54 protein-coding genes and 4 tRNA genes (1 of these 58 cut by a window edge) are annotated in these 55474 nt (G+C 71.3%); 32 read left to right on the forward strand and 26 right to left on the reverse strand.

Annotated elements, in window-relative coordinates:
* Positions 1-186: 186 nt before the first annotated feature.
* Positions 187-801 carry a LytR C-terminal domain-containing protein gene (locus tag KBY47_RS21720; RefSeq protein ID WP_210923354.1) on the forward strand — a complete coding sequence of 205 codons (615 nt, stop codon included), beginning with the start codon at positions 187-189 and terminating at the stop codon, positions 799-801.
* 26 nt (positions 802-827) lie between these two features.
* Here KBY47_RS21720 and upp read toward each other — a convergent pair whose 3' ends face one another.
* Positions 828-1463: a uracil phosphoribosyltransferase gene (gene upp, locus KBY47_RS21725; protein WP_210923188.1), complete on the reverse strand. Its 636-nt coding sequence runs from the start codon at positions 1461-1463 to the stop codon at positions 828-830.
* A 435-nt stretch (positions 1464-1898) separates the two neighbouring features.
* Here upp and KBY47_RS21730 point away from each other — a divergent pair, with 435 nt between their 5' ends.
* The 9 genes from KBY47_RS21730 to KBY47_RS21770 all read left to right on the forward strand — a co-directional run bounded on the left by KBY47_RS21730 (position 1899) and on the right by KBY47_RS21770 (position 7342).
* Complete coding sequence (locus tag KBY47_RS21730; protein WP_210923190.1) at positions 1899-2036, forward strand: hypothetical protein; 138 nt, start codon at positions 1899-1901, stop codon at positions 2034-2036.
* 269 nt (positions 2037-2305) lie between these two features.
* Positions 2306-2833: a hypothetical protein gene (locus KBY47_RS21735; RefSeq protein WP_210923356.1), complete on the forward strand. Its 528-nt coding sequence runs from the start codon at positions 2306-2308 to the stop codon at positions 2831-2833.
* Between the two features lie 77 nt (positions 2834-2910).
* Positions 2911-3342 (forward strand): tRNA adenosine(34) deaminase TadA, encoded by a 432-nt coding sequence (gene tadA / locus KBY47_RS21740; protein ID WP_247695041.1) that lies wholly within the window; start codon positions 2911-2913, stop codon positions 3340-3342.
* An 83-nt stretch (positions 3343-3425) separates the two neighbouring features.
* Positions 3426-3510: transfer RNA gene (locus tag KBY47_RS21745), tRNA-Ser, on the forward strand.
* Between the two features lie 111 nt (positions 3511-3621).
* Positions 3622-3801: a hypothetical protein gene (locus KBY47_RS21750; RefSeq protein WP_210923194.1), complete on the forward strand. Its 180-nt coding sequence runs from the start codon at positions 3622-3624 to the stop codon at positions 3799-3801.
* Positions 3798-4091: a Dabb family protein gene (locus KBY47_RS21755; RefSeq protein ID WP_210923196.1), complete on the forward strand. Its 294-nt coding sequence runs from the start codon at positions 3798-3800 to the stop codon at positions 4089-4091. The genes KBY47_RS21750 and KBY47_RS21755 overlap by 4 nt, the downstream gene beginning before the upstream one ends.
* A 231-nt stretch (positions 4092-4322) precedes the next feature.
* Positions 4323-5162 (forward strand): RNA polymerase sigma factor SigF, encoded by an 840-nt coding sequence (locus KBY47_RS21760; RefSeq protein ID WP_308405229.1) that lies wholly within the window; start codon positions 4323-4325, stop codon positions 5160-5162.
* Between the two features lie 294 nt (positions 5163-5456).
* Positions 5457-6377, forward strand: a complete 921-nt coding sequence (locus KBY47_RS21765; RefSeq protein ID WP_210923199.1) for an RNA polymerase sigma factor SigF — start codon at positions 5457-5459, stop codon at positions 6375-6377.
* A 59-nt stretch (positions 6378-6436) separates the two neighbouring features.
* A complete protein-coding gene (locus KBY47_RS21770) occupies positions 6437-7342 on the forward strand; it encodes a hypothetical protein (protein WP_247695037.1) in 906 nt (301 codons plus the stop codon).
* A gap of 29 nt (positions 7343-7371) precedes the next feature.
* Here the strand turns inward: KBY47_RS21770 and KBY47_RS21775 are convergent, their stop codons facing one another.
* On the reverse strand, positions 7372-7566 hold the full coding sequence (locus tag KBY47_RS21775; protein ID WP_210923201.1) for a hypothetical protein: 195 nt from the start codon (positions 7564-7566) through the stop codon (positions 7372-7374).
* A 228-nt stretch (positions 7567-7794) separates the two neighbouring features.
* Between KBY47_RS21775 and KBY47_RS21780 the strand changes: the two genes are divergently transcribed.
* From KBY47_RS21780 to KBY47_RS21790, 3 genes are all read left to right on the forward strand, one after another.
* The gene (locus KBY47_RS21780) at positions 7795-8310 is read left to right on the forward strand and encodes a MarR family winged helix-turn-helix transcriptional regulator (protein ID WP_210923204.1); all 516 of its coding nucleotides are present in this window, start codon (positions 7795-7797) and stop codon (positions 8308-8310) included.
* 13 nt (positions 8311-8323) lie between these two features.
* Entirely contained in the window at positions 8324-10810 is a 2487-nt protein-coding gene (locus KBY47_RS21785) for an MFS transporter (protein WP_210923206.1), read from the forward strand.
* Positions 10811-10912: 102 nt separating this feature from the next.
* Positions 10913-11737: a YceI family protein gene (locus tag KBY47_RS21790; RefSeq protein WP_210923208.1), complete on the forward strand. Its 825-nt coding sequence runs from the start codon at positions 10913-10915 to the stop codon at positions 11735-11737.
* On the opposite strand, the gene KBY47_RS21795 is transcribed toward KBY47_RS21790, so the two are convergent.
* Together KBY47_RS21795 and KBY47_RS21800 are read right to left on the reverse strand one after the other, a co-directional pair.
* Positions 11714-12466 (reverse strand): GAF and ANTAR domain-containing protein, encoded by a 753-nt coding sequence (locus tag KBY47_RS21795; protein WP_210923211.1) that lies wholly within the window; start codon positions 12464-12466, stop codon positions 11714-11716. The two genes, KBY47_RS21790 and KBY47_RS21795, sit on opposite strands and share 24 nt — an antisense overlap.
* 49 nt (positions 12467-12515) lie before the next feature.
* Positions 12516-13166 carry a GAF and ANTAR domain-containing protein gene (locus tag KBY47_RS21800; protein WP_247695042.1) on the reverse strand — a complete coding sequence of 217 codons (651 nt, stop codon included), beginning with the start codon at positions 13164-13166 and terminating at the stop codon, positions 12516-12518.
* A 309-nt stretch (positions 13167-13475) separates the two neighbouring features.
* On the opposite strand from KBY47_RS21800, the gene KBY47_RS21805 reads away from it, so the two are divergent.
* Positions 13476-13946: a PPOX class F420-dependent oxidoreductase gene (locus KBY47_RS21805; RefSeq protein WP_210923215.1), complete on the forward strand. Its 471-nt coding sequence runs from the start codon at positions 13476-13478 to the stop codon at positions 13944-13946.
* A gap of 25 nt (positions 13947-13971) precedes the next feature.
* Here the strand turns inward: KBY47_RS21805 and KBY47_RS21810 are convergent, their stop codons facing one another.
* The 6 genes from KBY47_RS21810 to KBY47_RS21835 all read right to left on the reverse strand — a co-directional run bounded on the left by KBY47_RS21810 (position 13972) and on the right by KBY47_RS21835 (position 21695).
* Positions 13972-14673 (reverse strand): TetR/AcrR family transcriptional regulator, encoded by a 702-nt coding sequence (locus KBY47_RS21810; RefSeq protein ID WP_210923217.1) that lies wholly within the window; start codon positions 14671-14673, stop codon positions 13972-13974.
* Between the two features lie 185 nt (positions 14674-14858).
* Positions 14859-16964 (reverse strand): glycosyltransferase family 39 protein, encoded by a 2106-nt coding sequence (locus KBY47_RS21815; RefSeq protein WP_210923219.1) that lies wholly within the window; start codon positions 16962-16964, stop codon positions 14859-14861.
* A complete protein-coding gene (locus KBY47_RS21820) occupies positions 16961-18349 on the reverse strand; it encodes a bifunctional glycosyltransferase family 2/GtrA family protein (RefSeq protein ID WP_210923221.1) in 1389 nt (462 codons plus the stop codon). Before KBY47_RS21820 ends, KBY47_RS21815 begins: the two co-directional genes overlap by 4 nt.
* Before the next feature lie 14 nt (positions 18350-18363).
* Positions 18364-19965, reverse strand: a complete 1602-nt coding sequence (locus KBY47_RS21825; protein ID WP_210923224.1) for a HAMP domain-containing sensor histidine kinase — start codon at positions 19963-19965, stop codon at positions 18364-18366.
* Positions 19962-20702: a response regulator transcription factor gene (locus KBY47_RS21830; RefSeq protein WP_210923226.1), complete on the reverse strand. Its 741-nt coding sequence runs from the start codon at positions 20700-20702 to the stop codon at positions 19962-19964. The genes KBY47_RS21825 and KBY47_RS21830 overlap by 4 nt, the downstream gene beginning before the upstream one ends.
* A 75-nt stretch (positions 20703-20777) precedes the next feature.
* Positions 20778-21695 carry a DUF2797 domain-containing protein gene (locus tag KBY47_RS21835; protein WP_210923227.1) on the reverse strand — a complete coding sequence of 306 codons (918 nt, stop codon included), beginning with the start codon at positions 21693-21695 and terminating at the stop codon, positions 20778-20780.
* An 81-nt stretch (positions 21696-21776) separates the two neighbouring features.
* Between KBY47_RS21835 and KBY47_RS21840 the strand changes: the two genes are divergently transcribed.
* The 3 genes from KBY47_RS21840 to KBY47_RS21850 all read left to right on the forward strand — a co-directional run bounded on the left by KBY47_RS21840 (position 21777) and on the right by KBY47_RS21850 (position 24761).
* Positions 21777-22268: a MarR family winged helix-turn-helix transcriptional regulator gene (locus KBY47_RS21840; RefSeq protein WP_210923229.1), complete on the forward strand. Its 492-nt coding sequence runs from the start codon at positions 21777-21779 to the stop codon at positions 22266-22268.
* A gap of 90 nt (positions 22269-22358) precedes the next feature.
* On the forward strand, positions 22359-23834 hold the full coding sequence (locus tag KBY47_RS21845; RefSeq protein ID WP_282108433.1) for an MFS transporter: 1476 nt from the start codon (positions 22359-22361) through the stop codon (positions 23832-23834).
* Positions 23835-24227: 393 nt separating this feature from the next.
* Positions 24228-24761, forward strand: coding sequence for a DUF4760 domain-containing protein (locus KBY47_RS21850; RefSeq protein WP_210923231.1), 534 nt, complete (start codon positions 24228-24230; stop codon positions 24759-24761).
* Here the strand turns inward: KBY47_RS21850 and KBY47_RS21855 are convergent.
* From KBY47_RS21855 to KBY47_RS37395, 3 genes are all read right to left on the reverse strand, one after another.
* On the reverse strand, positions 24758-25333 hold the full coding sequence (locus KBY47_RS21855; RefSeq protein WP_210923233.1) for a GNAT family N-acetyltransferase: 576 nt from the start codon (positions 25331-25333) through the stop codon (positions 24758-24760). The two genes, KBY47_RS21850 and KBY47_RS21855, sit on opposite strands and share 4 nt — an antisense overlap.
* The gene (locus KBY47_RS21860) at positions 25330-25653 is read right to left on the reverse strand and encodes a hypothetical protein (protein ID WP_210923236.1); all 324 of its coding nucleotides are present in this window, start codon (positions 25651-25653) and stop codon (positions 25330-25332) included. The genes KBY47_RS21855 and KBY47_RS21860 overlap by 4 nt, the downstream gene beginning before the upstream one ends.
* Positions 25654-26100: 447 nt before the next feature.
* Positions 26101-27189 carry a YaaC family protein gene (locus KBY47_RS37395; RefSeq protein ID WP_374103094.1) on the reverse strand — a complete coding sequence of 363 codons (1089 nt, stop codon included), beginning with the start codon at positions 27187-27189 and terminating at the stop codon, positions 26101-26103.
* 449 nt (positions 27190-27638) lie between these two features.
* Here KBY47_RS37395 and KBY47_RS21870 point away from each other — a divergent pair, with 449 nt between their 5' ends.
* Positions 27639-28172, forward strand: a complete 534-nt coding sequence (locus KBY47_RS21870; protein ID WP_210923240.1) for an NUDIX hydrolase — start codon at positions 27639-27641, stop codon at positions 28170-28172.
* On the opposite strand, the gene KBY47_RS21875 is transcribed toward KBY47_RS21870, so the two are convergent.
* Positions 28150-29490, reverse strand: coding sequence for a helix-turn-helix transcriptional regulator (locus KBY47_RS21875; protein ID WP_210923244.1), 1341 nt, complete (start codon positions 29488-29490; stop codon positions 28150-28152). The two genes, KBY47_RS21870 and KBY47_RS21875, sit on opposite strands and share 23 nt — an antisense overlap.
* Positions 29491-29604: 114 nt before the next feature.
* Between KBY47_RS21875 and KBY47_RS21880 the strand changes: the two genes are divergently transcribed.
* From KBY47_RS21880 to KBY47_RS21890, 3 genes are all read left to right on the forward strand, one after another.
* The gene (locus KBY47_RS21880) at positions 29605-29847 is read left to right on the forward strand and encodes a hypothetical protein (RefSeq protein WP_210923246.1); all 243 of its coding nucleotides are present in this window, start codon (positions 29605-29607) and stop codon (positions 29845-29847) included.
* A 250-nt stretch (positions 29848-30097) separates the two neighbouring features.
* A complete protein-coding gene (locus tag KBY47_RS21885) occupies positions 30098-30541 on the forward strand; it encodes a hypothetical protein (RefSeq protein WP_210923248.1) in 444 nt (147 codons plus the stop codon).
* A 71-nt stretch (positions 30542-30612) separates the two neighbouring features.
* The gene (locus KBY47_RS21890; protein WP_210923250.1) at positions 30613-31449 is read left to right on the forward strand and encodes a protein kinase; all 837 of its coding nucleotides are present in this window, start codon (positions 30613-30615) and stop codon (positions 31447-31449) included.
* Positions 31450-32836: 1387 nt separating this feature from the next.
* Here KBY47_RS21890 and KBY47_RS21895 read toward each other — a convergent pair.
* On the reverse strand, positions 32837-33253 hold the full coding sequence (locus KBY47_RS21895) for a GntR family transcriptional regulator (protein WP_210923251.1): 417 nt from the start codon (positions 33251-33253) through the stop codon (positions 32837-32839).
* 187 nt (positions 33254-33440) lie between these two features.
* Here KBY47_RS21895 and KBY47_RS21900 point away from each other — a divergent pair, with 187 nt between their 5' ends.
* The 7 genes from KBY47_RS21900 to xerC all read left to right on the forward strand — a co-directional run bounded on the left by KBY47_RS21900 (position 33441) and on the right by xerC (position 39262).
* Positions 33441-33800: a hypothetical protein gene (locus KBY47_RS21900; protein ID WP_210923254.1), complete on the forward strand. Its 360-nt coding sequence runs from the start codon at positions 33441-33443 to the stop codon at positions 33798-33800.
* Entirely contained in the window at positions 33797-34003 is a 207-nt protein-coding gene (locus tag KBY47_RS21905) for a hypothetical protein (protein WP_210923256.1), read from the forward strand. Before KBY47_RS21900 ends, KBY47_RS21905 begins: the two co-directional genes overlap by 4 nt.
* On the forward strand, positions 34004-35413 hold the full coding sequence (locus KBY47_RS21910) for a cell division protein FtsK (protein WP_210923263.1): 1410 nt from the start codon (positions 34004-34006) through the stop codon (positions 35411-35413).
* Between the two features lie 41 nt (positions 35414-35454).
* On the forward strand, positions 35455-36171 hold the full coding sequence (locus tag KBY47_RS21915) for a DUF2637 domain-containing protein (protein WP_210923267.1): 717 nt from the start codon (positions 35455-35457) through the stop codon (positions 36169-36171).
* Positions 36172-36321: 150 nt separating this feature from the next.
* Positions 36322-37800: a replication initiator gene (locus KBY47_RS21920; protein ID WP_210923269.1), complete on the forward strand. Its 1479-nt coding sequence runs from the start codon at positions 36322-36324 to the stop codon at positions 37798-37800.
* Complete coding sequence (locus KBY47_RS21925; protein ID WP_210923271.1) at positions 37797-37979, forward strand: helix-turn-helix domain-containing protein; 183 nt, start codon at positions 37797-37799, stop codon at positions 37977-37979. The genes KBY47_RS21920 and KBY47_RS21925 overlap by 4 nt, the downstream gene beginning before the upstream one ends.
* Positions 37979-39262 (forward strand): tyrosine recombinase XerC, encoded by a 1284-nt coding sequence (gene xerC / locus KBY47_RS21930; RefSeq protein ID WP_210923273.1) that lies wholly within the window; start codon positions 37979-37981, stop codon positions 39260-39262. Before KBY47_RS21925 ends, xerC begins: the two co-directional genes overlap by 1 nt.
* Before the next feature lie 91 nt (positions 39263-39353).
* On the opposite strand, the gene KBY47_RS21935 is transcribed toward xerC, so the two are convergent.
* Positions 39354-39426 (reverse strand) — tRNA-Arg (locus KBY47_RS21935).
* A gap of 263 nt (positions 39427-39689) precedes the next feature.
* Positions 39690-39780 (reverse strand) — tRNA-Ser (locus KBY47_RS21940).
* Positions 39781-39970: 190 nt separating this feature from the next.
* On the opposite strand from KBY47_RS21940, the gene KBY47_RS21945 reads away from it, so the two are divergent.
* Positions 39971-40441 (forward strand): SSI family serine proteinase inhibitor, encoded by a 471-nt coding sequence (locus KBY47_RS21945; RefSeq protein WP_210923275.1) that lies wholly within the window; start codon positions 39971-39973, stop codon positions 40439-40441.
* 234 nt (positions 40442-40675) lie between these two features.
* Positions 40676-45262 carry a PAS domain-containing protein gene (locus tag KBY47_RS21950; RefSeq protein ID WP_210923278.1) on the forward strand — a complete coding sequence of 1529 codons (4587 nt, stop codon included), beginning with the start codon at positions 40676-40678 and terminating at the stop codon, positions 45260-45262.
* A 6-nt stretch (positions 45263-45268) separates the two neighbouring features.
* On the opposite strand, the gene KBY47_RS21955 is transcribed toward KBY47_RS21950, so the two are convergent.
* The gene (locus KBY47_RS21955) at positions 45269-45847 is read right to left on the reverse strand and encodes a TetR family transcriptional regulator (protein WP_210923281.1); all 579 of its coding nucleotides are present in this window, start codon (positions 45845-45847) and stop codon (positions 45269-45271) included.
* Between the two features lie 114 nt (positions 45848-45961).
* On the opposite strand from KBY47_RS21955, the gene KBY47_RS21960 reads away from it, so the two are divergent.
* On the forward strand, positions 45962-47179 hold the full coding sequence (locus KBY47_RS21960; protein WP_210923283.1) for an MFS transporter: 1218 nt from the start codon (positions 45962-45964) through the stop codon (positions 47177-47179).
* A gap of 37 nt (positions 47180-47216) precedes the next feature.
* On the opposite strand, the gene KBY47_RS21965 is transcribed toward KBY47_RS21960, so the two are convergent.
* The 6 genes from KBY47_RS21965 to KBY47_RS21990 all read right to left on the reverse strand — a co-directional run bounded on the left by KBY47_RS21965 (position 47217) and on the right by KBY47_RS21990 (position 53004).
* On the reverse strand, positions 47217-48905 hold the full coding sequence (locus KBY47_RS21965) for a long-chain fatty acid--CoA ligase (protein WP_210923285.1): 1689 nt from the start codon (positions 48903-48905) through the stop codon (positions 47217-47219).
* 168 nt (positions 48906-49073) lie between these two features.
* Positions 49074-49661 (reverse strand): SigE family RNA polymerase sigma factor, encoded by a 588-nt coding sequence (locus KBY47_RS21970; RefSeq protein ID WP_210923287.1) that lies wholly within the window; start codon positions 49659-49661, stop codon positions 49074-49076.
* A gap of 256 nt (positions 49662-49917) precedes the next feature.
* The gene (locus KBY47_RS21975; RefSeq protein WP_210923289.1) at positions 49918-51069 is read right to left on the reverse strand and encodes a lipid-transfer protein; all 1152 of its coding nucleotides are present in this window, start codon (positions 51067-51069) and stop codon (positions 49918-49920) included.
* A complete protein-coding gene (locus KBY47_RS21980) occupies positions 51066-51455 on the reverse strand; it encodes a MaoC/PaaZ C-terminal domain-containing protein (RefSeq protein ID WP_210923291.1) in 390 nt (129 codons plus the stop codon). Before KBY47_RS21980 ends, KBY47_RS21975 begins: the two co-directional genes overlap by 4 nt.
* Complete coding sequence (locus KBY47_RS21985; RefSeq protein ID WP_308405230.1) at positions 51452-52498, reverse strand: OB-fold domain-containing protein; 1047 nt, start codon at positions 52496-52498, stop codon at positions 51452-51454. Before KBY47_RS21985 ends, KBY47_RS21980 begins: the two co-directional genes overlap by 4 nt.
* A gap of 179 nt (positions 52499-52677) precedes the next feature.
* Entirely contained in the window at positions 52678-53004 is a 327-nt protein-coding gene (locus tag KBY47_RS21990; RefSeq protein WP_210923293.1) for a hypothetical protein, read from the reverse strand.
* A 398-nt stretch (positions 53005-53402) separates the two neighbouring features.
* On the opposite strand from KBY47_RS21990, the gene KBY47_RS21995 reads away from it, so the two are divergent.
* Entirely contained in the window at positions 53403-54302 is a 900-nt protein-coding gene (locus KBY47_RS21995) for a bifunctional DNA primase/polymerase (protein WP_210923296.1), read from the forward strand.
* A 148-nt stretch (positions 54303-54450) separates the two neighbouring features.
* On the opposite strand, the gene KBY47_RS22000 is transcribed toward KBY47_RS21995, so the two are convergent.
* Both KBY47_RS22000 and KBY47_RS22005 read right to left on the reverse strand, forming a co-directional pair.
* A tRNA-Ser gene (locus tag KBY47_RS22000) sits at positions 54451-54535 on the reverse strand.
* Positions 54536-54628: 93 nt separating this feature from the next.
* Positions 54629-55474, reverse strand: partial view of a S1C family serine protease gene (locus tag KBY47_RS22005; RefSeq protein ID WP_210923298.1) — the 3' portion only. It continues 711 nt past the right edge of the window; 846 of the gene's 1557 nt are visible here — the last part of the coding sequence; its start codon lies off the right edge, out of view; the stop codon is at positions 54629-54631.

A 55474-nucleotide genomic window follows, 5' to 3' on the forward strand; every position in this document is an offset into this window, starting at 1 on the left:
GCCGACCCGGCTTGATGCCCGTCGGCAGCAAAGGCTCAAGCCGGGCCCACTGGCCGTTCGTCAGATCCCCACGTCCCACAGGACGTGATCATCAACGAACAAGATCCACTTTCGCAACAGACCCTAGTAGGCATCGCCGCCCGGGCGCACTACGCTGCGCTCATGAGCATGCTGACTCCTCCCGGCATGGGCGGCCAGTACCGGATCACGGGGGACAAGTACCCGCGGATGCGACGCCCCCGGCGGCGTGGCAGGCTCGTGTTCCTCGTCGTCGCCTCCGTCGCCGCGCTCGGCATGGTCGGCTGGGGCACGCTCCAGCTCATCGACGTCTTCACGGGCGGCGACAAGGCCTCGGCGGCCGGGACCAGGTCGGGCTGCCCGGCCGGGGCGAGCCCGTCACCGAGCGCGGCACGGGCGGCGGCGCTGCCCGAGCCCCGCAGGATCACCGTCAACGTGCTCAACGCCACGACGCGCGCCGGTCTCGCCCAGAAGACCGCGGACGAGCTGAAGAAACGCGGCTTCCGGATCGGTGAGGTGGGCAACGCCACCGAGGAGTACGACAAGCGGGTCAAGGGCGCCGGTGTGCTGCTCGGCCCGGCCACCGCCCTCGACACCGCGCTGCCCGTCCTCGGCACCCAGCTGCCCGCCGCCGAACGCCGTACCGACGCCGCCCGCAAGGGTGCCGCCGTCGACCTCATCATCGGCGACGGCTTCAAGCGGCTGGCGACCACCGCCGAGGCGGACAAGGCCCTCACCGCGCTCACGGCACCGCGGCCGGAGCCCTCGGACAAGGGCTGCTGAGCGGTCCGGCCCCCGTGCCGGACGCGTTACTCGGCGGAGCCGTACATCCGGTCCCCGGCGTCGCCCAGGCCGGGGACGATGTAGCCGTGCTCGTTGAGCCGTTCGTCGACCGAGGCGGTGACCACGGTGACCGGCGTACCGGCGAGTTCGCGCTCCATGACCTCGACGCCCTCGGGGGCGGCCAGCAGGACCACGGCCGTCACGTCGTCCGCGCCGCGCTTGATCAGCTCCTGGATCGCCGCGACCAGGGTGCCGCCGGTGGCGAGCATCGGGTCCAGCACGTACACCTGACGGCCGGACAGGTCCTCCGGCATCCGGGTGGCGTAGGTCGAGGCCTGGAGCGTCTCCTCGTTGCGGATCATGCCCAGGAACCCCACCTCGGCGGTCGGCAGCAGCCGCACCATGCCGTCCAGCATGCCGAGCCCGGCCCGCAGGATCGGCACCACCAGCGGACGCGGGTGGGAGAGCTTCACGCCGGTGGTCCGCGCGACCGGCGTGGTGATGTCGACCTGCTCGGTGCGCACGTCGCGGGTGGCCTCGTAGGCCAGCAGGGTGACCAGCTCGTCGGCGAGACGGCGGAAGGTCGCGGAGTCGGTGCGCTGGTCGCGCAGCGTGGTGAGCTTGTGGGCGACCAAGGGGTGGTCGACGACATGGAGACGCATGCCCTAACAGTAACCGCGCCCCGACCCCCGTGCGCCGCGCCGACGGTGGCACTGAACCGCCCGTCCGGGGGAAGGTGGGGAGGAACGGACCGGGGTGGTGTGCCTATGTCTGACCTGCCTGACCTGCCTGACCCGCACGCGCGCGGGACGTCCGAGCCGCGGGGCACCGCGGGCCGTACGGGCTCAGGGAGCCGTACGGCGAAGGCGAGCCGTTCGGATGGCGGTGGCCTCGGCGGCGTAGGCGACCGCCGTCGGGGCGGCGGTGGCGGTCGCGGTGGCGATGGCACTGGCACTGGCACGCCCTCGCGCGACGCGCCCGACCGGTCGGACGGGGACCCCACAGCCACCGCGACCGGCACGCGCGCGGACCGGTCGCCGCGCGCCGGGTCGGAGCGTACGGCCACGTCACCGCCGGGGCCGGAGGGCGAGACGGACGTGGAGCGGCGACGGCGCAGGGCCTTGTTCCTGCGGGAGTTGGCGGAGGCCCGGGAGCTGCGGGCGCGGGTGCAGCCGCGCCGGGTGAAGGCGGCGCGGCTGCGGCACGCGATGCGTATGCGGACGTTCCGCTGGTAGGGGCCAAGACACCGAAGATCCGGTGGGTGTGCGTGACCGGTGGCCAAAGCCGCGTACGATCCGCAGGTGGCGGCAACGAGTGTGCTGGTGAGTGCTACGCGGAAGTGCGATCAAAACCACCGGACACAGGGAGCCGAAGACGTCCCCTGAACGCCTTGTTTCTGCCACGATTCCGAGTGGGTGGGGCTCGGGAGCCCAGCGATCGCCGCCCACGACCTCCGCCGGGGGGACCCCCAACCGGCACGCCTATGACCAGTGGGAGAGTCACGGTGTACTTCGCCGCACTGCTCGCGCGCACCGAAGACGGGTGGGAAGCGAGCGACACAGAGCTCGACGATGTGGAGACCCTGTCGGATCTGGCCGACCTGGCCCGGGAAGCCTCTCCCGACGAGGACACGGTGCTCGTCCTGATCGAGCAGGAGGACGCCTGGTTCGGCGTCGTCCGCGTCGACGGCGAGGACGACCCCCGGATCTACGTCTCGGACGCCGCCGCCGCTGCCCGCAGCAGCTACGGCGAGATCCTGCTGACCGACGAACTGCTCGGCAGGGAACCGGCAGACGACGACACCGACCTGGACGCCCTCGATCTCGACGGCACCGAGGACGGTGAGGACGAGGACGACGACTCCGAGGACGGCGGCTCCGCCGAGGCCGTACCGCACGGCCCGGTCGGGGACACCGGTGTCCTCGACGACCTCGGCGTCAGCGAGAAGGAGCTGCTGTCGCTGTCCGAGGACGCGCTCACCGAGATCGCCGAGGCCCTGGGCGCCTCGGAGGTACTGGAGACCGTCCGCTGACCGCGCCCGAGGCACCCCGCCGGGCGCGGGAACACGAACCCCCGCGCGATCCCGTGCGTGATCCCTGGCGGGCCGCGATGCGGCTCGCCCTGGACGAGGCCCGCGCGGCCGCCCGGGGCGGTGACGTCCCCGTGGGGGCCGTCGTCCTGTCCGGCGACGGTACGACCGTGCTCGCCGCCGGGCACAACGAACGCGAGGCCACCGGCGATCCGACCGCCCACGCGGAAGTGCTCGCCATCCGCCGTGCGGCGGCACGGCTCGGCGAGTGGCGGCTGACCGACTGCACGCTCGTGGTGACGCTGGAGCCCTGCACGATGTGCGCCGGCGCGATCGTGCAGTCCCGCGTCGACCGGGTGGTCTACGGCGCCCGCGACGACAAGGCGGGCGCGGCCGGTTCCCTGTGGGACGTGGTGCGCGACCGTCGGCTCAACCACCGTCCCGAGGTCGTCGAGGGCGTGCTCGCCGCCGAGTGCGCCGGACTGCTCACCGATTTCTTCCGCGCCCGCTGAACGCCTCGCACCCCCGGGCCGCACCCCCACACCACCGGAAACGGATTTCGGACCACGGCCCACCTTGGGGTAGGGTCTCCCTCGGTAGCGTGTCCGAGCGGCCGAAGGAGCTCGCCTCGAAAGCGAGTGTGGCGCAAGTCACCGAGGGTTCAAATCCCTCCGCTACCGCTGAAGAAGGGCCCCGTCGTAAGACGGGGCCCTTCGTGCGATCATGGGCGCGCTCCGCCGCGGCAGGGGACGGCGGGGCAGCAGTGAACAGCGGAGACAGGGGAGGCCGCGGTGGCGGTGAACGCGAAGAAGATCGCCGTCTATGTGCTCGTGGTCTTCGTGCTCTATCTGATCATCACTGATCCGGAGAAGGCGGCAGAGTACGTCCAGGTAGGGTTCGAGGGCATATCGGACGCCGCCAAGGCCCTGGGCGACTTCGCGACCTGGGTCGCCAACGGAGGAGACTCATGATCCGCCATCTGGTCCTCTTCAAGCTCGCCGAGGGTGTGGAGCGCGACGACCCGCGCGTGGCCGAGGGCGTGGCGGCCTTCCAGGGGCTCGACGGCAAGATCCCCGAGATCCGCTTCTGGGAGCTGGGCTGGAACCTCAGCGACCGGCCCATCGCCTACGACTTCGCGATCAACTCGGCCTTCGAGGACGCGGACGCGCTGCGCCGGTACGTGGAGCATCCCGAGCACCAGGCGGGCGTGGCGCTCTGGCGCGAGTTCGCCACCTGGGTGATCGCCGACTACGAGTTCTGAGCCGGGGTTCCCCGGTTCCGAGCCGGGGCTTCCCGGTTCCGAGCCGGGTCGCCGCCACCCGTTTCCGGGGCTCCCGTCGAGACGGCGGGAGCCCTTACCCGTTCCTGCCGCTTATCGCCAAATTCGTCGTCAACACGGCACTTTGCGGTGCTTGCACACAGTGCACATGTCTTGTGATGCTATGACCGCTTTTGACGGATGAGTTGACGGAAGAGTTTGACCGAAGAAGAGGTGGCGTTGACCGTGTCGGCCAGTACTGCGCCGCCCCAGGAAGAGGCTCCCGCCCCGGCCGCCACCCCACAGCGCAGCCGGGGCGCCGACACCCGGGCGCTCACGCAGGTGCTCTTCGCCCAGCTCAAGGAGTTGGAGCCGGGCACGCCCGAGCACGACCGGGTACGCGGGGCGCTCATCGAGGCCAACCTCCCGCTGGTCCGCTACGCCGCCGCCCGCTTCCGCTCCCGCAACGAGCCGATGGAGGACGTCGTCCAGGTCGGCACGATCGGCCTCATCAACGCCATCGACCGCTTCGACCCGGACCGGGGCGTGCAGTTCCCGACCTTCGCCATGCCGACCGTCGTCGGCGAGATCAAGCGGTACTTCCGCGACAACGTCCGCACCGTCCACGTACCGCGTCGCCTCCACGAGCTGTGGGTGCAGGTCAACAGCGCCACCGAGGACCTGACCACGGCCTTCGGGCGCTCCCCGACCACCTCCGAGATCGCCGAGCGGCTGCGGATCACCGAGGACGAGGTGCTGTCCTGCATCGAGGCCGGACGGTCGTACCACGCGACCTCCCTGGAGGCCGCCCAGGAGGGCGACGGGCTGCCGGGGCTGCTGGACCGGCTCGGCTACGAGGACCCCGCGCTGGACGGCGTGGAGCACCGGGATCTCGTACGGCATCTGCTGGTGCAACTCCCGGAGCGGGAGCAGCGGATTCTGCTGCTGCGGTACTACAGCAACCTCACCCAGTCGCAGATCAGTGCGGAACTCGGCGTCTCCCAGATGCACGTCTCGCGGCTACTCGCGCGTAGCTTCCAGCGGTTGCGGTCCGCCAACCGGATCGACGCCTAGGTCCATCGGAACTCCACCGGCGCACAACCGAAAGCGGAAGCGAGCCATCACCTTCACGAGCGAATCGCTCACCAGCGAGGATGCCGACACTTCTGCGCTGAAACGCAGTCAGACCCCGTGTTTCCAGGGTCTATCCGCGTCTTACATGTCGACATGTCACTACAGCGTGTTGCCGACATGTGACATTCTTCCGGAAGCGCGTTTGCCGGTGCCCCGGCTCCGGTATTCAGGTGAAGGCTGCGTTCCTCGACGGGAGCGTCCGCCGCGACCGTCCCGCGACCCAAAGGGGGTGGCATGTCCGCAGAACAGGGCAGCTCGAAGGTGCTCACGCTCAGCAAGAGCGAGACAGCGCCCGAGGCGCTCGACGCGCTCGACGCCATCGGCACCATCGACGACGTGCCGGCCCTCCCGGCCGCGCCGGAACCGGCCCTCCCGGCTCCGGAGACCTCGGAAGCCATCGACACCCGAACCCTGTCCCGCTCCCTGTTCCTGCGGCTCGCCGCGCTCGGCGAGGACAGCCCGGAGCGCGCCTACGTCCGGGACACCCTGATCGAGCTGAACCTCCCCCTGGTCCGGTACGCGGCGGCCCGCTTCCGCTCGCGCAACGAGCCGATGGAGGACATCGTCCAGGTCGGCACGATCGGGCTCATCAAGGCGATCGACCGCTTCGACTGCGAGCGCGGGGTCGAGTTCCCGACCTTCGCCATGCCGACCGTCGTCGGCGAGATCAAGCGGTTCTTCCGGGACACGTCCTGGTCGGTGCGGGTGCCCCGGCGCCTCCAGGAGCTGCGGCTGGCGCTCACCAAGGCGAGCGACGAGCTGTCGCAGAAGCTGGACCGCTCGCCGACGGTCACCGAACTGGCCGCCGTGCTCGGCGTCTCCGAGGAGGACGTCGTCGACGGCCTCGCGGTCGGCAACGCGTACACCGCCTCCTCCCTCGACTCCCCGGCCCCCGAGGACGACGGCGGCGAGGGCTCCCTGGCCGACCGGCTCGGCTACGAGGACACCGCGCTGGAGGGCGTGGAGTACCGCGAGTCGCTGAAGCCGCTGCTGGCCAAGCTGCCGCCCCGCGAACGGCGGATCATCATGCTCCGCTTCTTCGCCAACATGACCCAGTCGCAGATCGGCGAGGAGGTCGGCATCTCCCAGATGCATGTCTCCCGGCTGCTGACCCGGACGCTGGCGCAGCTGCGGGAGGGGCTCATCTCCGACTGACGGGCAGCGTCGGCCGCCGCGCTCTTCACAATTGACGGATCGTCAGCCACCATGTCGCGATGCTTCCAGCGACGGCGAAGGCGACGGTGAAGGCGAAGGCAACAACGGCAGCGGCAGCCGACCCGGCCGGGCCCGACCGGGTCCGTGGCCGCCGGAGCGTCCTCCTGGGCGCGTCGGCGGCCGTCGTCTGCGCGGGTGCCGTTCTCGCCAGCTGCGGGGGCGGCGCCGGGCCGGGAGACGGCCGGGTCGCCGTGGGCGCGGCGGGCGGTGGGGCCGGGCCCTCGTCCGGTACGGCGGTACGGCCGACGGACGGGGTGCGGCTGGTGCCCCTGGACGGACCGGGTGCGGCGAGCGGCTCGGCGGGGGCGAGGGAAACGGCGGGGGCCGACGGGGCGGTCGGCCGGGAGCGGGAGGTGACCGGTCCGACGGCATCGGAGGGCCGCGGCGGTCAGTCCGGGGCGGCGTCCGGTGGCTTCAGTGACTCCGAGGACTCCCGGGGCTCCCGTGGTTCCCGTGGGGACGGTGCCGCCGACGTCTCCCCCGGCGCCCCTGGCACGGGCGTCGCCGTCCCGGGCGACGGCGCCCCCGACGGTCGTACGCCTGCGACATCGGTGTCCCCGGCGCCCAGCGCGCCGCCCGCGTCCTCCGCCCCGCCCGGGCCCGCCGTGCTGAGCGTGGGAGAACCCGTGCGGGAGGCGGCGGACCGGCGGTGGTGCGAGCAGGTGACCGTCGCCTTCCACAACACCGGCGCGACCGCGGTGCGTTCGGGCACGGTGACCTTCGGCACCCACATCATCGGCGCGCTCGGCATCGACTGGGGCACCGTCGAGTCGACCGTGGACCTTCCGGCGCCGATCGGGCCCGGCGTACGGAAGGAGGGCAGCTGGACGGTGTGTGTGGACTGGTGGCGGGTGCCGCTGGGGATGCGGGTGGAGACGCGGGACGTCTCGGTGCGCTGGGAGTAGCGGACCAGGAGCGGACCCGCCCGGTCCGGTTACTTCAGCGCGAGCCAGGCGACCGCGGCGACGATCGCGACGGCGACGACGACACCGATGATCAGGCCGACGCGGGGGCCGGAGGAGGCCGCCTGCTGCTGTCGGCCCTGGGGGGCCTCGTCGACGAACGCGCGGAACATCTGGGTGCTGCCCGCGGGGTCCGGGTTGCCCTGGGGGTTCTGGGTGTTGGCCATGGCCCGAGACACTAGCGAAAAGGGCGGGGAGGCCCAAGTGCGGGGTTGCTGAAGGGGTCTGGGCCCGCGGGAGGACCGCGTCATCCGCTGTCACCGGCCGCCACCTGCACCTTTACATCTGCCAATACTTGCCTTTGCCAAGTTTTTATGCCCGCCTGACGATTTTCGTTTGCCTGTAGCAACCAATCGTTTCTATGGTTGCTCTAAGCAACAAACTCGGGAGTGGCCATGGCCGGACAGGCGCAGTACGAGGAGCTGACCCGTCAGCTCAGCGCTCTCGGGGCCGTCAAACGCGAGATCGGCCGGGTGCTGCCCACCAACTGCCCGGGAGGCTCCGCGGCGGTGCTGACGCTGCTCGACCGGCACGGGGACATGCGGATCGGCCAGCTCGCGGAGCTGCTCGCCGTCGACATGTCGGTCACCAGCCGCCATGTCGCCCACGTCGCCGGACGTGGCTGGATCGTCCGCTCCCCCGACCCCGCGGACAAGCGCTCGCGCATCCTGCGTCTGACCCCGGCCGGACACGCCGTGCTCGACGAGCTGTCCCGGCGCAGCAGCGCCCTGCTCGCCGACCGGCTCAGCGACTGGACCGACGACGAGGTCGGCCAGCTCGTGCGGCTCATGACCCGGCTGCGGGAGAGCTTCGACGACTGCCGCGCGACGCCGCACGGGGCCCCGCCGCCGCGGCCCCTGCCCGCTGCCCAGGCCGCACCGACCACCCGTACACCCGAAGACGCTGAGTAGGAAAAGGAAACCCATGGCAACGACCACACCATCCGGTGTGCGGGCCCACGCCAAGCCCTCAGGGGGCCACCCGTCCGGTGACGCCCCCATGACGCACCGGCAGATCATGGAGGCGCTCACCGGTCTGCTGCTGGGCATGTTCGTCGCGATCCTGTCGTCGACGATCGTCTCCAACGCCCTGCCGCAGATCATCAAGGACCTCGGCGGCGGCCAGAGCGCCTACACCTGGGTCGTGACCGCCTCGCTGCTGACGATGACCGCGTCCACCCCGCTGTGGGGCAAGCTCGCGGACCTGGTCTCCAAGAAGCTGCTCGTCCAGCTGGCACTGGTGATCTTCGTGCTCGGCTCCGCGGCGGCCGGGCTCTCGCAGAACCCCGGCACGCTGATCACCTTCCGCGCCGTGCAGGGCATCGGCATGGGCGGTCTGTCCTCGCTGGCGCAGATCATCCTGGCCGCGATGATCTCCCCGCGCGAGCGCGGCCGGTACAACGGCTACCTCGGCGCCACCTTTGCGACCGCGATGGTCGGCGGCCCGCTGATCGGCGGCGTGATCACCGACACCGACTGGCTCGGCTGGCGCTGGTGCTTCTACGTCGCCGTGCCCATCGCCGTCATAGCCCTGGTCGTGCTCCAGCGCACCCTGCACCTCCCGGTCGTCAAGCGTCAGGTCAAGGTCGACTGGGCGGGCGCCTTCCTCATCACCGCCGCGGTCTGTCTGCTGCTGATCTGGGTGACGTTCGCCGGTGACAAGTACGACTGGGCGTCCGTGCAGACGTACTCCATGGTGGGCGGCACGCTGGTGCTGCTGGCGCTCTTCCTGCTCGTCGAGTCGAAGGCGTCGGAGCCGATCATCCCGCTGCGGCTGTTCCGCAACCGCACCATCACGCTGGCGTCGCTGGCCTCACTGTTCGTCGGCATCGCGATGTTCGCGGGCACCATCTTCTTCAGCCAGTACTTCCAGCTGGCCCGCGACAAGTCCCCGAGCATGTCGGGCGTGATGACGATCCCGATGATCGCGGGACTCTTCGTCTCCTCCACCGTCTCCGGGCAGGTCATCACCCGCACCGGGCGCTGGAAGGCGTGGCTGCTGGCCGGTGGCGTGCTGGTGACCGGCGGGCTCGGTCTGCTCGGCACCATCCGCTACGACACCGCGTACTGGCACGTCGGCGTCTACATGGCGCTGCTGGGCCTCGGCGTCGGCATGATGATGCAGAACCTGGTGCTGTGCACGCAGAACCAGGTGGCCCCGAGCGATCTGGGCGCCGCCAGTTCCGTGGTCAACTTCTTCCGCTCCCTCGGCGGCGCGGTGGGCGTCTCCGCGCTGGGCGCCGTGCTCAGCCACCGCATCACCGACCACCTGAGGGACGGCCTCGCCACCCTCGACCCCCGGTACGCCGCCGAGCTGGCCGCCTCCGGCAACGGCACCGGCAGCATCCCCGACATGGACGCCCTGCCGGGACCGCTGCGGTCCGTGGTGGAGGGCGCCTACGGCCACGGCATCGCGGACGTGTTCCTGTACGCGGCGCCCATCGCGCTGCTCGCGCTGGTCTTCTCGGTGTTCATCAAGGAGGTGCCGCTGCGGACGAGTTCGGCGCTGGCGCAGGCGGCGGAGAAGTCGGCGACGGTGGAGGGCCCGGTGGCCGCGACGGCCTCGACCGCCTCTTCCACGGCCCCGGTACCTCCGGCGGCGCCGGTCGCTCCGGTCGTCACCGAGGCCGCCGCCCCCGTCGCCGCGGCCACCGGCATCCCCGTCCGTGGCCGGGTCCGCGGCGCCGAGGACGCGCCCGTGCCGGGGGCCGCCGTCACGCTGATCTCACTCTCCGGCCGCCAGCTGGGCCGTTCGGTCGCGCAGGCCGACGGCTCCTACACGGTGGACGCGCCGGGCACGGGTTCGTACGTCCTGATCGCCTCCGCGGACGGGTTCCAGCCGCAGGCGTCCACCGTCGTCGTCAACGACGAGCCGCTGTCGTACGACGTCCTGCTCAGCGGCACCAGTGGGCTGAGCGGGCTGGTGCGGGCCAAGGGGGGCGGGGAGCCCGTGCCGGACGCGATGGTCGTCGTCACCGATGTGCGCGGAGACCTGCTGGCCGGGGGGACCACCGGTGAGCGGGGCGAGTTCTCCTTCACCGAGCTGGTGCCGGGTGCCGTGACCGTCGCGGTGAACGCCGCCGGGTTCCGGCCGAGCGCACTGCCGGTCGAGGTGGGCGGCACCGGTGTCACCCGGATCGAGGTCGGGCTGGAGGCCGGGGCGCGGGTGCGGGGTGTCGTACGCGCTGCGCACGGGCCGCTCGCCGACGCCCGCGTGACGCTGGTCGACGCGGCGGGCAACGTGGTCGGCTCGGCCACCACCGGGGCGGACGGGGCGTACGCCTTCACCGACCTCGACGGCGGCGAGTACACGGTCATCGCGACCGGATACCCGCCGGTGGCGACCGCGGTGACGGTCGCCGGGGCGGGCGTGGACGGCCAGGACGTCGAGCTGGCCCACCCGGCCGAGTGACCGGGTAGGCCGACGGCCGAGGCCCCGGCCCGGGGGGCGCGCTCTGTAGCGGTGGCGCGCTTCCCGGGCCGGTTCTCTGTGAGTGATCAGGAGTTGGGTGAGATGGGACTGACCGCGAGGATTCGTACCCGGGACGGATGGGCCGTGTCGCACGCGGTCGTCACGGTGACCGACATGCGCGGGGCGCAGGTGCTGCGCGCCGAGGCCGACGCCGAGGGCGCCGTACGGGACGGGACACCGCTGGAGCCGGGGGCGTACACGGTGATCGTCACCGCCGTCGGGTACGCGCCCGCCGCCGTGGGCGCGCTGGTCACCGCGAGCGGGCGGGCCGAGGCGGGGACGGTGACGCTGGCCCGGCAGGGTGGCGCCGAGCTGCCGCCGCCGGGGACGTGGACGGTCGATCCGGCGCACTCCGGCGTCGCCGCGGTGGCGCGGCACCTGGGGATCTCCAGCGTGCGGGGCCGGTTCACGGACTTCGCGGCGACGATCGGGATCGCGCCCGACGACGTCACCAAGTCCCGGGTGGAGGCGGTGATCCGGGCCGACTCCATCGACACCGGGAACGCCGTGCGCGACACCCACCTGCGCTCCGAGGACTTCCTCGACGTCGAGCGCCACCCGGAGATCGCCTACCGCTCCACCGGGCTGACCCCGGCCGGCCCCGACCGCTGGACCGTCCACGGCGAACTGCGCCTGCGCGGCGTCGTACGCCCCGTCGACCTCGACCTCGCCCACCAGGGCACCGGCGCCGACCCGTGGGGCGGCACCCGCGCCGCCTTCCACGCGACCACGGAACTGCGCCGCGGGGACTTCGCGATGAACTACAACCAGGTGGTGGCGGGCATCGCCGCGATCGGTACGACGCTGAAGGTGGAGCTGGACATCCAGGCGGTGTGGGGCGGGTCACCGTCGGCCGGGGTCGGGTGAGGGCCGCCCGTCCGGTCGGCGGCGAGGCATCCCGGGGCGGGCGCCGTCCGCGCCGCCGACCTTCGCCACCAGCGCCCCGCACAGGTCCCGCAGCTTGACGTTGCGGTCCTGCGACAGGCGCCGCAGCCGGGCCAGGGCGATCTGGGCGCTGACCCGTTCCTGCGCCATGAGGATGCCGATGGCCTGGTCGATGACGCTGCGGGAGAGCAGCGCGGAGCGGACGTCGGCCGCCGAGGTGCGCTCGCGTTCGATGCGCAGCGCCACGGCGATCGTGTCCGCGGCGCGGGCGGCGAAGGCCCGTGCCGTCGCCCGGTCGCTGCCGAGCGAGCCGGGTTCGGTGCCGTAGAAGTTGATCGCCGCGCCCGTCTCCGGTTCGACGGCGAGCGGCAGGGCCAGGACGCAGCGCACGCCCGCCGACAGCGCGTACTCCCGGTAGCCGGGCCAGCGGCTCTCCTCGGCCAGATCGGGGGCGTACTGCTCGACCTGCGTCTCGGCGGCCTGCACGCAGGGCCCCGAGCCGTTCTCGTACTGGCGCTGGTCGAGCCCGCCGGGCAGGCCGGCGCTGCCCGCGAGGGTGAGCAGCCGCCCGGAGCGGCGCACGGTGATGCTGCACGCGGCGGCACCGCTCACCTCGTCGACCGCGCGGTCGGTCAGGTCGTGCAGCAGAGTGTCGAGACCGCTGCTGCGCACCATCGCCATTTCCAGGGTGTCGGACGTCTCGGGACTCATGGCCGTACGGATACCCCCGATGAGCGGGTTGAGGCAGCGGACGGGTTCGTCACGTGGTGCCCCGGGGCTCGCCGACCAGGCGCTGGGCCAGGTCACGGAGCTTGACGTTCTCCCGCTGGGAGACGCTCACCAGGGTGGCGAAGGCGTCCGCCGCGTCTATGCCGAGGCGCTCCATCAGGATGCCGATGGCCTGGCCGATCACATCGCGGGAGCGCAGCGCCTCGGCGAGCTGCTCCCGTTCCGTCGCCGACGCGAGCGCGAGGCTCACGTGCTCGGTGAACAGGCGGCCGACGCGGGCGGCCGTGTCGTCGAAGGCGCGCGGCACCCGGGCGTACGCCGTGAGCACGGTGAGGCGGCCGCGGTCCGCCCGCAGCCGCAGCGCGAGCGCCGAGCGCAGCCCCGGGCCGGGCATCGCGCCCGTGGCCCCGGGCCCGGCGCCGGTCTCGTCGTCCTGGAGGCGGACCACGGGGCTGTGCCACAGGGCCGTCCAGTAGGGGGAGGGGGTTCTCTGCGCGGCCCGGACCAGGTCGTCGGACCAGGCGACGGTGCGGTGCCCGTCGCCCCGCTCGACCACCGAGACGGCGGCGTGCTCGGCGCCGGGCAGCAGACGGACGGCGAGCCGGACCGCGGTGTGCAGGGTGCCCTGCGAGGTGCTGGCGTCGTGCAGCTGGCGGGCGGCCACCGCCAGCGCCTCGGCCAGCTCGAAACCGCCCGGGGACGCACCGGGCCCGACGGGCTCGGCGGCGCCGTCGGCTCCCGCACCGCCGGCTCCCGCGTCGCCGGGCTCGGGAACGGGCGGCGCGGCGGCGTCGGCCGCGCTGTCGGACCCCGGGGAGTCGGCCGGCTGGGCCGGGATATCGGGCACACCAAAGAACTCAGACGCAGTCACCACGAACCTCTTCGGCATGCACGGCCGAAGAGGCCGTGCGCAGAAAAGCTCCGCAGCACATTCCCGACTGCGAGCACAGGATGAACAGCACTCTAGCCGCGAAGTGTCTAGGCTGCCGACATGGCACCGAACATCGCGACCACCACCCGAGTGTCCCTGTCCGAGTTGCTGGACTTCGTACGGCCCCGGCACCGGGCCCTGCTGATCACCCGGCGGTCCGACGGCGGCCCTCAGGCGTCGCCGCTGACCTGCGGGGTCGACGACTCCGGGCGGATCGTGGTCTCCACCTATCCCGAGCGGGCCAAGACCCGCAACGCCAAGCGGGACGACCGGGTCACCCTCGTGGTCCTCAGCGACGACTGGAACGGGCCGTGGGTCCAGATCGACGGCACGGCCGAGGTCATCGACGCGCCCGACTCGGTGGAGCCGCTGGTGGAGTACTACCGCAACATCGCCGGTGACCACCCGGACTGGGACGAGTACCGGGCGGCCATGGTCAAGCAGGGCAAGTCGATCATCCGGGTCACCCCGGAGCGGTGGGGTCCGGTGGCTACGGGAGGGTTCCCGTCGCGGCTGGTGGAGGAGAGGTAGGCAGGCAGCCCGTGCCCGGCGGCGTTCAGCCTCGGGCCGTCATCGCCTCGATGCCCGCGATCAGCAGGTCCAGCGCGAAGACGAAGTCCCGCTCCAGCGTCTCCGGCGCCCCGGTGACCGTCTCCACGGAGTGCCGGAAACAGTCGTCGGGGGTCATCCCGAAGTCGGCGCCGCGGGCCAGGAAGTGGCCCTCGACGGTGCCGTAGCCGTAGACGAAGCGAAAAACGGCCGAGATCGCCCCTGAGATGCCGTGCGCGGGCAGCCCGGTCCTGCGGATCACGCGCTGTACGGCGCGGGAGAACGCCAGCGAGTTCGGGCCGATGTTGAGGTACGTCCCGACGAGCGGGGACAGCCAGGGGTGGCGCACCAGCAGCGCCCGGTACTCGTGGGCGAGGGCGCGCAGTTGCTCGTGCCAGTCCGCGGTGTCGGCCTCCGGGGCGGGCAGCCTCAGTTCGCCGTGGACGGCGTCGAGTGCGAGTTCGAGGAGGTCGTCCTTGGTGTCGACGTACCAGTAGACGGACATCGCCGTCACGTTCAGCTCGGCCGCCAGCCGCCGCATCGAGAACCCGGCCAGCCCCTCCGCGTCCAGCAGCCGCACGGTCACCTCGGTGATCCGCTCCCGGTCGAGCCCCGACGGCTGCCCACCGCCCCGCCCGCTCCGGCGCGGCCGGTCCACCAGCCACACACTGACCCGCGCCGCCCGCCCCGCCGCGCCGTCCTTCGCCATGGGGAACCTTCCTGAGCGTCTCGAACGCCGGTCGGCCTCCCCGCCCCAGGGGAGCGGGGAACTGCGCGGTCGACCCATCACGACCCGCGGCCGCGGGAATGCCGTGCCGCCCGGGTCATGAGGCGTCTTCCCGCTCCGCCCGCCGCGACAACGCCGCCGCCGGCAGTTCCCCGCTTCCCTTCCGGTCAGTTCGGCCGAGTCAGGTCGTAGAAGGTGGCCGAACCGGCCGTCACCTCCTTGAAGTTCTCCTGGACCCAGGTGGTGATCTCGCTGTCACCGCCCATGCCGCCGCCCATGCCGCCGCCCGCGATGAAGTAGTGGATCCTGCCCGCCGCCACGTACTCCTTGAACTGGGCCAGTGTCGGCGACGGGTCGGTGCCGTTGAAGCCCCCGATGGCCATCACGGGTTCACCGGTGGCGAGTTGGTAGCTCGCGGCGTTCTGGGAGCCGATGGCGGCGGCCACCCAGGTGTAGTCGCCCGCGTCCGTCTCCAGCAGCTCCTCGGCCTCGTCGCTGACGGTGGAGCCGTTGAGGAGGCCGCCCATGGCGCCACCGCCACCGGTCATGCCGCCGCCGTCCGCCGTACCGCCGCCGGGGGTGGTCTGCTGGTTCTGGTCGGGGAAGGTCCCGTTCGGGGGCTGTTGGGGGAGCTGGCCGTTCCCCTGGCCCTGCTGGCCCTGCTGGCCCTGCTGGCCCTGCTGGCCCTGCTGGCCCGGCTGGTTCTGGCCGGGGAAGCCGCCGCCGGGGCCGCCGCCCGTGCCTCCGCCGGGGCCGCCGCCCCTACCGCCCGCGACCGTCGGACCGGCGGTGACGATCGAACCGGTGTGCCCCTCGCCCAGCGTCGTGAGGGTGTACGCGGCGGGACCGGCCAGCCCGGTGACCACCGCCAACCCCGCGACCCCCAGGGCGAGTCGACGTCCCAGCCGCGCCACGAACAGCAGCCCGAGCGCGGCCACCAGGCCGCCCACCAGCACCAGCCACTTCAGCCAGGGGTGGTAGTCGGCGGAGCGGTTGAGCAGCACGTATCCCCAGGCGGCCGTGGCCGTCGTCGCCGCGGCGGTCGTCAGCGCCGCCCAGCCGCGCCGCCGCTCGCGCCACAGCAGGGCGGCGCCCATGCCGGTCAGCGGGGCGATGTAGGGGGCGAGGGCGACGGTGTAGTACTCGTGGAAGATGCCCTGCATATAGCTGAAGATCACCGTGGTGATCAGCAGGGAGCCGCCCCAGAGCAGGAAGAGGGCGCGGGTGGCGTCCGTACGGCCCGCCCCGCGGGTCGCGACGAGCGCCGCCACCAGCAGGATCAGCGCGGCCGGGATCAGCCAGGAGATCTGGCCGCCGATGGTGGAGCTGAACATCCGGTCCCAGCCGGTCTCGCCCCAGCCGCCGCCCTGGCCCCCGCCGACGCTGCCGGTCTCCTCGCCGTTGATACGGCCCAGGCCGTTGTAGCCGAAGGTCAGCTCCAGGAAGGAGTTGTTCTGCGAGCCGCCGATGTACGGGCGTGAGGACGCGGGCCACAGTTCGACGACCGCCACCCACCAGCCGCCCGCGACGGCCATGGTGAGCCCGGCGAGCAGCACCTGCCCGACGCGCCTCCTCAGGCCGGTCGGCGCGCACACGACGTAGACGAGCGCCAGCACCGGCAGGATCAGGAACGCCTGGAGCGTCTTGACCAGGAACGCGAGGCCGATCGCGGCCCCGGCCCACATCAGCCACTTGGTCCGCGCCTCCTCCAGGGCGCGCTGGGTGCAGTACACGGCGACGGCCATCAGCAGGGCGAGCGCGGCGTCGGGGTTGTTGAAGCGGAACATCAGCGCGGCGACCGGCGTCAGCGCGAAGGCCGCGAGGGTGAGGAAACCGGCGCCCGCGCCGAACCGGCGGCGCACGGAGGCGTACAGCACACCGGCCGTCGCGACCGCCATCAGCACCTGCGGGAAGAGGATCGCGAAGGAGTTGAGGCCGAGCAGCCGCACGGACAGGGCCATCGGCCACAGGGACGCCGGGGGCTTGTCGACGGTGATGGCGCCCGCCGCGTCCAGCGAGCCGAAGGACATCGCCTTCCAGGACTGGCTGCCCGCCTGTACGGCCGCGGAGTAGAAGGAGTTGGCGTAGCCGGACGCCGTGAGGTTCCAGGTGTAGAGCGCGCCGATCAGCAGCAGCGTGCCGAGGAATGCGGGGCGCACCCAGCGGGAGTCCTCGGGGCGTCCGCGCCACAGCCGCCGGGGGAAGGACGTGCCGGGTGCGGCGTGCGCCGTGGAGGTGGCGGCCGGCGGGCCGTGCAGGGTGGTCGTGGTCATCGGAAGTCCCTCGGGTGGGTGTCGTGCGGGCGCACCGGCTGGAGCGGCATCGTGGCGTCGGCGGCGGCCGTCTCCGGCCACTCGGGCGCTCCGCCCCGCTCGGGCGCCCCGCGCTGGGCGGGCATGGCGCGCAGGAGGCCCGGGTCGCGCTGTTCGGGGAACACCCAGGCCCGGAAGAGCAGGAACCGCAGCACGGTCGCCGCGAGGTTGGCGGCGATCAGTACGGCCAGCTCGGTGGAGTGGGCGGGGTCGGAGGTCGCGGTGTTGAGGGCGGCCAGGGAGCCGCTGGTGAGGGCGAGGCCGATGCCGAGGACGACGAGGCCCTGCGCCTGGTGCCGTACGGCGCCGCCCCGGCCGCGCACCCCGAAGGTGAGGCGCCGGTTGGCCGCCGTGTTGGCGACGGCGGAGACCAGCAGCGCGAGCGCGTTGGCGGCCTGGGAGCCGGTGAAGGAGCGGAAGCCGGTGTAGAGGAGCAGGTAGAAGAGGGTGGAGAGGCCGCCGACGACACAGAAGCCGACGAGTTGGCGGGCCAGCTGGCCGGGTACGTCCTTGATCTCGCGGTCGCGCGGATCGTCACCGAAGGGTCGGGCGAGCCGGTCCAGCGGCAGTGAACCGGTGGCCAGGGCCCGGCCCACCCGCCAGACGCCCTTGAGGTCGTCGGTCGCCGTCCGGACGAGGTGGACGGTGGAGTCGGGGTCGTCGACCCAGTCGACGGGCACCTCGTGGATGCGCAGCCCGGCCCGCTCCGCGAGCACCAGCAGCTCGGTGTCGAAGAACCAGCCGGTGTCCTCCACCAGCGGCAGCAGTGCCTGCGCCACGTCCCGGCGGATCGCCTTGAACCCGCACTGGGCGTCGGAGAAGCGGGCCTGGAGGGAGCCGCGCAGAATGAGGTTGTACGAGCGGCTGATGAACTCCCGCTTCGCGCCGCGCACGACCCGTGAGGAGCGCGCGAGCCGGGAGCCGATCGCCAGGTCCGAGTGACCGGAGATGAGTGGGGCGACCAGCGGGAGCAGCGCGTTGAGGTCGGTGGACAGGTCGACGTCCATGTAGGCGAGCACGGGGGCGTCGGACGCGGACCACACCGCGCGCAGCGCGCGCCCGCGCCCCTTCTGCTCCAGCCGTGCGGCCCGCACCTCGGGGATGCGCTCGGCGAGGTGCCGGGAGACCAGCGGGGTGGCGTCGGTGGAGGCGTTGTCCGCGATGGTGATGCGGAAGGCGTACGGGAAGGTCCGCGTGAGGTGCTCGTGCAGCCGCAGCACGCACGGCTGGAGGTCCTTCTCCTCGTTGTAGACGGGGATCACTACGTCCAGGACAGGCGTACCGGCGTCTCCGGCCGGGAGGTGCTCCCGCGCCGGCAGGGTGCCGGGAGAAGAGTCGGTTCGCATGCCACCGACTCTTCTCAGGCGCCCTGTCGCACCCGTGTGGTGAGGCTGTGCTGCGCCTGTGAGTACGCCGCCTCGTAGGCGTACGCGGCCCCGGGGCCGTCGAGCGCGGGCAGATGGACCGTGAACACGGTCCGTCCGGGCACGCTGTCGACGGTCACGGCACCGCCGTGCGCCGCCGCCACGGCCTGCACGATGGCGAGGCCGAGGCCGGTCGAGCCGGTGGCGCGGGAGCGCCCGGAGTCACCGCGGGCGAACCGTTCGAAGACATGGGGGAGCAGTTCGGCGGGGATGCCCTGCCCGTCGTCCTCGACGTCCACGCACAGCCGGCCGCCGTCACGGCGCACCCGCGCGGTGACGGTCGTACCGGGCGGGGTGTGGGTACGGGCGTTGGCCAGCAGGTTGACCAGCACCTGTTGCAGCCGGGCGGCGTCCGCCACGACCAGGGCGGGTTCGTCGGGCAGGTCGAGCCGCCACACGTGGTCCCGGCCCGCGGCGCGCGCGTCGCTGACGGTGTCGATGACCAGCGGTACGAGATCGGTCTGCTCGAACTGGAGGGGGCGGCCCGCGTCCAGTCGGGCGAGCAGCAGCAGGTCCTCCACGAGCAGGGTCATCCGGCCCGCCTCCGACTCGATCCGCCCGAGGGCGTGCCGGGTGTCGGGCCCGACCTGCTCCCGGCCGCGCCGGGTCAGCTCGGCGTAGCCGCGGATGGAGGCGAGCGGGGTGCGCAGTTCATGGCTGGCGTCCGCGACGAACTGCCGTACCCGGGTCTCGCTGCGCTGGCGGGCGTGCAGGGCGCCGTGGACGTGGTCGAGCATGCGGTTGAGGGCGGCACCGACGCGGCCGACCTCGGTGTGCGGGTCGCACTCGGACTCCGGTACGCGTTCGTCGAGGTTGACCTCGCCGCTGTGCAGGGGCAGTTCGGAGACCCGGGTGGCGGTGGCGGCGACCCGGCGCAGCGGGCGCAGGGCGACCCCGACGATGGCGGCACCGGCGAGGGACGCGGCGACCAGACCGGCGGCGGTGACGCTGACCTCGACGAGGATCAGGGTGTTGATGGTGCCGGTGACACCGGCGGTGGGGACGGCGACGTAGTAGCTGCCGTTGGGGCCGCTGGTGTACTCGACGCGGTAGCCGCCGAGGCCGGGGAGGTCGACGGTCTCCGGCTCGCCCTTGTGCCGGGCGACGGTGGAGAGCGCGGCGATCTGCGCCTCGGTGAGCGGCTCGGCGGCCATGTCCAGGCCGTCCGCGGTCTTCTCGCCGATCCGCGCGTCGGTGACGGTGCCGTTCTGGATCTCGGCGGCGATGGTGCCCTGGGGCTGCGGGCCGCGGGTGACGAAGTCGTCGAGGGGGATGGCCTGCCCGTCGTCGAGGGTGGTGCCGTCCTTGAGGTCCCCGGGCGGGCCGAAGCCCTCGGCCCGCACCGCCACCTCCCGCAGCTGCCCGTCGAGTTGCTCGTAGAGGTGCGAGCGCAGGGCGAGGGTGGTGACCGTGCCGATCACCGCGCAGACCACGGCGATCAGCACCACGGACGCGACGACGAGCCGCGTCCGCAGGGTGCGCGGCTGGCGCCCCGGGCCCCGCGGGGGACGCGGCCGTCGGCGTCCGCGCCCCGTCACGAGGCCGCGGGCTTGATCAGGTAACCGGCGCCGCGCCGGGTGTGGATCATCGGCTCACGCCCGGCGTCGATCTTCCGCCGCAGGTAGGAGATGTACAGCTCGACGACGTTGGCCTGCCCGCCGAAGTCGTAGGACCACACGCGGTCCAGGATCTGCGCCTTGCTGAGCACCCGCCGCGGGTTGCGCATCAGGAAGCGCAGCAGCTCGAACTCGGTCGCGGTGAGGTGGATGGAGTCCCCGCCGCGCGTGACCTCGTGGCTGTCCTCGTCGAGGGTGAGGTCACCGACGACGAGCATCGACTCGGAGCGCCGGTCGGCGGCGCCCGACCGGCGGATCAGCCCGCGCAGCCGTGCGACCACCTCTTCGAGGGAGAACGGCTTGGTGACGTAGTCGTCCCCGCCCGCGGTGAGCCCGGCGATCCGGTCCTCCACCGCGTCCTTGGCGGTCAGGAAGAGCACCGGCACGTCCGGCAGCTCCCGCCGCAGCCGTCCGAGGATGGTCAGCCCGTCCATGTCCGGCAGCATCATGTCCAGGACGACGGCGTCCGGCCGGAACTCCCGCGAGGCCTGGACGGCGCCGTGCCCGTCCCCCGCGGTGCGGATCTGCCAGCCCTCGTAGCGCAGGGCCATCGACAGCAGCTCCGTGATCGACAGCTCGTCGTCCACGACGAGCACCCGGACGGGGCTCCCGTCCGGCCTCAGCAGTTCGGTGCGCCCCTGGGGCGAGGTCGTGGTCATGCGGACCACCCTGTCCACAGGCTCTGAGAGCACGCTTTCGGGAGCCTGTGATTTGTCTGAGAAAGGGCACCCCCGTCAGAAGAGGCCGTCCTGGAGGGGACCGGCGGCGGCCTTGAACCGCCGGACGGGGAAGGTCACTTCACCAGCGCCCTCGGTGCCTCCGGCCTCCCCGGTGGCCGCCACCAGCTCCCATCCCGCCATCAGCCGTGTGTCGAGCACGACCACCGCCCGCGTCCCCGCGCCCGCCCCCGCGACCGCCAGGTGCAGATCGGGCCCGGCGGCGGCCACCAGCTCCCCGCTCACCCGGCCCCCGGCGGCCAGCTCGCTCACCTCCCCCACGGCGCCGGGCACCCCGCCCAGCCCGAACGCGCCGATGTGGTCCACCGCCCGGAACGGCTCCCTGGCCAACGACTCGGGCCACTGGGGCAGTCGTACCGCACGCGCGTGCAACTCGGCGATCTCGGCGGCCCGTTCCCCCTCGGCCTCCGGCAACGCCGACCGCACCGCCCGCTTGGCGCCGTACGGGATCCGGTCCGGCACGCCCAGCGCGGCGCGCAGCAGCTCCTCGGCCCGCCGGGCCGCCATCAGCGGCCCGGCGCCGAGCCAGCTGAAGCAGACGGCCCCCTGTTCCAGCAGCCGCGCCGACCCGCGCTCGACGGCCGTGATCCCGACCTTGACCATGCCGGGACCGAACCAGGCCAGGTAGACGTGGTACGGCCGGGGGTCGTCGGCGACCGTGTCGGCCGCGACGGAGTGCGCCCGGTCCAGCCGCCCGCAGGTGTCGCACCGCCCCCCGGTGCTCCGCCCCGGCACCACGGCCCGCACCGGGCAGGGGTTCCCCCGCGCCCCCGCACAGACCCGCTCACCCCCTTCGACGACCCCGAAGGCCACCCGCTTCCCCCGGACCAGCTCACTCCTGCGTCCCCCGTCCCACGCCAGCACGGGCCGCCCCGACACCCACCGCAGCCCCGAGCACTTCCATGTCTGTGCCATCACCCACGAGCGTAGGCGGCACCACTGACAACGTCATCTTCCGGATAATCCGCAACCAACCGAACCTCTATCCTGGGCGGCATGACAGCCATGGCCCCCGCCCGCACCGAACCGGACCTCTCCTACCTCCTCGACCACACCAGCCATGTCCTGCGCACCCGCATGGCCGCGGCGCTGGCGGAGATCGACCTCACCCCGCGCATGCACTGCGTGCTGGTCCACGCCCTGGAGGAGGAGCGCACCCAGATCCAGCTGGCCGAGATCGGCGACATGGACAAGACGACGATGGTCTCGACGGTGGACGCCCTGGAGAAGGCGGGCCTCGCCGAGCGCCGCCCCTCCAGCAAGGACCGCCGGGCCCGGATCATCGCGGTGACGGAGGAGGGCGCCCGTCTCGCGGAACGCAGCCAGGAGATCGTCGACGGGGTCCACCGGGAGGCCCTCGCGGACCTGGCCCCGGACGAGCGCGAGGTGTTCCTGCGCCTGATGAACCGCCTGGCCACGGGCGCGCTCGGCACCCCGGCGGAGAGCCCCCAGGGGGCGCGCAGGGCACGCCAGCGCAGCGGCGGCTAGCCGCGCACCTCACGGACGCGCACCTTCATCGATCCCGAAACAAATAGTCTGTAACCAAACTATCTGCTACGGTCTCTCTATCGCCATGCCATGCCGGACGAGCAGGGGGAGACCATGTCCGCGACCCGCACCACGGAACTCAAGAACACGGCCACCGGGGAACAGCCACCCGCACCGGAGGCCCGGCGCCACCTCGCCCTGGGCGTGATCGCCACGGGCATGCTGATGGTCGTGCTGGACGGCAGCATCGTGACCGTGGCGATGCCGGCCGTCCAACGGGACCTCGGCTTCACCCCGGCGGGCCTCAGCTGGGTCGTCAACGCCTACCTGATCGCCTTCGGCAGCCTGCTGCTCCTCGCGGGCCGGCTGGGCGACCTCGTCGGCCGCAAACGCATGTTCCTGGCGGGCACCGCGGTCTTCACGGCCGCCTCGGTCCTGGCGGGCGCGGCCACCTCCGGCACCGCCCTCGTCGCCGCCCGCTTCCTCCAGGGCGTCGGCAGCGCGATGGCCTCGGCGGTGGGCCTGGGCATCCTGGTCACGCTCTTCCCGCGCCCCGCCGAACGGGCCCGCGCGATCGCGGTGTTCAGCTTCACCGGCGCCGCGGGCGCCTCCATCGGCCAGGTACTCGGCGGAGTCCTCACGGACGCCCTGAACTGGCACTGGATCTTCTACATCAACCTGCCGATCGGCCTCGCCGCCCTCGCCGTGGGCGCGTACGCCCTCCCCGCCGACCGCGGTCTGGGGCTGCGGGCCGGCGCCGACGCGCTGGGCGCGCTGCTGATCACGGCGGGCCTGGTGCTGGGCATCTACGCGGTGGTCCAGGTGGAACGGACGGGCTGGACGGCGGCGCCCACCCTGACGCTGGGCACCCTGTCCCTCCTGCTCCTCACGGCGTTCACCGTCCGGCAGGCGAAGGCCCGCACGCCCCTGATGCCGCTGCGCATCCTCCGCTCCCGCAACGTGGCCGGGGCCAACCTGGTCCAGATCCTCATGGTCGCGGCGCTGTTCTCCTTCCAGATCCTGGTCGCCCTCCACCTCCAGCAGGTCCTCGGCTACGGCGCCCTGGAGACGGGCCTCGCGATGCTCCCGGCGGCGGTGGTCATCGGCGTGATCTCGCTCGGCGTCTCGGCCCGCCTGAACGCCCGTTTCGGCGAACGCCGGGTCCTCCTGGCGGGCCTCACCCTGCTCGCGGCCCTCCTGGCCCTGCTGACCCGCCTCCCCTCCGACGCGGACTACCTCACGGACGTCTTCCCGCTGATGCTGCTGGCCTCCGGCTTCGGGCTGGCCCTGCCCGCCCTGACCTCCCTCGGCATGTCGGGCGCGGGTCCGGACGACGCCGGACTCGCCTCCGGCCTGTTCAACACCACCCAGCAGATCGGCATGGCCCTCGGCGTGGCGGTCCTCTCCACCCTGGCCGCCGCCCGCACGGACTCCCTCCGCACCACCGGCACACCCCGCCCCGAGGCCCTGACGTCCGGCCACCACCTGGCCTTCGCGGTGGGCACGGGCCTGATCGTCACGGCGATGGCAGTGGCCTGGACGCTGCCGCGCCGCCCGCGCGCCTGACCGGGTCTCGGCGCGGCGATCGCGGCCATGGGCGCGGCAGTCGCACTGAGCCTGGGCAGCGCGGGCGTCGCCGGCGCCAAGATCCAGCCGGTGGACATCTCCTGCACCAACCCGAGCGCTGCGGAGCCGGGCGGCCAGCAGCCGTCCTGTAAGGGCCAGGCGCACACGCAGGAGACCGAGAACCGGAACCCGGCGGGCCAGGCCCCGCCCGGTCAGAACAAGGAGGGACAGCGAGGAGGGACGAAAGTCCGGGACACCCCGGACGGCACCCACCAGCCCCCACCGGCGGAGAACCGCGGGCCGGGGGCTTCATCGTGCCGGGCGCCGGACCGGGGCCACAAGGTCGTTCAAAAACGGCACCCGCCGCGGACGGGCTCCGTAACGTATCGGCCCGTGACGTCCTATGAACGATGGTCCCTGGTCGCCTCCTTCGGCTCCCTGCTCATCAGCGTCGTGGCGTTCGGCGCCCTGGCCTGGCAGCTCCTGATGCTGGCCCGCGGCACGGCCCAGGACCACGACCGGCGCCGCAAACAGGCGACCATGGAGTACCTGACGGCCATCATGGACCGGCGGAAGACCCTCTACGACGAGGGCATACCCGACGAACGCGACCACCCCGCCGTGTCGGCCCTGATCAGCCGCGCACTGGCGGGCGACCCCACGGCCGTCCGGCTGATCACCTCCTACCTCACCGCCTTCAACTACCTGGGCGTGGGCACCCGGTCGGACGCCTTCGACCGCGAGATCGTCGACCAGGCCTGGGGCGGCCTCATCATCGCCGTACGGGACAACTACGCCCCCTGGATCGAGGCCCAGCGGGAGTCACGCGGCGAGCCGCGCCTGTACGAGGACCTCCGCTGGCTGGCGGCGGAGATGACCCCGCGCCGCACCGCCGACGTGCCCCCGCAGGGGGACCCGGTGCGCTAAGAACCGGGGCAGGGCCCGCGCCGCGGCCCGGGGGTCTCGTCCACGAAGCCGTGGTCGGCGGGCCGCGCCGGTCGCTGGGCCAGCCATCCCGAGACCCGGGGGCCGCCGTAGCCGGCCTGTCCCTGCCGGACGGTCCGGACGTGCCGGAAGCCTTGGCGGAGGTAGTACGCCTGGAGGGCCTCGTTGGTCGTCCACGCGTCCAGCCGCAGCCACACGGCCCCCGCCCGGTGGGCACGGTCACCGGCCCAGTCGAGCAGCCGCCCGCCGAGGTTCCGCCCGGCGTGCGTGCGCGCGACGGCGAGCTTGCTGACGAACAGCGCGGGCTCGGCCAACTCGCGCTCCGTCCACAGCCCTTGCCCCGTCGCCCGCGAGGTGAGCGTGACGGTGGCGACCGTGTCCTCGCCGTCCAGGACCAGGAAGACGTCCCCGGCCTCGACCGCGCCGCGCAACCGGTCGACGGGAAAGGGCCGTTGCCACTGGTCGCTGCCGAGCCGCGCCAGCCACCCGGCGGCCTCCGTCCGGAAGGCCACGAGCGTGTCCACGTCCGCGGGCCGGGCGAGGACGACCCTCACGCCGTGTCGCTCCCCGGCCGGTTCCCGCCGCCTCGCTCGCCCCGCTGGCTCACCGCCATCACGAGCACACCGGCCAGCAACAGCGCACTGCCCGTCAGGGTCCCCCCCTGCCGGGTGCCGATGTCCTCGACCACCAGCCCGAAGACCATCTGCCAGCACAGGGCGAGGGCCACCACCAACTGCCCCCACCCGAAGAGCCGCACCCGGCGCACCCGCTCACGGTTCATGGGCAACACCCACCCACGGGCGACGGCCGCCCACCCCGAGGCCCCGACGAGCAGCGCCACGAGCACCAGGAACACGGCGAGATACGGCTTCATGATCACCCCCGGAGAAAAGCCAGGGGCCCCGGATTTCTCCGGGGCCCCTGGGCACTGCGCACTCGGCAGGATTCGAACCTGCAACCTTCTGATCCGTAGGATCGGGCAGCATCTTACGGAGGGGCACCACCACGGCTTGGTTGGATCGCCGACGTTAGTAATCATCGGCTTCTGTGTGCCGTCGTTGCCGTCAGAGCTGCCGTCAACCGCGAACGATACACCGCCACCACGACGGGCTCTCAGCCCGCCCGCCTCAGCTCAGACAACATCGACCTAACGCGCTCCCCAACAGCAGCAGATAGCAACCCGAGGACGGGCCCGTGCAGACCTGAAACCCGACACTTGCGTCCTGTCTACCAAGTTGCAGCTATCCCAACGGGTCCGAGGCGGCTCGCTCCGGTCTCCACCCCGCCCCAGGTGCGTCGTGGCTGGCACGGTCGGTGATTGTCAGGGATCTCTCCGGGAACTTACAGCTCTGATCGTGTGGTGCACCAACTCAGGACAGACATGCAATGCACAGTCAAGCGCGTGCTCAACGGAGGCGGCGTCCGGGCTCCTGTCGACGTCGATAAATTCTGTCCACTTGGCTGGCTTATACCGAGCAAGCATAGAAAGCGAAAAGAGCAACGCCCACCAGGCAATGAGCGGATGTATAGGCTTATCGCTACCATCCAAGGCAGGAAAAACATATCGCCTCTCATCGCCAGCATAAGGGGTCGTGAGAGATTGCGACCACTCCTGAACATTTTCAGGTGGACTCTTCAAGACCCAGACTCGAGATATTCGAGCACACTCTCCCTCCGAGAAGCTTTGAGTCACTTTCCGCAGCTGATTTCCCGCCTCTTGCGCTCCCGTCAAAGTAGGATAGTGGGAGATAAATTCACAGACCTTCCGCTCTTCGTCATCTCGCAGGAAGCGCTTAGATACGCCATCGAGCCACCCGTAGATTCTGAATTCTCCATCGCTAATTCTCTCACCCGGCCCTTGCAGCGAAAATCCAAGGAAGGGATGAAGCGGCTGATTGGAGGACTCTAGAGGGAAGGGCCTCAACTCGGGGATGGTACACCAAATCTTGCCCAGCGGAACTCCTTGACCCAGCGTACTTGACGAGAGAAGTGACGCTAGGCCGATAAAGCTTCCACCCCCTTTCGTGTCATGAAGACCGAGGTTCGCCAACCGTCGATACCGCCCATCAACATCCGCTGTAATCCCATGCTTGGCGAGATCCCACTCCTTCTCTCCCGCTTTCACCGAAGCAGCCGCTATTGCTCGACCCGCCTGACTTATGCCGTAGAACAAGAGCAGGGGGCGTGAGGCATAACCCGCATTCGCAGCCGAAGTGAAGAGCTGCTCAGACTGCTCCAACGCTGCACTGAAGACTTCTCGTCGCGCCCCACTACTGGCTGCACCTGGGGCGCGATGGCGCATCGCCCTGATGCTTCGCCAAACCATGTTTGCACCAGGAGCACTCAGGTCCGCCAAGGTGCCACCAAGCCGATGCCCCCCGGGGCCCAAAGGAGAAGGTAGGTTAACCATGGCGTGATTCTCTCAGTACCTGAAGTCGAGGTGCATGCTCTTTCTCGCGAACGCTCTGCGCACCGCCAACAGGCTGTTAATCGGCGAGTGATAGGTCCTGGGCGAGGACGTGTGAGCCACGCGTGATACACCATCAGCGTTCGGATCGTGGAGGCCGTCGCATGGGAGCCGACCATCCTCGTCCTAGTGGTTCACCTCAGCGCCGGAAGTTCCCCATCCGGGAGCGTGCACCAGCCCGAGCAGCCCGAGGTGAAGACGCAACCGGGGAACGGCCAGTGATGTCCAGTTGCGGAACATGACCGCTCTTACTGCCCCTGACTGTTGGTCGCTCCAGCTAAGGCAGGGGCACACCACGGACATCTCGTCAAGGTGACGTGAAAAGAGTCAAACGGCAACCCCTGTCCAGATCAGTCTGAGATCCTGGAGACTGAGCGAGAGGGGCCGCAGGTATGGAGTGGAAGACCCACGGTGAGCGACAGATCTACACCAACAGGTGGGTGAACCTGTGTCTGGTCGACGTCCAGCAGCCTGACGGGCGCAGGTGGGAGTACCACGTCGTTCGCCTCCGGCACCTGGCCGTGGCCGCCGTGGTCAATGACCGCCAAGAGGTGCTGATGATGTGGCGGCACCGCTTCATCACGGACTCGTGGGCCTGGGAGCTGCCCATGGGCCTGGTGGAGGAGGGCGAGACTCCGGAGGAGGCAGCGGCCCGCGAAGTTCTGGAGGAGACCGGCTGGCGTCCGGGCCCCGTCAAGCCCTTGATCTACGCCGAGCCCGCCAACGGCATCACGGACTCACAGCACCACGTCTTCCGTGTGGACGGCGCGACCTACGCGGGACCGCCCACCGAGAAGAACGAGTCCGACCGCATCGAGTGGGTGCCCCTCTCGGAGGTGCGGGGAATGATCGACCGCCGCGAGATCGTGAGCAGCGGATCACTCGTCGGTCTCCTGTACCTGCTCATGGATGAAGCGATCCGCTGACCGGTGGCATGAGTTCCCGTAGCCTCGCCTCGAAGGCCAGGGCCACGGGCTCCTGCCTGTACGGCGCCAACTGGTCGTAGAACTCTCGGAGGTGGCCGGACACGCGCTCGGAAGCCACCGCGGACGCGGGCTCAAGGGCCTGCGTGGCTGTGTGGCACGCCTGGTCCAGCTTGCCCTGATCGAGCTGCGTACGAGCAAGCCAGAACGTGTGAAAGGCCCGGCCGCGCTGGTTGGTCGGGGCCTCCCGTCGTAAGGCATCCGCGATCAAGGGCTCGGCTGTCGCCGCCTCACCCAGTCGGCCGTGGGCAATACCGGTGTCCACTATCAGCTTCGGCTCATCGAAGTAGGTCACCCATGAGGGGTCCGGGTCGCTCGCCTGGATCTGCTCAAACTGGCGGTGCGCTTCCCCGATCGCCCTCGTGGTGGCGTCCCGGTTGCCGAGTGTGGCGTGAGCAAAGGCTTCCCGCATGGAAAGCATGGAAAGAACGCGCGGGGTGCTGCCGGGAGCGGATCGGGCTTGATCCTGGGCAGCGCTGACGAGCGCAAGAGAGTCCACGGGCTTGTCCTGGTACGTCGCCTGCAAGCTCATGCAGGCCAGGACGTTGGCCATGAACTGCCGATCGTCGATTTCCTTGGCCAGTTGCAGGGCTTCGGTGAAGTACGCGCGGGCCTGGTGGTACTGGCGGGCGTCGAAGTAGGTCCAGCCGGTGAGGCGCGCCAACTCAGCCGCGATGCCGTACAGCCCGTTCTGGATGGACGGCGGTCGGCCTTCCTTCAGTAGTCCTACCACGTAGCGGAGCTGCCCCACGATGGCCGGTCTCAGGGCCTCGCCGCCGTGCTGGTCGTCCCGCCGCCAGTAGTCCTCAATGGACGACCGAAAGGCTTCCAGCGTGGCTCCGTTGAGGCTGGTCCGAGTGGCCAACGCAAGGATGCTGTCCACGTCTGGCCCGGGCAGGGATGCAGGCTCATGCCTCTCCGGCTCCCGCTCTGGCGGCATCTCACGATCGGTGACGGCGAGCGCCTGCGGCGTCTCCCAAGGTCGTCGGGCAAGCCCGAGCATGTGTCCTGGGATGCGCAAGCCGTCCGCGATGCGCTCGATGACGTCCATGTGCAGCAACTGACGCCTGCCAGCAATTACCTCGCCGACCCGGCTGGGCGTCAGTTCGCATCTCCTGGCGATCATCGACGGGTAGATACCCGCCCTTGTCTTCACCAGCCGGAAGACCCTGGCGAAGTCCCGCATCCGGCACGCGTTGATCATCTCGGGATCGGTCAGCAGCCTGGCAGGAAGCTCCTGCGGCCGGTCGGCGTCGGGCATTGGGCAAGCTCCCAGACTGCGAGGGCTACGCAACGTCGCGAAATCTCTACTTGCGGCGATGTTACCCAAGTTGGGTAATCAGCCTGACCTTTCCTCAGCGGTGTACCGATCGCGATGCTCCTGTGCATGGCGAGCAACCAGCAGACCAGACCAGGCATCGGTGAACTGGCGAAGGACATCGCCAGCGGACGCGTCGGCGTCGTCATGGGTGAGACCGGTGGCCGCGTGCAGATAAGGCCGGTCGGCGGCGGTGTCGAATGGGATGCCATGCCGGACAACGTGGTGGCGCCGGGCGCGCGGGAGGAACTGAGCGCGCGTGTGGCCATTGCGAACGGCAACAGTCGGTCCAGGCTGTGATGCGCGCCATCGGCCGGTATGCGGGAGTCCTCTTCATCGTCCTGCTCAGCGGGTCCTGCGGCCTGGTGATCGGGATGGCTCTCAGCATCCGCCCGTAGACCGGCCAACCCCGAACGGGTACCAGTTCCCGGCTCCCGCCCCCGTCCGGGGTTGGCCATCCAATCCCACGTCGCAGACCGTCCGTAGGTCACGGCTTCGCGATCGATGTGGACGGTAAGTGCCACACACCACCAACCCAAGGAGAAGGCGCATGACGGCAACGGCGAACGATCAGAAGACCGGCCGCTCGGTGGCTGGTGAGGAACTCTTCCAGAGCCTCGCCCACTTCGTGGTCATCCACAACGGGCAGTCGCCCGAGCGTGCCGAGCAGATCGCGGACCAGGCGGTCGCCTTCGTAGTCACGGCGGCGACCGCCACGGTTCCCATGGTCCCGTCGGACGACGTGGACCTGGGTCTGCACGCCCTCATCCTGCACACGAAGGAGTACGCCGCGCTGTGCGAGCAGTACGCGGGCCGCTTCCTGCACCACAACCCGATGCCGGGTGGGGAGAGCCGCGACCCGGAAAAGGTCGCCGCCTCGGCGCGTGCCATCAAGGCCGCCGGATTCGTCGTCTTCGACGACCTCTGGACCATGGACGGCGAGAACCTCGGCCAGTGCGACTCGGACTGTGGGCGACCGTACGGTCAGGCGTAGCACACGACCAACAGCGACGTGGCCGACACCCTTCTCGTGGTCGGCCGCGTTCGCCGGGAAGGAGAAGCGACGTGTCCGGCTCAACCACCGAGCTGCCGATCGTGGTGCTCAACGCTCTCATGCCCACGAGTCAGCGTCTGGTGATCAACCGTCGGGGTTCCTCGGTCTGGGACGTGGAGGGCGAGCGCGGCCGGTATGCGGTGAAGCTCGGTTATCCCATCGAGGCGACGCCCGAATGGCCTGCCCAGCCCTGGACGGCACTCGCACCCGCACGCGAAGGTGCCGTCCTGAACCGCCTCGGCTTCGAGGAAATCGGGTACGGCGAGTGGGAACACGGAACCTGGAACTTCCAGCCGTGGCGCGAAGGGCCGGACCTGTACAGCTTGTGGGAGCCCTGCCGACGGGCAGAACCGCCCTTCGAGCCGCACGCCAGCGTGGCCTTGGGATGCGTCGAAGCGCTGACCGAACTCCACGCCAAGGGCTGGGCTCACGGTGACGTACAACCCGCTCACTTCATCATCGCGCCGGAACGGACACACCTCATCGATCTCGCTCTAGCTCATGGCGGACGTGTGCCCGAGAGGTACGACTTCCCCTTCCGCGGCTGCCTCGTCCACTACGAGGCGCCGGAGATCTCGCGCAGTGTGCTCGCGACAGGCCAGGCCGAGCCCACGCAGGAGGCAGACGTCTACGCGCTCGGCGCATCCCTGCTCATCTCTGCCACGGGCTGGCGGGCCGTCGAGTACCCCGATGACGCTCCGCGTCCTGTCCAGCGAGAGGCCGTGGCGAACGGCAAACGGCGACCTGTGAAAGCTCCCGGTGAGCTGGGTGAGCTGATCGAGGCCATGCTCAGCTACGCCCCAGAGGACCGGCCAACCATCTACGAGGTGGGGAAAGCCCTGAGCTGACCCCCAACAACCCAAAGACCGGACCACCCCTCAGCCTGGACAGCGATTCGGGGTGGTCCGGTTCTGGAATCCCTGGTCAGGACCCCGGTGCCGATGGTACCGGGGTGATCGGCGTGCTCTGACTCGGGTACGGCCGCAACCCCTCATGCCCATTGCCGAGTTGGAAGGGACGGCCGTTGCGGATCAACCAACGTTGGAGTGACCTGCGCCACCGAAAGTCAGCCACAGCGGCGGGACCGCCGAACGAGCACCCGTCACGTGTGCCTCCAGCAACCCCGTACCGGCCTCAGCCACGCCTCCTGGGTGTTGCCGACGTGGCTGGGCAACTGGGCTGCCCCTACGGCTCTGCGTGCCATGCGGCTTTGAAAGACGGGCGGTTGGGTGGCGGGTCCTCGCCTGGTGGGTGTCGGCTTGGTCCTGGTGGTCGGGGTGGTCGAGCTGCTTCCTGGTCTGGCTGTCCGCCTTGATCAAGTAAAGAAACTCTGAACAGCTCCGGTGCGCTGGGCCCGTGGCCGGTCGCGCGGCCATGCGCTGGCCCTGTCCTCACGACCGCTCGCGGACTCTCCAGCCGCTTTAAGCCCGCTAGATCCGTGTTCATGCCCATTGGTTCAGGCGAGCGTCGAACTTTATCCACAGGCAGGGGATTGCAGGATGCCGTTTGCGTGGTTGGTCGGGGCTCACCAGTCCACCTCGTGACCGTTTCGTGACCTTGGTCGGCCGCTGATGGTCGGGGTCATGGTCGGTGGTGAGTGCTGAGCTGATTCCGTCGGCGGCCGTCACACCGACTGACTTTCCGGCACCCGGAGCGGCTGAACGGCATACGGGATTCTCACCCGATGGAGAAGTGGCGTGGGTCACAGAAATGAGGGTCGCACCGACCCGGAGTTCCGCACCCCTATAGGCACTCCCCGATGGAGTGAGCGGCGGAACATAGCACGGAAGTGCCGGTTACCCAAACCGGCGATTCCCCGGACTATTGATGGTCCCGGGCGACGACTGGAAGGAAGGCGACGTGAGCGCTACGAGGCGAGATCCCGCTCTGCGGGAGGGCGGAGATTTCACACCTGCCGCATTGCCCGCCTGGCGGGACCCCGCCCTGCGCACGCCTGGCGTGTCCGCTCGGGCCGGTAGATGTAGCTGCACCATACGGATTGCGGCTTGCCAGATGGCACGGGCAAGCCCTGCTCCAGGGCGGGGCAGCCGCCGGGCAAGCCTTCGGGCAAGCCCTCGGCTGTTGGGTGGAGGCAACACGAACAACGGCACGACCGCGAACGGGTGGACATGAACGAGCACGAGACAGCACGTATAGCGGCTCGACTCAAGGAGGTGGAGGAGAAGCTGGCTCAACTAGAGGGTCTGGTGCGTCGGGCCATCGAGAAGAATGCCATTACTTCTTCGGCGACTGCTTCGCCTCCATGACACCGCCCAGCTGCTGGAAGACCTGCAACAGGCTGTCCAGCCTGGCGTTTATGGCATCCAGCCGCTCGCTGAGTTCAATGTATTCCGGCGTGGGCATTCGCCCACCGCTTGCCGCCTCGGGAGCGCCGCCCTTCGGGGCGGACTCTGCGGGCAGAGGGTCGGCGACGAAGTTTCCCCGACCCGGCATGGAGTAAATCAGCCCCTCGTCACGCAGCACGCGCAGCGCGGAACGTGCGGTCATGTTCGCGATCTCGTAAGTCGCTTCCAGGTCACGGGACGAGGGGACCCGCTCACCTGGCTTGAGGCGCCCGGAGCGAATCTGCCGCCGTAGCTCCTCGGCGACCAGGCGGTACGGCGGAGTGTCGGAATCCTTGGGCAGCTTCATAGACCGAGGGTAGCGGGCCTAGCCCGTCTACCGCAGTAGGACCCTGATGCACCTGGATCTTTCCCATGCGCCACTCCCGCTCTGAGTGCGATGAGCGCTAAGCGCTTGACGCACCTATCGGGGGTAGTGCACATTGGATCTCGCTTCGCCGCCTCGGCGGAGCACCTAACGAAAGGACGTAATACCCATGGCCCGTATCCGTGTTGGCCTGCTCCCCACCGCGTCGTTCATGGTCGGCACCATGCCGGTGCCGAAGTACGCGGACGCCGAGAAGACCCAGTTCGCCGTGGACCGGGAGACCGGCGCGAAGCTGATGACGATCACCCTCTTCTTCATGGAGGAGGACCGAGCCGAAGCGCTGAAGATCACCGTTCCGGAGACCGGTCTCCCCAACGGCCTCAAGCCGGGTCTGCCGGTGATGCCGGTGGAGCTGTTCGCCACCCCGTGGGCGCGGATCTTCAACGGCCAGCTCTCGGACGGGATCGCCTACCGCGCCGACCGCCTTGACCTGGTCGGCGGCTCCGCCCCGGCCGCTGAAGCCGCGTGAGCGGCACCGCCTTCCGGTTCGGCGCTGAGCGCAGTTACCCGCTGGCTCACGCCGGACCGGACCCCCGGTTCAGCGAATCCCTCGTCAACTCGGTGGCGGCCGTGCTCGTCGGCTACGGCTACCCCCGCTTCGCCGCCCTGGAGGACTGGGCGGCCCTCGAAACGGCCCTCGCGGCCTTCCTCTACACCCCCAAGGAGCAGTAGATGTCCGTGCAGGAGGTGTTCAGCCTCGCCCCGTTCGTCGCGCTGATCGGCCTCGCCGTGTTCGTCGTGTGGGGCGTGGTGTGGGCGGTCCGCTATCTGCTGGCCGACTCCATGATGCGGGCCAGCATCCGGCAGGCCGTACGAGTGCGCCGCACCTGGAAGCGGTTCGCCGCAATGGCGGGCCTGTCCGTGACGGACAAGACGCCGACCGCCATGGCGTCGCTGTCGAACGCGGATGGCAAGCCGCCCAAGCCCCGGCTCCTGACGCCGACTCTGAAGGTGACGCCGGACCCGTTCGGCGTGATGGTGCAAGCCAACTGCCTGCCGAAGGTGGGCCTGGAGGAGTTCCAGAAGGCCGCGCCCTATATCGCGGACGCCTGGCGGTGCACGCGGGTGTCCGTCGCCCAGAACAAGCCCGGTCAGGTCCTCATCCGTGGCGTGCGTGTCGACCCGCTCATCACCAAGACCGAGCACACCCCTTCCGGCAAGGTCCCGGAGAAGCTGTCGGTGTGGAACCTGGGGGTGGACGAGTACGCCCAGGCAGTGAGTGTCGACCTGGCGGAGGTGCCCGGCGTAACCGTGGCGGGCCTTCCCGGCTTCGGGAAAACCTCGCTGATCAACCGGTTCATCTGCGACACCGCGCCCTCTCCAGCCGTGCAGTTCGCGGTGGCGGACGGCAAGGTGATGGCCGCCCATGAAGGCGACTACGCCGACCTGATGGGACGTCTGTTCGCCTTCGCTGGAAGCGACCTGGAGGAAGCGAACGCTCTGTTCTGGAAGCTGGTCAGGCTGCGGCGCGCCCGGTCCACCGCGATCAAGACCGTCCTTCGTCGCAAGGACATGTGGCACGGCGGGCCGTCCGTCGACTGGCCCTGGGCCGTGCTGATCATCGATGAGGCGCACACCTACTTCCGCGACCACAAGGGCTCTGACAAGGAGACCAAGCGGCTCGCCGCGCTGGCAGCGCAGAACGCCCGCTTGGTGGAGGAGTTGGTGAAGATGGGCCGGAGCGTCGGCATCCTGGTCATCCTCGCTACGCAGAAGAGCACAGGTGACGCCATCCCCACGTTCATCCGCGACGTGTGCCCGGTCGGCCTGTCCTTCGCGCAGAAGACCGCCGATGCGGCCGTGGCCGCCCTGGGCGAAGACATCCGGGACTGGCCCGATGCAAGCCCCACCGTGTTGCAGGAACCGGCGTACGTCGGCGTCGCGGTCATGAAAAGCAGTGGGCAGAAAGGTTTCACCCGCCTGCGTACCCCGTACGTCAGCGAGGACGACTCCGCAGACATCGCCGCACGTACCGCCTACCTCACCGCCGATCCGGCCGACCTGCTTGCCGCTCAGCTCCCCGGCATCGACCTCACGAAAACGGGCTCGGACGGCGACTCCATCCCGCCGCTGGCGGCCTGACCCCGTCCGGCTCGCCGTTCACGAAAGGAGGTGAACTCCCCATGTCCGAGGACCGGATCACCCAACGCACCGTGACCGTCGTCATGGGCATCATCGCCCTCCTGGCGTTCGTCTTCTCCTTCGGCAACGTCTGGGCTCTGGCCCTGCGCCTCGGCGTTCCTTCCCCCATCGCACCCCTGATCGCCCCCATGGTCGACCTGTCCGTGGTCGGGCTCCTGGTGGCCTTGCGCTACCTCTCCCTGCGCGGCGTCCCGCCCGAGCAGATGAAAGCGGCCACGCGACTCATGCACGTCTCGGGGCTACTGACCCTCGCCCTCAACGTCGCCGAACCCATCGCCGCGGGGCACTACGGCCGCGCCGCTGTGGATGCCGTGGCTCCCCTGCTCCTCCTCGGGTGGGGAGCGGTCGGCCCTCAGCTCCTCCGCTCCTTCCACGCGGTCACCATCAGCGCCACCGTTCCGGCCACGGCTGCCGAGACGGAACCGCCCCAAGGGCCCAACCCCGCCTCCATTGAGACGGAACGCGCCTCGGTGCCTCCCCTTCTCGTCGCCCCGGAATCGGCCCCCGTCGCTTCGGTCGCTGCTCCTGCCCCTGCCCCTGCCCCTGCGGTCAAGGTGCCTGAGCCGCTGCTCACCGAAGCTCGCTCCATCGCCGCGTCGCATCATGCCGAGCACGGCGAGCCCATCACAGCGGCTCAGCTCAAAAGGCGGCTCGGCATTGGCTTGCCCATGGCCACCGCCCTGCACGCCGCCCTGTAGCGCCGCTCCCTCCGCTGGCCTCCCCAGCACCTCCCACCCCACGCCCACCCCTGGGCCCACCACGTCATGCCTGCGGGCAGCAGCCCGAGCGCACTGATCGCTGCTGCCCGCAGGCCCCACCCTCACGCCAGAAGGGAGACCCCGCCACCCATGCGCCGCCCCCTCGACCTGCGCCACGTGATCAGCCCCAGCGTGCGGGACCTGATCGAACTGGCCAACACCCACGACTTCGACCGCGTCACCGAACAGGTCCGCAACCTGCGCGGCTGCACCCGCCCCGTCAACCTCCACGGCTGGACGGTCACCACCGACCCGGCCACCAAGGATGTGGTCCGCTCCTACCGCTCCGAAGACGAACCCTCCGGACGACTGCTGACCACCTGCGGGAACCGCCGCGCATCCCGCTGCCCCACCTGCTCACGGGTGTACGCCGCCGACACCTACCACCTGATCAAGGCCGGACTGTCCGGTGGCAAGAACGTCGCCGAAACCGTCCGTGGCCACCCCCGCGCCTTCGTCACCCTCACCGCCCCCTCCTTCGGCCCCGTCCACCGCAACACCGACCGTGCGGGCAAGCCCTGCCGCTGCGGCATCCACCACCCCGACGACGACCCGGCGCTGAGCACCCCACTGGACCCGGCCACCTACGACTACACCGGTGCGGTGCTCTGGAACGCCCACGCCGGACAGCTCTGGGCACGCTTCACCACCTACCTGCGCCGCGCCCTGGCCGAACACCTCGGCATAACCCAGAAGGCGCTGAACGCCGCCCTCCGCGTCTCCTTCGCCAAGGTCGCCGAGTACCAGAAGCGCGGTCTGGTCCACTTCCACGCCGTGATCCGCTTCGACGGGCCCGACGGTCACACCACGCCGCCCCCGCCCTGGGCCACCTTCGATGCCCTGAGCGCCGCCGTGGGCCTGGCCGTCGAGCGTGCCCGGCTCATCGTCGCCTCCGACGCCATCGGCGAACGGGTCATCGCCTGGGGCGGCCGGTTCAAGGTCGACTCCATCACGGCCCTGGGCGACGGCGAACTCACGGACGCCAGGGTTGCCGAGTACACAGACGCCAAGGTCGCCGGATACGTCGCCAAGTACGCCACCAAGAACGCCGAAGGTGCGGGCACCGTAGACCGCACGCTGATGTGCCATCCGTGCGCTGGACGCGGCTACGTACGCGGGCCCTCCCAACTCCCGAACCGCTGCGCCGACTGCCACGGCACCGGGCAGGCCGAACCCATCAAGTCCCTGCCCATCCACCAGCACGCACGGCAGATGATCCGTACCGCCTGGGCCCTCGGACACCTCCCCGAGTTCGCCCACCTCAAGCTCTGGAAGTGGGCCCACATGCTCGGCTTCCGCGGCCACTTCTCCAGCAAATCCCGCGCCTACTCCACCACCCTCGGCGCACTGCGCGACGTACGCCGCGCCTGGCGCCTCGCCCAAGCCGAAGCCGCTCGTGCCCGCGCTGGCCTGCCCGCCAGTGACGAGCACACCACCCTTGTCACCACCTCCTCGTGGACCTATCTCAGCAGCGGCTACCGCCCCGGCGAAGAACTCCTCGCCGCCCAGGTCCGCCACGACATCGCTCACACCCAACGCCTCAAGCAGGAAGGACTGGTGCCCGCATGACGACGGCCGTACTCACCGTGGACCAGGTGGCGGAGCGTCTCGGCATCAGCCGATGGAAGGTCCACGACCTGATCCGCTCCCGCGAACTCACCTCCTTCAAGATCGGCCGCTGCCGCCGCATAAGCGAGACCGCCGTGCACGCCTACATATCGCTCCGCACCGAACAGGAAGCCGCCTGATGGCCAAGCCGAAGAAGAACGCCAATAACGAGGGCACCATCTACCAGCGGAAGGACGGCCGCTGGGAGGGCAGTGCCTACGTTCTGACGACGGACGGCACGTACAAGCGGCGCAGCGTCTACGGCAAGACCTGGGACGAAGCACACGAGAAGCTGACCAAACTCAAGGCCGACTCCCTGAACGGTCTGCCGGTCGCCACCAACAAGATGACCATCTCCCAGTACCTGACGTACTGGCTCGCGAACGTCGCCAAGGGCAAGGTGCGCAGGACGACATACGTCAACTACGAATCCCTCGTCCGCAACTACATCACCCCCGAGTTCGGTAGGAAGAAACTGACCCGGCTCACCGCCCGCGACATCCGGGCCTTCCTGACCAAGACGGCGGCCACCTGCCAGTGCTGCGCCCAGGGCAAGGACAAAAAGCGGCCCGAGCACAAGCGGCGCTGCTGCGCCCTCGGCAAGTGCTGCAAGAAGCTCCCCTCTGACCGCACCGTCCGCTTCCTGCTGGTAATCCTGCGGGCCGCTCTCCAACACGCCGTACGTGAAGACGAGTTGCCCCGCAACGTGGCCCGGAACGTGGAGCTGAGCATGGGAACGAAGCGCGAGATCGAGCCGCTCACGGCCAAGGAGGGGCGTCAGCTCCTAGCGGCGGCCCGTGACAACCGGCTGTGGGCCACGTACGAACTGGCGGTCCGCATCGGCCTGCGGCGCGGTGAGCTGCTGGGGCTGCGTTGGTCGGACGTGGATCTCCACGAAGGCGTCCTCACCGTCCGGCAGGCCCTACAGCGGGTCGGCGGCGAACTGCTGATCGTCGCGCCGAAGACTCAACGGTCGGCCCGTCGCGTGGCCCTGCCGCCCGAATGTGTGACCGCGCTCCGTGCTCAGCGCGCCCAGCAGACTGCCGACCGAAAGGCCGCTGGTGCCAACTGGAAGGGGACGGGCCAGGGCCTCGTCTTCACCACGAAGAACGGGACCCCCATCGAGCCGCGCAACCTGAACCGGTCCTTCGAGGCTCTGTGCGCTCGCGCCGGAGTCCGTAGGGTCCGCTTCCACGATCTGCGCCACACCTGCGCTTCCTTGCTGCACGAACAGGGCGCCGACGCTCGCATGATCATGGAAGTCCTGGGCCACAGCTCCATCCGCGTGACCATGGACATCTACACCTTCGTACGGCTCGACTCTCAGCGCTCGGCGTTCGATCGCGTCGGGGATGCCTTGAGGGATGACGGCAACGAAACGGACGATGACGACGGCGCGGCCGGTGTCCCCGTAGCCGTGTGATCGCCTCCTGAAGGCGGTTGCCGTCAAACACTGCCGTCAAGGCAAAAGCCAGAGGCCCTGTGGATCACTCCATAGGGCCTCTGGCCTGCTGCGCACTCGGCAGGATTCGAACCTGCAACCTTCTGATCCGTAGTCAGATGCTCTATCCGTTAAGCTACGAGTGCTTGTCTTCTGTTTTCCTGTCTCCGCTCCCGGCCCTTTCGGCCCGCTCGCGGCGACAGGAAGAACATTACATGACTGCCGCCGTCATGTGAAATCCGTTTGCGCTACCCCTTGTGACCTGCGAAAACGCCTCTTCGGGGCGTGCGGGCCGGGGGAACGCCGAAGCCCCGGCCGTGCGGGCCGGGGGAACGCCGAAGCCCCGGCCGTGCGGGCCGGGGGAACGCCGAAGCCCCGGCCGTGCGGGCCGGGGCTTCGGGATCATGCGCGGAGGCGGAGGGATTTGAACCCTCGATGGGGGGTAAACCCCAAACCGCATTAGCAGTGCGGCGCCATAGACCGGACTAGGCGACGCCTCCAGCACAACCGCTCGCGCGAGCGCGAATGGTGCGTGCAGATGATGACACAGTCGAGCGCGGTGTCACCAATCGGCTCCCACGGTACTAGGCAGGTGGTGCGCAGGGCAAAGGCGTTCCCGGGGCGAGCCACGGGTGGTTCCCGCGGGGTCCGGTCGCGCAACGCAACGGGGTCCGCCGCGTTAGGCAGGGCATGTCTCAGGTCATGTTCTCCGGCGCCGTGCGCCGGGTTGTGCTCGCCGCCGCCGTCGTCGGGATGGGTTCGGCCGTGGTCCCGTTCGCCGGAGCACCCGCGGCGTACGGGGCGCACGGGCGGGGTGCCGGGGATCACCTCACGGTGACGGTGCGGGACGCGGGGGCTGAGGTGGACGGGACGTACGAGGTGCGGTGCGGTGCGTCGTACGCGCTTCGGGCGTCCGGGCGCCATCCCGATCCCTCCGGCGCCTGTCGTGCCGTACGGCGGAACTCCCGGGCCGGGGCCGACGCCTTCGCGACCGTGCCGGGAGGCACCGTCTGCACCCTGCAGTACGGCGGTCCCGCCACCGCTCATGTCACCGGGACCTGGGGCGGGCGGGCCGTCGACGCCACGTTCGACCGGAGCAATGGGTGTGAGATCGGACGGTGGGACCGGTTGGTGCCGCTACTGCCCGATCTGGGCAGGTGAGGAGGCGGTCCCGGGCGGCGACCGTTCCGTGGAGGTTTCGCGACCGCCCGACGAGGGCCGCATGGAGGCCCCGGTGACGCCGGGGCGCCGGTCACCGGGTCGTGCGACCTCTCTCTCATCCGGCGTCGCGAGCGCAACCGCAGCCCTTAGACTCCCTCGCGTGACACGTCGCGGGCCCCTTGGCAAGATGGCCCGAGCGGTCGGCTAGATGCGGTAACAGGGAGGAAGCGTCTCGTGAGCAGCAGGCCATCCCGAGGCGCTGCTCGCCTCGCAGCCATACTGGACGCGCTTCCCGACGCGTTGGTCCTGGTCAACGCCAACGGCACCGTCGTCAACGCCAACACCATCGCGCTGGAGGCCTTCGAGGCGCCCGGCACCGCGCTCGTCGGCCGTGGTCTGCTGGATCTGCTGCCGCAGTTCGACTCGAAGCTGATCCCGGGCTCCATGCGGCGGCCCGACCACATCGACCCGCGGGCCCGGACCAAGCCGACCCGGATGATCGCGCGCCGGACCGACGGGAGCGAGTTCCCGGTCGAGGTCACCAGCGCCAATCTGGAGAACCCCGGCCAGCAGGCCTACGACAGTCACGGCTACGGCTCCGACGAACTGCTGATGCTCGTCGTACGCGATCTGTCCGGGACCGTCGACACCGAGGCGGAGCTGGCCCGGTCGCAGCGGCAGACGGAGATGATCCTGCGGGCGGCCTCCGAGGGCGTCGTCGGCACGGACACCGACGGCCGGGTCGTCCTCGTCAACCCCGCCGCCGCGCAGATCCTCGGCTACCGGGCCAGCGAGCTGGGCGGCAAGGAGCTGCACACCCTCGTCCTGCACTCCCGCGCCGACGGCTCGCCGTTCCCGTACGGGGAGTCCCCGCTCGCGGACACCCTGCGCTCCGGGCGCAAGCACCGGGTGCGCGGGCAGGTCGTGTGGGCCAAGAACGGCGACAAGCTGCCCGTCGACCTGACGACCGCGCCGGTGCGTGACGGGGACCAGCTGGTCGGCGCCGTCATGACGTTCACCGACCGGCGGCCCTACGACGCGCTCGCCGAGGAGAAGGCGGCGCTGGAGAAGCGGCACGCGGAGGAGGTGGAGCGGCTCGCCGGGGAGCACGCCTCCGACCTGACCGCCCTGCGCCAGCAGCACGTGGCCGAGCTGGAGGACCTGCGCGAGCAGCACGCCGAGGAGCTGGCGGCGGGCGAGGAGCGGTACGCCGCCCTCGGGGAGCGGGAGAAGGACCGCTACGAGGCCCTCGCCGGGCGGCACGAGCAACTGCTGACGCTGCTCGGGCGGTCGCTGCGCGGGCCGCTGGACGAGTTGCGGCGTGAGCTGGCCGCCCTGGCCGCGGACGACGCCGGGCAGTTGTGGCCCGAGGCCAACCAGGTGCTGCACCACCTGTCGGCGGGCTATTCGCGGATCACCACCCTCATCGACAACGTCCTCGGCTACCAGCGGCTGGACGCCGGGGCCGAGGACGTCGTCCGTACGAAGGTGATGCTCGACTCCGTGGTCGCGGCGGGTGTCGACGGTGCCGTCGACCTCATCGGGCCGGGGCGGGTGCAGTTCGCCGTGCACGCGCCGCCGATCGAGGCCGAGGTCGACGCGCGGCTGCTCGCCACCGCCCTCGCCCACCTGGTCGCCGATGTCGCCGGGGTCGACGCGACCGGCAACACACCGGTGGCCACGGGCGGTTACCTGGACAACACCGTCGTCGTGGCGGCGGCGCAGCGCGGCGAGTCCGTGCGGATCGAGGTGCGCGGGCCGTACGCCGGCGGGGACGCCGTGCACGAGCCCATCGTGCGGGGGATCGTGCGCGCCCACGGCGGTGTGCTCCAGACGCACGAGGTGCCGGGGATGAGCGGGAACGCCTACGTCCTCGAGGTGCCGATCGGGGGTGGCGCCGGGGTCGTCGCGCCCCAGGCGGGGGTCGTGGCCGTGGCCGGGGGTACGGCTCCGGGCGACGGGACCGAGGGCGGTCCGGGTGGTCCGGGTGGTCCGGGTACGGCCGTGGAGGCTGCCGCCGTCGGTGGCGGTGGGCGGCGCCGGGCCCGGCGGTCCTCCGTGGACGCCTTCCTGGAGAGCGAGGTCGCGGGCGGCGGTGCCGAGACGGAAGGCGTGGCGGAGGGCGTGGCGCCCACCGGGCGTCGGCGTCGGCGTGCCGCCGCGTCCGCCTCCGCCGAGGCGGTGGAGTCCGCGTCCCCGGCCGCCGCTGCCGGGAGCGCTCCGGTTCCGGACGCGGGCCTTGCTCCCGCTCCGGCCAACAGCGGTACCGGGCGGCGGCGTGGACGGCCCGCCGAGGACGCTGCCGCCGCCGCACGGGCGCAGGTGGCTCTGCCGCAGACCGCCCTGCCCCAGAACGCCCTGCCCCAGGCGGCCCTGCCCCAGGCGGTCGCTCCCGGGGCCGCCGCCGAGGGTGCCGTGGTCACCGCCGCCGAGCATGCGGCCGGGGCCGCGGCCTCCGGGACCGGGCTCGGTGGGACCGTGCCGCCGCAGGGCGTGCCCGCGGGCGGGGGGCGGCGCGGGCGGCGTGCCGCCGATCCGCAGCAGGCCCAGCCTCAGCCTCAGCCCCCGTCACCGAATCCGTCGCAGTCGCAACCGCACGCGCTGCCGCCCGCGCTGCCCGTCTCCGCCGACGCGGGCGTGGCCGCGCCGGGTGCCGTCGAGGACGACCAGCCGACCGGACGCCGGCGGCGGGCGCTCGCCGCGGCGCAGGAGCGTGCGGCGGCTCAGGAGGCGGGGCCGCGTACGGTGTTCGCCCTGCCGCCCGCCGACGCCGACCGGGCGCCGACCGCCGAGGCACCGACGCCGGGGCCCGCGCCCGGTTCGGTCGCACCCGGTTCGGTCGCACCCGCGCAGATGCCCGCACCCGGTTCGATCCCGTCGGCCCAGATGCCCGCACCCACCCCAGTACCGCCGGCCCAGATGCCCGCCCCTGGTTCGGTACCACCCGCGCAGATGCCCGCCCCAGGTTCGGTACCACCGGCCCAGATGCCCGCGCCCGGCCCGGTGCCGCCCGCGCCGATGCCGATGCCCGCGCCCGTCCCGCCCGCGCAGATCCCGGCCCAGGGGCCGGGTCCGGCCGCCGCCGACGGCGGTGTCGCCGCGGGGGAGCACGGGCGCCATGACGCCGTACCGCACGACCAGAGCGACGACCACACCCCGCCGCAGCCGCATCCCACGGGTGCGCCGACGGGGCGGCGGCGACGGGCCGTGGCCCAGCCGTCCGCGCAGGCCTCCGCGCAGGCCTCCGAGGCGGGCCCGGTGGCCACTCCGGCTCCGGCGGTCGCCAACCCCGCCCCCGCCGCGGCGAATCCGGCCCCGGCGGCAGGGGTCGTACCCCCGCAGGGTGCTCCGCAGCCCGCACCGGCCGCCGCCGACGCGGGCGTGGCCGCGCCGGGGCACACCGTCACCGCGCCCGCGGCCCAGCCGGTCGCCCCGCCCGTTCCCGGTCAGCCGCTCCCGGCCGAATCCGCCACCGCCGGGGGTACGGCCGTACCCCCGGCCCCGGCTCCCGCCGTGACCGCGACGCCCGCGCCCGGTACCCCGCTGCCCCCGGCCGCTCCCGCGCAGCCCCGGGCCGCGCAGCCCCGGGCCGCGCAGCCGCTGCCCGCCGAGGCGTCGGCGCCGGAAGCGCCCGTGGACCCGAACTCCACCCAGGGCCGGGCGATCAGCGTGCGCACGCTGGGCCAGGGGGTGCCCTTCACCCGGCAGGCCGCGCAGGTGCAGCAGACCTCCGGCGGCGCGGCCGGTACGCCTCCGCCGCACCAGCCGGGCGGCTCCGGGCGGCGCCGCAAGCTGGGGACGCCGCCGGACCCGGCCGCCGCCGGTCGTCCGGAGCTGGGGGCCCGCCCGCATCCGGCGACGGCCGAGCAGCCGCCCGCACCGGCGCAGGCCCAGCCGCAGTCACCGCCCCAGCCGTCGCCGTCGCCGGCCGGGCAGTCGCGGCTCGCGCCGCCCGCGCAGGCGTCCGAGGGCGCCGGACGGTCGTACGCGATAGGCGCGCCGGACAAGAACGCCGCCGAGGGGCCCGAGCCGCTGGACGGGCCGGGTGGCGCGGTCGAGGTGGCGGACCCGCCGCGACCGCGGCCGATGGACGACGAGCTGCCGCCGGAGCCGCTGGACAATCCGCGGCGGCTGCTGGTGTGGCCCGCGCCGGACGTGACGACGCAGCAGGCGCTGAGCGACCGGGGCTACCGGCCGGTGATCGTGCACTCGCGCGAGGAGGTGGACGCGCAGATCGCCGCGTTCCCCGCCGCCCTGTTCGTCGATCCGCTGACGGGACCCATCACGCGTACGGCCCTCCAGTCGCTGCGGCAGGCCGCGGTGGCCGCCGAGGTGCCGGTGATGGTCACGGCGGGGCTCGGACAGGCGACGCGCGAGGCGGCGTACGGCGCCGATCCGGCCGTACTGCTGAAGGCGCTGGCGCCCCGGGACAGTGAGCAGCATCCGCCCCGGGTGCTGCTGATCGAGGAGCACGCGGAGATCGCGCTGGCGCTGACGGCGACGCTGGAGCGGCGTGGGATGCAGGTGGCGCGGGCCGCGAGCGACACGGACGCGGTGACGCTCGCCGGGCAGTTCCGGCCGAACCTCGTGGTGATGGACCTGATGCAGGTGCACCGGCGGCAGGCCGGGATCATCGACTGGCTCCGGGCGAACGGGCAGCTCAACCGCACCCCGCTGGTCGTCTACACGGCCGCCGTCGACCAGGCGGACCTGCCGCGGCTGGCGTCCGGTGAGACGGTGCTGTTCCTCGCGGAGCGGTCCACCAGCGCCGAGGTGCAGGCCCGGATCGTGGACCTGCTGGCCCGCATCGGGACCAACTGACCCCGCCTAGCGGGCGGTGATCCGCCGCGCCGCCTCCTTGATCGAGGCGCGCAGGCGGTCGCCGTCGCTGTCGTCGGCGCCGACCAGGATGCGTTTCATCTGGGGGACGACGGTGGCCCAGTTGGCCATGGCGACGAGCAGGAACAGCAGGTCACGGGCCGGGATGGCGTCACTGACGACGCCCCGGTCCTGGCCGTCCCGGAGGGCGGCGACCTTGCGGGCGTAGTGCTGCTGGCGTTCGTCCTCGTCGGGCAGTTCGGTGGTGCCGTACTCCAGGCCCTCCCAGAAGAGGAGGCGGAGGAGTTCGGGGTGGGCGGCGTGGTAGTCCATCAGCCGGTCCAGCCAGCCCTCGATGTCGTCGGGGTCGACGGGGACGGCGACGGCGAGGTCCAGCATGCACTTGGCGAGGACCTGGGTGAACAGCTCGGCCTTGTTGCCGAAGTAGGCGTAGATGAGCTGCTTGTTGGCCTTGGCCGTGCCCGCGATGCGGTCGATGCGCGCGCCCGCGATGCCGTGCCCGGCGAACTCGTCGATCGCCGCCTGGAAGATCCGGGCCTTGGTGGCCTCGGGGTCCCTTGCTGCCATGGGGACAGGGTAGGGCAGCGGCCGGAATAAGTAACCAACGGTTTGGTTGACAACTAGCGATCCTCAAGCGCAGACTCGGCAGCCGAGTCTCTACCAACCAATTAGTTGGGAACCATGGCACCGCAGCAGTCAGCGACCACCGCGCGCCGCGTCCTCGACCACAGCCGGCCTCCCGCCCGCAAGCGGGACGCCCACGCCCTCTTCCTCGCCCTGATCGCCGTGTGCAGCGCGGTCACGGCCGCCAACATCTACATCGCCGCCCCGCTGCTCACCCTCATCGCCCGCGACTTCGGCTCCACCCCGGCCGGCGTGGCCTGGATCGCCTCCGTCGCCCAGCTCGGTTACGCCGTCGGCCTGCTGTTCTTCGCCCCGCTCGGTGACAGCGTCAACCGGCGCCGCCTGGTCGGCGCCCTCACCCTGGTCACCACGGCCGCCCTGGTCGCCAGCGCCGCGGCACCCGGCACCGGCGCGCTCGCCGTCGCGGTGTTCGTCGCCTCGGCCGCGACCGTCATCCCCCAGCTCCTCGTCCCGCTGGTCGCCGAACGCGCCCCCGCCGCCCGCCGCGCCCGGCATGTCGGGGCCGTCGTCGCGGGCCTGTTCACCGGCATCGTCGCCGCCCGGGTGCTCGGCTCCCTCGCCGGGCAGGCGCTCGGCTGGCGGTGGGTGTTCGCGGGGGCGGCCGTGCTGACGCTGGGGCTCGGGCTCGCGACCGCCGCCGTGCTGCCGACGGCACGACGTCCTCGTGGGGGCGGCCCGTTCTCCGGTCTCGCCACGCTGCCGGGGCTGGTCCGGCACTCGCCCGACCTGTGGCGGGCTTGCCTGCGGCAGGCCGGGATGTTCGGGGCGTGGAGCGCGGTGTGGACCTCGCTGGCGCTGCTGCTGACCGGTGCGCCGTACCACCTGTCCACCGCGACCGCCGGGCTCTTCGGACTCTTCGGACTCACCGCCACCGCGGTGGCGCCGCTCGCGGGCGGACTGGTCGACCGGTTCGGCGCCGCGAAGGTCGTACGGTCGGCGTACGCGGTGGCCGCCGTCTCCGTCCCGCTGTTCTGGGCGGGCGGCCGGGCCCTGTGGGCGCTGTTCCTGGCGGCGATCGCCGTGCACGCCGCCCTGGTCGCCTCCCACGTCGCCAACCAGACCCTCGCCCTGACCACCACCTCCGCCCCGGCCGCCGCCAACACCGCCTACGTCGTCTCCGGCTTCGCGGGCGGCGCCCTCGCCTCAGCCGCCGCGGGCCCCGCCTTCGGCCACTGGGGCTGGGGCGGGGTGTGCGCGGTGGCGGGCGCCTGGCTGCTGGTGGGGTGGGGTGGTACGGCTGTACGGCGGCGGTGAGCCGTACGGCCATGCGGCTCACCGCCCCCCGTCGGGCTCAGAGCTGGGTGACGTCCAGCTCCCCCTGGGCGTACTGCCTGCGCAGCACCTTCTTGTCGAACTTGCCGACGCTGGTCTTCGGGACCGACTCGATGATCGTCCAGCGCTCCGGGAGCTGCCACTTGGCGATCTTGCCCTGCTCGGCGAGGAAGGTGCGCAGGGATTCGAAGTCGGCCGTGGAACCCTCCTTGAGGACGACCGTGGCCAGCGGGCGCTCGCCCCACTTGTCGTCGGGGACGGCGACGACGGCGGCCTCGGCGACCTCGGGGTGTGACATCAGCGCGTTCTCCAGCTCGACGGACGAGATCCACTCGCCGCCGGACTTGATGACGTCCTTGGCCCGGTCGGTGAGGGTGAGGAAGCCGTCCGCGGAGATGGTGCCGACGTCACCGGTCTTCAGCCAGCCGTCCTCGCTGAACTTGTCGGCGGGGCGCAGCGGTTCGGCGTCGGGGCCGTTGTAGTAGGCACCGGCGATCCAGGGGCCGCGGACCTCCAGCTCGCCCGCCGACTCGCCGTCCCAGGGCAGCCGCTCGCCGCCGGGGCCGGTGAGGCGGGCCTCGACGCTGGTGGGGAAGCGGCCCTGGGTGAGGCGGTAGCCGAACTCCTCGTCGGTGCCGACGGCGTGGGCCGGGGGCCGGGCGATGGTGCCGAGCGGGGAGGTCTCCGTCATGCCCCAGGCGTGGCAGACCCGCATGCCCAGCTGGTCGAAGGCCTCCATGAGGGAGGGCGGGCAGGCGGAGCCGCCGATGGTGACCTGGCCGAGGGAGGAGACGTCACGCGGCTTGGCGGTCAGCTCGGCGAGCAGGCCCTGCCAGATGGTGGGGACGGCGGCGGCGTGCGTCGGCTTCTCGCTCTCGATCATCTCGGCGAGCGGCGCGGGCTGGAGGAAGCGGTCCGGCATCAGCATGTTGACGCCGGTCATGAAGGTGGCGTGCGGCAGGCCCCAGGCGTTGACGTGGAACTGGGGGACCACGACGAGGGACGTGTCCTGGTCGGTCAGGCCCATCGACTGGGCCATGTTGACCTGCATGGAGTGCAGGTAGATGGAGCGGTGGCTGTAGACGACGCCCTTGGGGTCGCCGGTGGTGCCGGAGGTGTAGCACATGGCGGCGGCCTGGCGTTCGTCCAGCTCCGGCCAGTCGTACGTGGTCGGCTTGCCCGCGAGCAGGTCCTCGTACTCGTGCACCCGTACGCCGGAGGCCTCGGCCGCCGCGGTCAGCGGCGCGCGGTCGCCTACGCCGAAGACGACGACGTGCTCGACCGTCTTGAGGTGGGGCAGCAGCGGGGTGAGGAGCGGGAGCAGGGTGCCGTTGGCGATGACGACGCGGTCGGCGGCGTGGTTGACGATCCAGGCCAGCTGCTCCGGGGGCAGCCGGAGGTTGAGGGTGTGCAGGACCGCGCCCATGGAGGGGATCGCGAAGTAGGCCTCGACGTGCTCGGCGTTGTTCCAGGCCAGGGTCGCCACCCGGTCGTCGCCCGCCACCCCGAGGTCGTCGCGCAGGGCGTGGGCGAGCTGGGCGGCGCGGGCGCCGATCTCGGCGTAGCTGCGGCGGTGCGGTTCGCCCTCGCCTGTCCAGGTGGTCACCTGCGATGTGCCGTGGATCGTCGACCCATGGGTCAGGATCCTCGAGATCAGCAGCGGTACATCCTGCATGGTGCTCAGCACGGCGTTCCTCCCGGGCGACATTGCCTACGCGACCGCCACGTCCTCCGGTGCCTGCGCGGCGCCGGTTACGCGGCGGTAATGGGTTGCGCTGATTCTGCGCGCATACCGCGTGGTATGTCACTAGTCCCGGGGTGATCGATCAGGTCACGTTAGTGACCAGGATCAGGTCGCGAGAGCGACCAGGTCGGCTCAGGATCGAACAAAGCCCAGCTCAGGGTCGTCGCGCAGCTTGCCGAGCGCACGCGACACGGCCGACTTCACCGTGCCCACGGAGACGTCCAGCACCTCCGCGGTCTGCGCCTCGCTCAGGTCCTCGTAGTACCTGAGGACGACCATGGCGCGCTGTCGCGCGGGCAGTCGCATGATCGCCCGCCACATCGCGTCGTGCAGGGCCTGCCGCTCCGCCGGGTCGCCCGTGCCCGGGACGGGCTCCGGCTCCGGCAGCTCGTCGCAGGCGAACTCGTCGACCTTGCGCTTGCGCCACTGCGAGGTGCGGGTGTTCAGCAGCGCGCGGCGTACATAGCCGTCGAGGGCCCGGTGGTCCTCGATGCGCTCCCAGGCGACGTACGTCTTGGCGAGCGCGGTCTGGAGCAGGTCCTCGGCGTCGCTGGGGTTCGCGGTCAGCGAGCGGGCGGTGCGCAGCAGCACGGGCTGCCGGGCGCGCACGTACGACGAGAAGGACGGGTACGGCGCGTAGGGGCGGGTGGGGAGCGTGGGTGTGGTCTGCCTCGCCGCAGTGGCGGCCTCCGAAGCGCTGGTGCAGACGGGTGTGGTCATGGCTCAACGCTAGGAGCGGGTGCCACCCGCGCGGATCGGCCGGAGGTCCTGAAGGCGAGTCCCCCTCAGGTTGTAGGGCTGGTGCTGGCTGCACCTCCTGTAGGTGGACGGGAGGGGGAGGGGTACTACGGGTTGGCTCATGGCTGATCCCTGAGGGACGGGGTGGGTGAAGCCTGGGGGGACGGGGCCGGTACGCCGTCCTCGGGGAGGCCCGGTTCCCGGCGGGCCGTCCTCGGGGTGGCCCGGTTCCCGGCGCTCAGCCGTCCTCCGTGAGGACGAGCCCCGACGTCGGCACCCCCGTCCCGGCCGTCACCAGCACCCGCCCGGCGCCCGCGACCTGGTTCACGGACGTGCCGCGGATCTGCCGCACCCCCTCCGCGATGCCGTTCATGCCGTGCAGGTACGCCTCGCCGAGCTGTCCGCCGTGGGTGTTCAGCGGCAGCCGCTCCTCGGCGACGAACCCGGCCGCCTCACCGGGGGCGCAGAAGCCGTACTCCTCCAGTTGCATCAGCACGAACGGGCTGAAGTGGTCGTAGAGGACGGCCACGTCGACGTCGGCGGGGCCCAGGCGGGCGGTGCGCCAGAGCTGCCGGGCGACCACGCCCGCCTCCGGGAGCCCGGTCAGATCACCGTCGTAGAAGCTCGTCATCTGCTCGCGCGCCCGGCCCGCGCCCTGGGCGGCGGCCGCGATCACGGCGGGCGGGTGACGCAGCGCGCGGGCCCGCTCCAGCGAGGTGACGACCAGGGCCTGGCCGCCGTCGGTCTCCTGGCAGCAGTCCAGCAACCGCAGCGGTTCGGCGATCCAGCGGGACGCGGCGTGGTCGGCGAGGGTGATCGGGCGGCCGTGGAAGTACGCCGCCGGGTTGGCCGCCGCGTACCGGCGCGCCGTCACCGCCACCGGCCCGAACGCCGCCTCGGGGGTGAGCCCGTAGGTGTGCAGGTACCGCTGGGCCGCCATCGCCACCCAGGACGCCGGGGTGAGCAGCCCGAACGGCATCACCCAGCCGAGCGCCACGCCCTCCGCCGTCGGCTCCCGGTGCCGGACGCCGGAACCGAAGCGGCGCCCCGAACGTTCATTGAACGCCCGGTAGCAGACGACGACCTCCGCCACCCCCGCCGCCACCGCCAGCGCCGCCTGCTGCACGGTGGCGCAGGCCGCGCCACCGCCGTAGTGCACTCGCGAGAAGAAGGACAGCTCACCGATCCCGGCCGCCCGGGCGACGGTGATCTCGGGGCTGGTGTCCATCGTGAAGGTCACCATGCCGTCGACGTCCGCCGGGCTCAGCCCCGCGTCGTCGAGCGCCGCGCGCACCGCCTCCACGGCCAGCCGCAGCTCGCTGCGCCCGGAGTCCTTGGAGAACTCGGTGGCGCCGATCCCGGCGACGGCGGCGTGCGGGCGGGCGCTCATGCGGGGGTCCCGAGGGTGACGGTCACCGTGCCGGTGACATGCCTGCCGAGGTCGTTGTCGCCGGTCACGCGGATGACGGCGGTGTCCGCGTCGACGTCCACGACGGTGCCGGTGAGGACGAGGGTGTCGCCGGGGTGGCTGGGGGCGCCCAGGCGGATGGCCACCTTGCGGAGCGTGGCCGCGGGGCCGAGGCGGTCGGTGACATAGCGGCCGACCAGGCCGTTGGTCGTCAGGATGTTCATGAAGACGTCCGGCATGCCCGCGCGCTCGGCCGCCGCGGGGTCGTGGTGCACGTCCTGGTAGTCGCGGGAGGCGAGGGCCGCGGCGACGACGAGGGTACGGGTGACGGGGACGGCGAGCGGCGCCAGTTCGTCTCCGGGGCTCATGAGGCGGCGCCCCCCTGGAACACCGGCAGCGTCAGCGTCGCGTCCCCGTCGTCGTACTCCTGGAAGACCAGCCGTACGGCCATCCCGATCCGCACCTTGTCGTACGGCACCCCGACGACGTTGCTCACGATCCGCACCCCCTCGGCGAGTTCGACGAGGGCGACCGCGTAGGGCGGGTCGAAGGCCGGGAAGGGCGGGTGGTGCAGGACGACGTACGAGTACACGGTGCCGTCCCCGCCCGCGGCCACGGTGTCCCAGTCGAGCCCGCCGCAGCCGCCGCATCCCGGCAGCCAGGGGAACCGCAGGGTCCGGCAGCCGGTGCAGCGCTGGATGAGGAGGCGGTGCCGTCGTACACCGTCCCAGAAGCCGGAGTTGTCGCGGTTGACGACGGGGCGGGGGCGGGCGGGGCGGGCGGGGGTCGGCTGTGCGGGCCTTGCGGACCTTGCGGGTGGGTCGGGCCGGTCAGGCCGGTCGGGTCGATCGGGTCGTGGGCGCGGGGCGTACTTGAGGATGCGGAAGCGATGGGTCCCGACGAGTTCGCGCCCATGCCGTTCACGGACGTCCATCCGCGTGGTGACGAAGTACCCGGTACCCAGGCGGGTCGTCTTCCGCTCCGACACCGACTCGATGACCGAGTCGAAGGTGATCTCGTCCCCCGGCCGCAGGGGGCGCAGATACTCCTGCTCGCAGTCGGTGGCGACGACGGAGGTGCAGCCCGCTTCGTCGAGGAGGCCGAGGAGTTCGTCGTAGGCGGGGGTACGACCGCCGCGCCCCCACCTCTCCCCTTCTCCGTCCCTCTCCCCTTCCCCTCCCCTCTCCCCTTCCCCCTCCCCATGGCCGGAGAGTCCGCCCATGGTCCACACCTGGAGCATGGGGGGCGGGGCGATGGCGTCGGGGCCGGTGTAGGCGGGGTTGGCGTCGCCGATGGCCTCGCACCAGTGCCGCATCATGGGGCGGTTGACGGGGTCCTTGCCGACCCCGTCGACGACGGCGGGCCGGCCTTCGTAGCCCTTCAGACGCGCGGCGAGGGGATCGTGGGACACGGCGCGCCCTCCCTGGAGAGGCTGAGGCGAATCGATCACGGCAGGGCCATTTCTGACTGTCCGTCAGATAGTGCCACCTGTCAAGGTACGCTCCACACACACCTGCGCGGCGGTACCGGAGCACCGCCGCGCAAGCTGACCTTGTTCACCCCACGGAGCACGCCCATCAGGGCGTCAGCTCACCACCACAGCGGCGTGAAGCTGACGGCGGTGTTGTCGTTGCCCTGGTTGACGGCCGTGAAGGCGGAGCCGTCGACCTGCGCGGTGTTGCTCTGGTTCGAGGCGCCGGCGCCGATCGCCTGCTGCTGGGTGGTGGACGAGTTGCCGCTGTTGTCGCCACCGACGCCGCTGCCGAGGACCCCCGCGAACGCGTTGGTGACGGCCGCACTCGATCCGTTGTCCGCGAAGGAGCCGTTGTCAGCGGTCGCGGCACCGGAGAAGAGGGCGGCGGCGAGCGGCAGGGCGGAGACAGCGGCGATGACGCGGGCGGTACGGATGCTTGCCATGTTGTGTTCCTCCAGAACCAGGTACGCGGGACATGCACGCAGGCGGACTGTTCGACCGCGGATGCGTGAAGTAGGGCTGTCACCGGGGCAGTTGGCCGACCACCTCGGTGCGGTGAGCACGACGTCGCGAGACCAGAGTTGCCCACCGAATCCCCGGCGAACCACCCCGGAAGCCATGATTCGCCCCCAAGCGTGATGACATGTCGATAAACCCCTTTCGCCACTTCAGTCCCCCACTTCAGGACAGTCCGGACCACTCCCCCGCCCCCCACCCCAAGCGCCGCAAGCGCTGAAGCGTTCCGCCACGTTTCCGGCCAACTTCCCCACCCCGGCGCGTCGAGCCGCCCGCCCTCCCCTCCCCCCTTCCCATCCTCGAACAAACGTACGAAACTAAGGCCATGGCCACCACCAACCGGCAGGCCACCACCCTGGCCCTCGCCCACGCCCTGACCGCCGCCGAGCGCGGCCTGGCCGTCATCCCCCTGTCCCGCACCAAGCTCCCGGCCCTGCGCTCCCCGCACCGCGGCGACCCCGCGGCTCCGCCCTGCCACGGCGAGTGCGGCCGCTTCGGACACGGGGTGTACGACGCCTCCACCGACCCGCGCCGCATCCGCGAACTGTTCGCCGCCGCTCCCTGGGCCACCGGCTACGGCATCGCCTGCGGCCTGCCCCCGCACCAGTTGATCGGCGTCGACCTGGACACCAAGTCGGGCACGGACTCCTCGGCCGCCCTGCGCGAGCTGGCCCTGCGCCACCTCTTCACGATCCCGCCCACCGTGGTCGTACTCACCCCCAGCGGTGGCCGCCACCTCTGGCTGACCGGCCCCCGCGACGTGGTCATCCCCAATTCGGCGGGCCGCCTCGCCCCCGGCATCGACATCCGCGGCGCGGGCGGCTACCTGGTCGGCCCCGGCTCCCGCACCGACCACGGCACGTACACCACGGCCCCCGGCACCGGCCACCTCCCCCCGGCCCCCTGCCCCCGCGCCCTGCTCCGCCTGCTCCTCCCCCCACCCCGCCCGCAGGGCACCACGGCGGCCCGTCCCCCCGCCCACGGCCAGGGCCTGATCCACTTCGTCCAGGCAGCCCACGAGGGCCAGCGCAACACCCGCCTCTTCTGGGCAGCCTGCCGCGCCTACGAGAACGGCCTGACTCCTGACCTGCTCCCCGCCCTGATCGAAGCGGCCCGTGCCACCGGCCTCACAGAGCAGGAGGCCCGCGCAACAATCGCCTCAGCGTCCCGCCTGACGACCCACCGCCCACAAACCCCCCACGAGACCCCCCGCTGGGCCCCCTAAGATGAGCGCCCTGCCCGGACGCCCTCTTGACGGAGCTGAACACGAGGGCCGCCGAAGCGGCACCGCACCCTGAAACACCAGGCCCCGCCCACCCCGCGAACAACACGGCCCCCGACCGTCTTACCTGGTCAGGGGCCGCTTGCATGTGCGGTGGGTGTGGGATTTGAACCCACGGTGACTCGCGCCACGACGGTTTTCAAGACCGTTCCCTTAGGCCGCTCGGGCAACCCACCCTTGCTCCGCCCGCCAGGGGCCGGAGCGGGTACAGCGTACCGGGCGACGCCAGGGGCGTGGGGGTGTTGGTCGGTGGGTGGGACACCAGGGCGTCAGCTGTCGCCCACTCGGGAGTCCAGGGTGACCTCCACCGTGTTGGTCTTGCCGTTGCGTTCGTAGGTGAGGGTGACCTTGTCGCCCGGCTTGTGGGTCCAGATCTCGCCGATCAGGGTGGGGCCGGAGTCGATGACCCGGTCGTCGAGCTTGGTGATGACGTCGCCGGGCTTGAGGCCCGCGCGGTCGGCCGGGCCGCCCGGCTCCACGGGCTCGGAGCCGCCCGCCCCGGTGTCCGTGATCTTCGCGCCGTCCGTGGTGTCCTCCAGGGAGACGGAGGCGCCGATACGGGCGTACACCGGCTTGCCGTTCTTGATCAGTTCCTGGGCGACGTACTTGGCCTGGTTGATCGGGATGGCGAAGCCCAGGCCGATGGAGCCGGACTGGCCGGTGCCGAAGCCGCCGTTGCCGCTGGACTGGATCGCGGAGTTGATCCCGATCACGTTGCCCTGCGCGTCCAGCAGCGGGCCTCCGGAGTTGCCGGGGTTGATGGACGCGTCGGTCTGGAGGGCGCTCATGTACGACGCCTGGCTGCCGGAGCCGTCGCTGGAGGCGACGGGGCGGTTCTTGGCGCTGATGATGCCCGTGGTGACCGTGTTGGACAGGCCGAAGGGGGCGCCGATCGCGATCGTGGAGTCGCCGACCGCGACCTTGTCCGAGTCGCCCAGCGTCAGGGGCTTCAGGTTGGACGGGGCGTTGTCCAGCTTGATGACCGCCACGTCGTAGCCCTGCGCGTTGCCGACCACCTCGGCGTCGTACTTCTTGCCGTCCGGGAAGGTGACCGAGACCTTGCCGCCGTCGACCGCGTCCGCCACCACGTGGTTGTTCGTGACGATGTGGCCCTC

Origin of the sequence: Streptomyces sp. B93, from assembly GCF_018070565.1 — a bacterium.
Lineage (GTDB): Bacteria > Actinomycetota > Actinomycetes > Streptomycetales > Streptomycetaceae > Streptomyces.

What these genes read in the sequence shown, in the direction of transcription:
- KBY47_RS21720 (WP_210923354.1), top strand. Translation starts at nt 187, where the DNA reads ATGGGCGGCCAGTACCGGATCACGGGGGACAAGTACCCGCGGATGCGA.
- upp (WP_210923188.1), bottom strand. Translation starts at nt 1,463, where the DNA reads ATGCGTCTCCATGTCGTCGACCACCCCTTGGTCGCCCACAAGCTCACC.
- tadA (WP_247695041.1), top strand. Translation starts at nt 2,911, where the DNA reads ATGCGGCTCGCCCTGGACGAGGCCCGCGCGGCCGCCCGGGGCGGTGAC.
- KBY47_RS21755 (WP_210923196.1), top strand. Translation starts at nt 3,798, where the DNA reads ATGATCCGCCATCTGGTCCTCTTCAAGCTCGCCGAGGGTGTGGAGCGC.
- KBY47_RS21765 (WP_210923199.1), top strand. Translation starts at nt 5,457, where the DNA reads ATGTCCGCAGAACAGGGCAGCTCGAAGGTGCTCACGCTCAGCAAGAGC.
- KBY47_RS21770 (WP_247695037.1), top strand. Translation starts at nt 6,437, where the DNA reads ATGCTTCCAGCGACGGCGAAGGCGACGGTGAAGGCGAAGGCAACAACG.
- KBY47_RS21775 (WP_210923201.1), bottom strand. Translation starts at nt 7,566, where the DNA reads ATGGCCAACACCCAGAACCCCCAGGGCAACCCGGACCCCGCGGGCAGC.
- KBY47_RS21780 (WP_210923204.1), top strand. Translation starts at nt 7,795, where the DNA reads ATGGCCGGACAGGCGCAGTACGAGGAGCTGACCCGTCAGCTCAGCGCT.
- KBY47_RS21785 (WP_210923206.1), top strand. Translation starts at nt 8,324, where the DNA reads ATGGCAACGACCACACCATCCGGTGTGCGGGCCCACGCCAAGCCCTCA.
- KBY47_RS21790 (WP_210923208.1), top strand. Translation starts at nt 10,913, where the DNA reads ATGGGACTGACCGCGAGGATTCGTACCCGGGACGGATGGGCCGTGTCG.
- KBY47_RS21795 (WP_210923211.1), bottom strand. Translation starts at nt 12,466, where the DNA reads ATGAGTCCCGAGACGTCCGACACCCTGGAAATGGCGATGGTGCGCAGC.
- KBY47_RS21805 (WP_210923215.1), top strand. Translation starts at nt 13,476, where the DNA reads ATGGCACCGAACATCGCGACCACCACCCGAGTGTCCCTGTCCGAGTTG.
- KBY47_RS21810 (WP_210923217.1), bottom strand. Translation starts at nt 14,673, where the DNA reads ATGGCGAAGGACGGCGCGGCGGGGCGGGCGGCGCGGGTCAGTGTGTGG.
- KBY47_RS21815 (WP_210923219.1), bottom strand. Translation starts at nt 16,964, where the DNA reads ATGACCACGACCACCCTGCACGGCCCGCCGGCCGCCACCTCCACGGCG.
- KBY47_RS21820 (WP_210923221.1), bottom strand. Translation starts at nt 18,349, where the DNA reads ATGCGAACCGACTCTTCTCCCGGCACCCTGCCGGCGCGGGAGCACCTC.
- KBY47_RS21830 (WP_210923226.1), bottom strand. Translation starts at nt 20,702, where the DNA reads ATGACCACGACCTCGCCCCAGGGGCGCACCGAACTGCTGAGGCCGGAC.
- KBY47_RS21835 (WP_210923227.1), bottom strand. Translation starts at nt 21,695, where the DNA reads ATGGCACAGACATGGAAGTGCTCGGGGCTGCGGTGGGTGTCGGGGCGG.
- KBY47_RS21840 (WP_210923229.1), top strand. Translation starts at nt 21,777, where the DNA reads ATGACAGCCATGGCCCCCGCCCGCACCGAACCGGACCTCTCCTACCTC.
- KBY47_RS21845 (WP_282108433.1), top strand. Translation starts at nt 22,359, where the DNA reads ATGCCGGACGAGCAGGGGGAGACCATGTCCGCGACCCGCACCACGGAA.
- KBY47_RS21860 (WP_210923236.1), bottom strand. Translation starts at nt 25,653, where the DNA reads ATGAAGCCGTATCTCGCCGTGTTCCTGGTGCTCGTGGCGCTGCTCGTC.
- KBY47_RS37395 (WP_374103094.1), bottom strand. Translation starts at nt 27,189, where the DNA reads ATGGTTAACCTACCTTCTCCTTTGGGCCCCGGGGGGCATCGGCTTGGT.
- KBY47_RS21870 (WP_210923240.1), top strand. Translation starts at nt 27,639, where the DNA reads ATGGAGTGGAAGACCCACGGTGAGCGACAGATCTACACCAACAGGTGG.
- KBY47_RS21875 (WP_210923244.1), bottom strand. Translation starts at nt 29,490, where the DNA reads ATGCCCGACGCCGACCGGCCGCAGGAGCTTCCTGCCAGGCTGCTGACC.
- KBY47_RS21880 (WP_210923246.1), top strand. Translation starts at nt 29,605, where the DNA reads ATGCTCCTGTGCATGGCGAGCAACCAGCAGACCAGACCAGGCATCGGT.
- KBY47_RS21885 (WP_210923248.1), top strand. Translation starts at nt 30,098, where the DNA reads ATGACGGCAACGGCGAACGATCAGAAGACCGGCCGCTCGGTGGCTGGT.
- KBY47_RS21895 (WP_210923251.1), bottom strand. Translation starts at nt 33,253, where the DNA reads ATGAAGCTGCCCAAGGATTCCGACACTCCGCCGTACCGCCTGGTCGCC.
- KBY47_RS21900 (WP_210923254.1), top strand. Translation starts at nt 33,441, where the DNA reads ATGGCCCGTATCCGTGTTGGCCTGCTCCCCACCGCGTCGTTCATGGTC.
- KBY47_RS21910 (WP_210923263.1), top strand. Translation starts at nt 34,004, where the DNA reads ATGTCCGTGCAGGAGGTGTTCAGCCTCGCCCCGTTCGTCGCGCTGATC.
- KBY47_RS21915 (WP_210923267.1), top strand. Translation starts at nt 35,455, where the DNA reads ATGTCCGAGGACCGGATCACCCAACGCACCGTGACCGTCGTCATGGGC.
- KBY47_RS21920 (WP_210923269.1), top strand. Translation starts at nt 36,322, where the DNA reads ATGCGCCGCCCCCTCGACCTGCGCCACGTGATCAGCCCCAGCGTGCGG.
- KBY47_RS21925 (WP_210923271.1), top strand. Translation starts at nt 37,797, where the DNA reads ATGACGACGGCCGTACTCACCGTGGACCAGGTGGCGGAGCGTCTCGGC.
- xerC (WP_210923273.1), top strand. Translation starts at nt 37,979, where the DNA reads ATGGCCAAGCCGAAGAAGAACGCCAATAACGAGGGCACCATCTACCAG.
- KBY47_RS21945 (WP_210923275.1), top strand. Translation starts at nt 39,971, where the DNA reads ATGTCTCAGGTCATGTTCTCCGGCGCCGTGCGCCGGGTTGTGCTCGCC.
- KBY47_RS21955 (WP_210923281.1), bottom strand. Translation starts at nt 45,847, where the DNA reads ATGGCAGCAAGGGACCCCGAGGCCACCAAGGCCCGGATCTTCCAGGCG.
- KBY47_RS21960 (WP_210923283.1), top strand. Translation starts at nt 45,962, where the DNA reads ATGGCACCGCAGCAGTCAGCGACCACCGCGCGCCGCGTCCTCGACCAC.
- KBY47_RS21965 (WP_210923285.1), bottom strand. Translation starts at nt 48,905, where the DNA reads ATGTCGCCCGGGAGGAACGCCGTGCTGAGCACCATGCAGGATGTACCG.
- KBY47_RS21970 (WP_210923287.1), bottom strand. Translation starts at nt 49,661, where the DNA reads ATGACCACACCCGTCTGCACCAGCGCTTCGGAGGCCGCCACTGCGGCG.
- KBY47_RS21975 (WP_210923289.1), bottom strand. Translation starts at nt 51,069, where the DNA reads ATGAGCGCCCGCCCGCACGCCGCCGTCGCCGGGATCGGCGCCACCGAG.
- KBY47_RS21980 (WP_210923291.1), bottom strand. Translation starts at nt 51,455, where the DNA reads ATGAGCCCCGGAGACGAACTGGCGCCGCTCGCCGTCCCCGTCACCCGT.
- KBY47_RS21990 (WP_210923293.1), bottom strand. Translation starts at nt 53,004, where the DNA reads ATGGCAAGCATCCGTACCGCCCGCGTCATCGCCGCTGTCTCCGCCCTG.
- KBY47_RS21995 (WP_210923296.1), top strand. Translation starts at nt 53,403, where the DNA reads ATGGCCACCACCAACCGGCAGGCCACCACCCTGGCCCTCGCCCACGCC.